Source organism: Paenibacillus sp. FSL H7-0716 (assembly GCF_038002705.1).
Classification (GTDB): Bacteria; Bacillota; Bacilli; order Paenibacillales; family Paenibacillaceae; genus Paenibacillus_AQ; species Paenibacillus_AQ odorifer.
In genome coordinates, this window is the sequence record NZ_JBBODA010000010.1 from 115,343 (window position 1) to 173,013 (window position 57,671).

The window sequence follows — 57,671 nt, forward strand, 5'->3', positions numbered from 1 at the left end:
TTCGAATATGCGCTAGGAATAACATGTCGATCAAACAAACCACACAAAATATCTTGATAAAGCAAGTATTTAGCCGGATTGATAGAACATCCCCCCGGTGCCGAATTACCCGGAACCAGGTTGGCCGCATCAAGTGCCATAAAGTCATCATAATTGCCTTGCACACAGCTCCAGAATCTTTCTTTGACATGGTTCTCCACGAAACATCCCGTGTAGCAGAGCTCCGCCCAAAGTTGAAGGGTAGGAAGAACCGAGAAAACGGAAGCTTCAGCGCCATTATCTCCCCATGCGGTAATCAACACTTCTTGAATTCCATGCTTAACACAGCTATCATGAGCCAGCAGACTGACATGGCGACTGAATTCATTGTTTGGAGTGAAGCCCATCCATTTCCAAGCACCACCTGCAAATCCAATATGATCATTCAGCTGCTTATGTTTACTTAACATCCCGTCGTATTTCTCCTGCGTTTCCGAATAATAATCCCAGTAGATCAAGGTAACATCTTCAGGAATCAGCTTTACAATATCAGGGCTAATTGGACTTTCAGCATCGTAGTATTCTCCGGAACTGGCCAGACGGAAAAACATGTCGCTCCACATCATCGTCTGGAAACCATATTTTCTGGCGATCTCCATAACAGCGCTAAAGTGTTTTAACATTAATGAGGATCGATCCTGATACCCATGCTTATCCAGGTATTTACCAAGTCCCATCATATGAGCTTCGTCCATCCCGATATTTATGCGGCGACTGCTTACATGAGCCGACATAAAAGCAAACATTCGATCAATTAACTCATAAGTTCTGGGATCATCAATAAGGAGAATATCCTGGAAATCCACAAGCGGTGCATGTGCCTGCCATTTCAATGCTTGGCCGAGATGGGCCAGGGTCTGAATACAAGGAACCAGTTCTATGCCATATAACGCGGCATACTGATCCAGCTCCCGAATTTGATCTCCAGTATATCGGCCTCGCAAATAGCCGAAATAAGGGTATCCCTCCAGTTCATAGGTGTCTTCCGTATACAACTGAACCGTTGAATATCCCATAAGCGCTAAACGCCGGATCAATTCCTTATATCCTTGATAGTTAAGAACAGCATTTCGCGAACAGTCTACCATGAAGCCTAACTGTTCATAAACCGGCCGTTCATTAATTTCAACTCGTTCTCCACGGCGTACGTTCTCAAGAAATCGGCTGAGTGCCCGGATCAACTGATGTTCCTGTCCATACGCAATGGTGACCTGAGCCTCATCGTAAGATATTCGAAAGCCCTTCCCTTGCTTAATACAATTCACTGGTATCCCTGAGCGTTCCATTCGTATACTCAATATTCCCGCTACTTCTGAAACTGCTGCTAACTGTTTCTCGGTTAATCCCGTCAAGTGAATGCTAAGTTTCATAAACTTTACCCTCCCAATCTTATAAGTATGCGGTCAGTAGCGCCGCACAGTCTAAACCATACTTCAAATAATTAAACGGAAGATCCGGGCTACTTCCGCCCGGATCTTCTCTATCCATCCATTATTCAATACCTTGTTCCTTGGCCTTCTCATTTACTTCCTCTATCATTTTATCAAGGCCTTTAGCCTTATAATCGTTCACAATGCTATTCCAGTAACTCTCAACGGGTTCTTTGGAAAGCATGATCTTAAGCAAATCATCATGGTCAAGCACAGTAAATTTATCCTTTGTTGGGGTGGACATATAAGTTAACCGAATGTCGTATTCTGGCACCTTTGTATTGTTCTGAATCCAGTCGATGTAATCGACAGCTTCTTTGCGGATTCCTTCGTTAGCAATCGTCGGGTTATCCATGTTATAGCTATCTGAAGTTTCATAAGCTACCAAATTCTTCAGAAATCTGCTAGCTGGATACTTCTCATTTAATGAACCCTTTTCAATGACAACCTTCTGCCCATTTTCGAGCTTATAATCTACACCTTCGATGCCATAAGTCAACAGATCCTTGCCTTCAGGAGACAACACATAATCATAGAGTGCCATGATGCGATCCATCTTTTTATCGTCAATCTTATTGCTGAAATAGCTTTCTGACCAGTACGTTTTAAAGATAGCATGTGAACGTTCACCATCAGGACCGATAAGCGGCTTGAGCGCCTTCACGCTCTCCGTCATATCCTTATCCGGATAAGCTGTTTTCCAGCGTTTTTCATACATATCGCTATTTAAATTTATGAAACCTCCACCGCTCAGGAGAGCAGCTGCTTTGCCTGCTACGAAATTGTCATAGGACTCTGCTGGTTTAACAAGCGCGATGTCTGGATCGATCAATCCTTTTTCGTACATATTCTTCATGTTTTGCAGCGCTGGCAGCGCATTTTTAGAGAATACAGCAGGGATAAATTTCCCATCCTCTTTGATCCATTTAAAATCACTGCCGCTTCCATCACTAGTAGCAACCGGGTTGCCATACAGCCAGAAGAATCCGCCCAGCATCTTGGTAGTTGTCGTCGTAAGACCAGTAACATGCTTGCCTTCCGGATCCGACTTTACGATTGCATCAAGCATGGCTTCAAACTCTTGCCATGTCTCTGGTTCTTTGGTGATCCCAGCCTTTTGAGCAAGATCCCAACGATAGAAAACCATACGGTCCAGTGCGCTCCAATCGACACTCGGGAACATCCGGCGAGGTACAGTATAATACTTTCCATCTACTCCTAGTCCTTTAATATCTGGCGATTCGAAGTATTTTGCAAGATTTGGATACTTTGAAAGATCCGGGAGCGCTTTAACAACGCCTTGATTCACCCATTTGCGCTGATATTGCGTACCGACGGCGTCGATCGCGAAAATGTCTGGCAATTGGCCGGAGGCGGCCCACATTTGAATCTTCTGGGTATAGTCATCCCAGGACAAATTGACAGGTTTTAGTGTGATATTGAATTTCTCCAATACTTGTTTAGCGATCGGGTCCTTTTCGATGTTAGCAATCTCGGCATCCGCATCCCAAAACCCAAGAGAAATAGTCATTGGATCCTTGTAAGGATTATCCGTGGAGTTAGTAGAATTCGGAGTTGTTTCACCGTTTGAACCAGCCTGCCCTTTGCCGTTATTGCCTCCACCGCAAGCCGTGAGTACTGAAGCCAACAAAGTTATACATAATGCCAATGTCATTATTTTCTTTCTATGCATGCTTGAAACCTCCCTTTATACTATTTTAGGATAGAATCAATCTATTTAAAATCTTTCTTATCCTTTTATTGAACCCACCATAATGCCTTTATTAAAATGCTTCTGCAGGAACGGATAAACAACAATAATCGGAATACTCGAAACTACAATCGCTGCCATTTGAAGTGCAGGTGTGTAGACCTTTCCCGTCTGCTCCTGCTCGGCCATCGTTTGTGCCATTTGGCTTATCAAGGAATTCGAAGTAATAAGTGTCTCCCGTAGATAAATCTGAAGGGGTGCTTTTGCAGCGTCACTGATAAAAATCAGCGCATACCACCATTCATTCCATCTTTCCACAGCATAGAACAAAGCAAAAGTCGCCATGAATGGAGCAGAGATTGGAATAATGATTTTGAAAAGAATGTACAGATCATTCGCCCCGTCCAGCTTAGCCGATTCTTCCAAGCTTTCTGGAATGGTGTTGAAATAGTTTTTCATAATGATTAGATAAAACGTATTGAGACCCGCGGGGATGATCATGACGAGTATATTGTTTACGAATCCTAGATCCTTAACGACTAAGTAAAAAGGAATTAAACCGCCATTGAAAAACATAGTGAACAAGATCAAGCTAAGCATTATGTTTCTGCCGGGCATACCCCGCTTGGATAATGCGTAAGCTCCCGCCACAGAGATTGTCATGCTGAACAACACGCCAACCACAGTTACGATGACAGAATTAAAGATGGAAGTCCAAAACTTCATATCCTGAAGCAAAAGCTTGTAAGCGGACAGGTCAAACGAAAGCGGAAAAATATAAAAGTCGCTTTTACTAATCGCTTCGAACTTTGCCACAGAGATAATAAGAACATTATAGAAGGGAAAAAATGTTACTATTGCTAGGAGCCCCAGCACCACGAATGCGACGATATCGAAAACACTCCACTTTTTTCTCTTTTTAACCGTTGTGTCGGTCACTTGCTTCTCCCCTTTTCCTGCAGATTAATACAGTCCTTCCTCGCCCATCTTCTTAGCGAACGTATTGGCCGCCCATAAAAGGATTAGGCTGATAATGGACTTGACGACACCCACGGCGGTCATATATCCAAAGTCTCCTCCAATCGTGAAGGAAGTCCGATAAATGTAAGTATCGATCGTGTCGGCAACCGAATATACCGGCGAACTATACAGGTTGAAAATTTGCTCGAAGCTCGAACCTTGGGTTAGTAGTTGTCCAACTTGAAGGATTAGCAGGACTGCGACTGTACTCTTCAAACCTGGCCATGCGATGTTTAGCAAACGGCGAAACCGGTTCGCTCCGTCCACTTCAGCCGCTTCAAACAGCTCAGGATTGATCCCTGCCAGAGCCGCCAGGTAAATGATTGAATCCCAACCGATCTCTCGCCACACATGCGTGATATACAGAACGGGTCTGAATGCACTTTCATCGACAAGAGGAGAATTCGGATCTCCACCAAACAGCATGATGATCTGGTTATAAATCCCGTCCTTGCTTAAAATATTGATAATAATCCCCGACAGTACAACCCACGATATAAAATGCGGGAACGTCAGGATCGTCTGAAAAAAACGCTTCATTTTTGTTCTGGAAAACTCATATAAAACAATCGCCAGGATAATGGGCATCGGGAAATGAGTGACCAGCTTCATCAAGCTGATAATGACCGTATTCCAAAACGCCTTGCGAAAATCGGGGTCGGTCAGCAGCGTTTGAAAATTCTCCAAGCCAACCCAAGGACTGCCCAGAATCCCCTCACTGTAATTAAATGTTTTGAACGCTAGCGTTACACCGTACATGGGAGCATAGCTGAAGAGGGCGTACCAGATTAACACCGGTAGAACCATAAGGTAAAAATACTTGTACTGTAAAATCGTTTTCCCTAAACTTTGCTTTGGAGCACGAGTTTTTAAGCTTCGTTTAGGCGTACGAGCGGTTACAGAATCAGCCAATCTTCTCCCCACCTTTCTGTATGAGATTATTTATACTTGTAAGCGATTTATATGGTAAATTATATCGGGAGTGTAAATTCTCTTGTATAGAGAATACAACTCCGATCATGTGGATTTTTCACACCTTGGCGGGTGACCTTCCCGTGGCACGTAATATCGGACATAGTGAGCGTAAAATCGTCCATACCCCCCTTGGTCCACAATCGCTAGGATAAATCTAAGAGCTCTATAAAGAGAGGGGGATTCACTTATGCGTTCAGTGATTATTGCAGATGATGAGAAGTGGATTGTAGAAGGAATTAAAGCAGGAGTGAATTGGAAGAAATACGGCTTTGAAGTGATCGACGATGCCGAAAACGGGCAAGAAGCCCTTCAATTAATTCAATCGCTTCGCCCCACCCTTGTTCTAACAGATATCAAGATGCCTGTTATGAATGGACTAGAGCTCATTCAACGTGGCAAGGCCATCGCGCCTGATACGATCTTTATCGTACTCAGCGGACATGCCGAGTTCGCTTATGCACAAAAAGCAATGAATTATGGTACTTTCGGATATTGTCTCAAACCCTTTGAAATCGAAGAAATTGAAGGAATGCTCAACCGAATAGCCCAGCAACACGATTCCAAGACAGTTAAAGAACAACCTATCCACGACTTCGAACTTTATGAAGCGGTTTGTTCCGGAGATCTTGAACGAATTAGCTTATGGTTGGATGAGAAGAAAATACCCTTGTCGAAAGATACCCCTCATATCCCCATTGTTATCCAAGGGTTAAGTTCACCTGTAAATGCCGGGCAGTTCTCTTCCCTGGTCTTCCCAATGAGCCGCCGTCGGTATGGTTACTTATTAGAAGAGTGCCAATACGAAGTCTTCCTCCAGGGCATTGAACAAACAGAAGTTGTACAAGAGTGCGGGGTCGGGATCGGGCCTCCTATTTCGGATATACACCAATTGGATGCGTCTTTAGAGTCCGCCTCTCAAGCTGCTTTCAATATGTTCACAACGGGGATGCCCGGATGTTACCGGGTAAATTCACAACAGGAGATACCGGTCGACGAGAAGCTCAAAGAGATTTCCCGGATTCTTCATAATAAAGACCGGCTCGGTTTCATAGCAGCCATGGAATCGATAAAGAAATTATTCAAAGAGGGAACGTTCACCATTAAAGAAGCTTATTTGCTCTATACATCGATCCTCTACTTATTTCCTCGGGAAGGGACTCGGGTTAGCGGCCGTTTTTTTGAAGGCTATGAACAGCTCTATTATCGGTACGGTACGGCTGAAGCTATGATCGATGATCTGATTCTTATGACACTTGATATTTTTATGAACAGAAACGAATCTGATATTTCACGAATCTCAAACCACAAAGTCAAAGAAATTATGTTATACATCCGCAACCATTTCAATCAAGAAATTTCGATCCAGCATTTAGCCAATCAGTTTTTTTTAAGCCCAAATTATTTATGCCAATTATTCAAAAAAGAGGTCGGCGAGACCATCATCGAACATATCAGTCGTTTACGAATTGAATACGCTTGTAAAATGCTGATCGAAACCAACCTTTCCATTTACCAAATCGGTGAGAAATGCGGTTTTCAGGATTATTTCTATTTCACACGAATTTTTAAGCGGCATCTCAAAATGACACCTACACAATATAGGGAACAAAACAATGAAAACATTTAAGAGACTATCCATCCGTACTCAGGTTTTGCTATTCGGGTTATTTATTGTTGCCATTATCCCAATCATCGTTTCACGAGTCTACCAACTATCAAGCGAGACTATCATTAATCAAAATACGCAATACAATACGGAGCTGGTCTCCCTCCTCAAGCAACGGATTTCTGACAACTATGCCAACGTTTCTTCTATGATGATGAATGTGGGTTACGATTCGACCGTTCAAAAGTTCCTAGTCGAGAAGGATAAGCTTCGAGTCTACGATCTATCCCAAAAAGTTGAAGGATTGTTGAGCATCGCCCGAAATATGAACACAGACATCTTAGATATTATTGTTATCGGTAGCTCAAACACACGTATTTCCTTAGCAGGAAGAACAAAATATGCTATCGATCTTATGAAAACAGCTGAGGAGGATGGAATCGTTCATTATCGCGGATACAGTCCTCCAGACAAAGTCATCGACAAGAGAAAACTGCTTTTCGGAATGAACATCTTCGCTTCAGGTGACACGTCCCTATATGGTGAAAAAATTGGCTATCTCGCAGTTATTGTAGATATGAAGGCCATTCAAACTGAAATTTCTGAGTATCCCCGATTGGTCGGAACCAGTTTTTTTATGATGGATGATAAAGGCATGATCTACTCTAATAGCAATGAGCCGGAGGATATGCTCCAGCAGTTTCAAACTCGGGCAATTGGAAGGGATGGAGAGTCCATCGTCAAGACAGTTCATGGACAGAAATATGCCATTCAGTCCTTTAGCTTACCGGAGATCTCTGGAAAAATCATAACCGCTGTTCCTGTCCATAATTTAATGAAAGAACTGGAGAAATTGAAGAAGGTCAGCTATGCTCTTCTAGCCTTAATCTTGCTGGTCGTCTCTATTCCTTATTCTGTGCTTATGATGAATCTCTTAAGGCCGTTGTCTAGACTTATGCGCTATATGAATCAATTAAAGGGCGGAAGTCTGGGGATATTGAACAACAAGGTCGATTTAAAGGGCTATGCTGAGATTGAAATCATCTCCCGACAGTTCAACGATATGACCACACGGATCCACGATTTGACAGACCAATTAATCGATGCTTCAACTCAACTTTATCTGACCGATCTGGAAAAGCAGCGGGCGGAATATTCGTATTTACAAAGTCAAATTAATCCGCATTTCTTAAGCAATACTTTAGATACAATCAAGGGCGTTGCTATCGTAAAAGGAAATCGGGATATCTTCGAGATGACTACCGCCTTAAGCACAATGCTCAAGTACAGCATCAAAGGCAAAGAGGAGGTAACTCTTGGGGAAGAGCTGAAAATCGCGGAATCTTGTGTGAGGATTTACCAAGGCCGTTTCCCCGACAAATTTACTTACAAGTTGTTGTGTCCACAGGAATGGTTACACATTCCCGTGCCTAAAATGATCCTTCAACCTATTGTTGAAAATGCGCTTGGTCATGGGCTTGAGGCACAAGGACAAGGAATTTTGCTGATCTCCGTAGAGAAAAACGAAGCAGGGCTGCTTGAAATCGTGGTAGAAGATAATGGTGTAGGCATCGATCCAACAAGACTGGAACAACTAACGGAGTTGCTGGCTGGTAAGAATATAGAATCAGGCGATCATATCGGTCTCCTAAACGTCAATAATCGTCTAAATCTTAAATATGGGGATCCTTGCGGTGTTCTGCTGTACAGTAAGGAGGGTAGAGGGACGAAGACCGTTTTGAGGCTTCCCGGATCTTTAATAGATCCACAAAAAGCGAGAACATAAATAGGGAGGTTGCCCATTCAGGGCAACCTCCCTTTCATATGTCTTTCATTCGCCGCATTTTCTAGGATATTATTAAGCATTCTATAAGGATGAGCTCAGATACTCTTTCGCATGGTAGGGTCCACCTTCCATAAGTACCGTCCATAATGGATCGATATCACAATCCATGGAGCTCATCATATTATCATGCCATTCATTCAACAAATAGACAGCCTTCATACAAACGTCTTTACGCACTTCGGCGAGATTATGTTGTTCATAAGGATCGTGCTTCAAATCAAACAGCATTTCTAGCGGGAATCCATGGTGTCCGTCATGATAGGTTCGTATATATAACCAATCCGCAAACCGGACGCTGCGTTGACACACATGCGCGCATTGTGAGATTACGAGATACTCACGCCCTCCCAAATCCCCCTCCAGAATGGCTCCTGCATAACTTTCACCATCCCAAGAAGCAGCCCCTTTCAAATTCAAAAGGCTTGCTAAGGTTGGTCCTAGATCAAGGTGATAATGTAGCGCCTCCTCCACGATTCCCTTCTTGCCCCCTGGCCAGCGAACAATCATCGGAATACGGCAAGTCGCCTCGTCTGCTGTGCCATGTTCGGAGTAAATTCCTAGTTCACCCAGACTCTCTCCATGATCCGCAGAGATCAAGATAGCCGTATCTTCCATCACGCCAAGTTCTCTTAGCTTAGAAAAAACTTTCCCGAGATGCTCGTCCAGATACTTAACTCCAGCATCATAGTTGTCAAAGATTACACGCAGGTCATCACGGTTCTCTATCTCCTGCTGATGCCTGAAATGCTGCTGATAGTGCGATTTCGCGAGCATATTCATATCTTCAATACTATGCTGCCCCTTCTTATTTCGGTGAAGCTCAAACACGTCTTCCGTGATCCAATCGGGTAAAGGCTCCTTCTTGAACGGATTACCGTAGCTCTCAGGTGTACGATAAGGCGTATGCGGATCCCAGAAATTCAGGTGCAGAAACCAATTTTCGGACTCCCCATTATCCTCAAGCCATTTAAGTGCCACTGGAAGCACCTGCTCTGCCGTCTCATGCCCTCTGCCACCAACATTAAACACTTCTTGGAACCCGGCGTTAAAGGTCCAAGCCGAGTGTCGTTCGGAGAAGGTGCTGATCGATGCGGTTTTCATCGCCGCTTGCCTTAATATAGCCGGAAGGCTCTCCATCCCCAGACGGTCATTGAATTCACGTTTAGCTCCTTCTCTACGCATATCAGCAGCGGTTCCGCCATGCCCTACAATCCCATTATGAATGCCAAATCGCCCCGACATTAAAGCAGAACGAGATGGCAGGCAAGGAGCATCTGAACAATAGTAGTTGGTAAAGGTGACACCTTCTTTAGCGATTGAATCGATATTCGGGGAGGTATTCCTATGATAGCCATAACATCCCAGATGGTCCGGGCGAAGCGAATCCAAATCCAAATACAAGATTCTCATGAGTTATTCCCTGCCTTTCCTATTCATCGAAATGGTTACGCTCGATTCGGGCAGCTTAGAATGATCTGCTCATGCTTATAAGAGTAAATGAATATGGAAAGCTCCGCTATGGAGTAGCGATGTTTGTTTTTGTAAATTCGATACTTTTCCGGTACTCTGCCGGCCCCTTGCCGTATTCGCCACGAAATACCCTGCTGAAGTGTGAAGCATCATAATAACCACATCTCTGGGAGATATGCTCAATTGTATAATCCGTATATTCCAGCATTTGTTTTGCTTGCTGCAGCCGCAATTTCCGCAGCATTTGCATGGGTGTCAGTTTATATATTTTCTGAAATGCCCGGCTAAAATAAACAGGATTCATATGATAGAGCTTGGAAAGCTCCTCTCTACTAATCTCCTGATCAAGCCTCTCCTCCATATATTGCAACGCTTCGTTAAAGCGGTCCGTGATAAAGGGATCTCGTGAAGAGCGGCGCCCGCCAAGCTTGGTACTCTCCATAATTTCATAAAGAAGAAAAAATGCCAATGAACCGACCTGAACATTCCTGAAATCATCTTCCTCCTGCAACCACAAGCTTCGCAACTCGTCAAACCTTCGCTCATATTCGCTTCGATCCCGGACCCGAATCACCTTGCCTAAAGGGAATAACTTAAAGAAGTCATCCCCGTCTTTAACTTTAGCGTTAATATTAAACAGATAATGTATACCATCCGTTTTGGAGATCACATTAAAAGGCTCGTTAGGACGGTGAATCATCACATCTCCGGCAGAAGCAACATATTCTCCTTCCGAAGATGTCGTCAATACCTCACCTTTTTGGATATAAGAGACGGTATAACAAGACTGGACATAATCGAACAGGATCCGCTTCTGATATTGAATCTTTAGGACGTCCAGCACGCTGATGTCAAACTGACTATGGATGATAGAGGACAAGGAAGTTCCTCCTTCTTATGTAGTAGTCGTAAAAGTGCTCTAACCTGTATAATCAGCCGCACATCGAAAGCCAATATTTCCGGCAGAGCTGTCTGGAGTATTTTTGCTTCTAGCCGCCACCCGATAACGGTTGCAGTAAGATTTATGGCATAAATACGATCCTCCGCGCATCGATCTTGCGACACCACTTACTGGACCTTTCGGATTCACGGATTCGGAAGATAAATGATAGTCCTTAGTAAACCAATCCGCGCACCATTCCCACACGTTCCCTGACATATTATAAAGACCATAGCCGTTAGGCTGATAGGACCTTACAGGTGCGGTACCTGCAAAACCATCGCTGGCATGATTTTTATCGGGAAACTTTCCCTGCCAAATATTGCAGCGATGCTCTCCGCCTGGTTTTAATTCGTCCCCCCAAGGATACCGTTTCTGAACCAGTCCTCCTCGTGCGGCATACTCCCACTCCGCTTCCGTAGGCAGACGTTTACCAGCCCAGCGACAATATGCATCCGCATCATGCCATGATAGGTGAATAGCCGGATGTTCAAGTCGTTCATCTACTTTGGAATCCGGACCTTCAGGATGACACCAATCCGCTCCCTCCACCACCCACCACCAGGGGGTTTGAGTGGCTACTTGGGTCACCTTTTTCCCTGTCTCCATGGAAACAAAAGAATGAAACACGTATGACCATCCAAAACGTTCCGCATCTGTAACATAGTTTGTTTCCTTGATAAAAGCAGCAAACTGCTTGTTCGTAACCGCCGTTGCATCCATCAAAAAGGAAGATAAGGTAACCTTCCTAGTCGGCCCTTCTCCATCTGCGGGGAACCCTTCCTTATCATCCGTCCCCATAAGAAAAGTGCCTCCAGGGATAAGGATCATATCCGAGAAACCTTTCCCCCCTGTTACTCCTTGAACCGTTGTGTTCTCCTTACAAACATCAATAGATTCTTGTTTCGCGACTTGATTTCGACTAGCTGAACAACATGCCCGTATATTCTCTGACATGATTTACCTCCAATCTGGGATCGTCCCGGCTCTGTCTAAAAAAAAGCTACCCCAAGAATGCCAGAGGCAACGATGATGGTGAGCGGATGCAGCTTATATTTCATTAAACCATAAAGTGCAGCGAATACAATGATCAACATGCCAAGGGTCTGCCAAGTAATATAAGTATGTTCCACGCTATTTAAGCCAAAACGAATCGCAGCATAGGCAATCAAGCCTGTAATCACTGGCCGCAAACCATAAAATAACGTTTTAATCCATTGACTATCCCTCACCCGATAAAAGAAGACAGAAATAACAATGATGATTAAAAACGAGGGCAGAACCATGCCTAATGTTGACACAATCGCTCCTTCCATTCCGGCTATACGATATCCGATTAAGGTTGCACTGTTCGTCGCAACAGGACCAGGTGACATCCCTGCGATGGAAACTACCTCTTGAAATTCCCCTTCGGATAACCAACCCCCAGCCATGGCTTCATGCTGAATCATCGGAATGATGGCGTACCCTCCTCCAAAAGACAGAAGACCTATTTTTATAAAAGTGAAAAATAAACTCCAAATCACATCGCTTCCCCCTAGATGTAATACTCCGGATAATTCGACTCTTCATCAGAAGCTTTCAAGGACTCCTTCTCCGTTCGAACTTGGAGCCCTAAGAGCTGTTTAATTTGCAGATATACAAACCCAATACATAAACCAACTGCAATCACGTAAATGGGATTAATTCCAAAAACCAGTAAAACAACCGGTATAACTAACGCCGTAACAGCGGTAGTCTTGTCAATTATAGCGTTCTTGGCCATTCGATATGCAGCTACTAGGATCAAGGCAATAACAGCACCATTTATCCCTTTCATAGCGGCAATGACTTTTGGCTGGTCGGCCAGTTGGGAGTATACGGCGCTAAGCAAACAAACAATGATAAAGGTTGGAATCGTTATCCCTGCGATTGCAGCAATCGCCCCCTTCACACCAGCAAGACGATAACCAATGAATGCCGCTGCATTTACACCTACACCCCCAGGTGCAGCACCAGCTAAAGATAGAATTTCATCCATCTCCTCTTCACCCAGCCATTTTCGTTTAGCGGAAATTTCCCGTTCGATCATAGGGATCATCGCATAACCTCCCCCGAAGGTTACAGGACCAATTCGAACAAATACCCAAAACAACTGAAAAAGTAGACTTATCCTCAGATCTGTATTCGGTATCATATCTGTTTTCATAGTTGTTCTCATGGAATCCACCCTTTTATAATCTGTCGTAATTTCATTATATCACTTTTTCCCAAAATGGAATTAAGTTTTTTGAACGGTAAAATACAACCAAGGGTTTATGAGTTATACTATATTCATGTTAATAAATACAAACTATATAAAAAACGATCTTACAAGTTCATCCTATATATAGCTTGGAGGTATATCGTGGAAAAGCGCTCGACACACATTCCATCACCAAAAAAACTTCTATACGACCGAATCGCCGAACAAGGTACTGTTTCCAAGTTGGATCTTCTACAGACATTTTCACTTACCAAAAGCACAATGACCCGGATATTGGATGAGATGACGGAAGAAGGCTTGCTGATAGAAAGCGGATTTGGGGAATCTAGCGGAGGCAGAAGACCTATTTTATACCAGATCAATCCTTCCTACGGTTATATAATCGGGTTAGAGATTTCCAGGGTGTATTCTTCTCTTGGTTTATTTGATATGCAAATGAACCCAAAATCAATTGTTCACTGGCGAATGGATCAGGCATTCACACCTGAAAGATTTATAGATCATATCAGTAATCAAATACGCGCTTTCCTTCGGGACCATCAGTTAGTGGACAGCCAAATCATCGGGATAGGAATAGGGGCTGTGGGGCCACTTGATCGGGAACATGGTTTGATCCTAAAACCGCTGCACTTCCCTTCTTCAGGCTGGAACAATCTGCCGATTTGCAAACTGGTGGAGGAACGGACGGGGTTCAAAGCTTGGTTGGACAACGGTGCCAATTCCGCATTGCTTGGGGAACGATGGTCTATCCGTCACGCAAACATTCAGCATATGCTTTATGTACATGCTGGAGCAGGACTCCGGTATGCGATGATGTCGCATGGAAGTATTGTTCATGGCACAATGGATATGGAAGATGCAATCGGTCAAATGATCATCCAGACAGATGGACCCCGATTAAATCATGACGGGAACTACGGGGCTCTGGAAGCATTTGTATCTGTGCAGGCCATAGAACAAAGTGCACGCTCGGAGGCGAAAATGGACAACGATCTGATCCTCCAAAGATATAAAGTGGCGCCTGAGAAGCTGACTTATGATGTATTGGTACAAGCCTTTAGAGACGGTAATCCACATGCGCGTGAATTATTTACCCAAGCTGCCAGCCATTTCGGGATCGGGCTCGCTAACGTTATCAACCTGTTTCATCCAGAGACCATCATTCTAGGCGGTGCGCTCATTCACTCTCACGAGTTGTTTTTCCAAACAGCGGTGGAGGTGGCACAGAGAAACACTTACCGTTATCCTGAATACCAACCTCACTTCTCCCTAGGTATATTAAAAGAAGAAGCTGTGGTGACTGGTGCGGCAATAATGGCGAGAAATCATATGGTTCTATAGCATAACAAAAAGGTTGTTCCCAATCCTTTGCATGACTGTTGGGACAACCTTATCTAGTCAAAGCTATAATGCCTGACAGCAATTTTTGAATTTCTTCCCGCTTCCGCAGAGACATGGATCATTTCGACCCGGAAGTGGTTTTGCACTTTTCCTGTACTCCAGCATCCGCTCCGATCTAAGTCGGTTCGCCAGTAATAACATGCGTTCATAGGCGTGTGAGTAGAACATTTTGTAACTATGGCAGAAATAATCAACCTCAGTCCGATCATTAACATCAAGCCAATTCCGGTTGCGCGGACATCCCCCATTGCAAAAGCTAAGGTACTCACACTTATAGCATGATTCATTCATATTGGGCTTCATTAACAAAAAATCATCATATACTGGGCTGGTTAGCAGCGCTTTCAGGTCAGTTTGGCCGATATTTCCCAGCCTATGCTCTTCATCAATAAAGAAATCGCAAGGGTAGGCATCCCCGTTCGTTTCAAGCACCATCATCTTCGGGCAACATGAGTTGTGAACGCATAACTCTGCCTCACGATGCATGAATACAAGAAGCATATTCTCAAAAATACGAATAGGAAGCTCTGGATACCCACCGTTGTACCAAAGGTCAAATGTACGGCATAAAAAGACTCCGTATTGTTCAGGTGTAATTCGGAAACGTCCCGCTACATCACTTTTCTGAGAAACAAAATCCATGCAGGGGATAAACTGAATATTCGGAAAGGTATGTTCTAGATAAAATGCCATCAACTCCTCTGGTTTCGTCACGTTATCTTCATGAATCACCGTTAGAATACTATACTCCACACCCTCATTCTGTAAATGACGAATCCCACGCATAACTAGACTATAACTGCCTTTCCCCGAACCCGTTACACGATGAGCATCATGAATAGGCTCTGGGCCATCCAGACTAATCCCAACCAAAAAGTTATACCGTTTAAAAAATTTCGCCCATTTCTCATGGATAAGCGTTCCATTGGTCTGCAGTGCATTACTGATCATCGTATGAGGCGGAGCGTACTTAGCTTGAAATGAAATCACTTGTTCAAAATACGAAAGTCCGGCCAATAATGGCTCCCCACCCTGCCAAGAGAAAGTCGCTATCCCTGATGATCTTTTCATGTACTGAGCGATAAACCGCTCCAGAAGCTCCGTATCCATCACCCGGATCGGTTGCTGAGGATGTCCCCCGGCTGTACTGTAATAGCAATAATCACAGGCTAGATTACAATCCTCTGAGACGGTTTTCCACATGACATGAAGGGTCTCCTGCTTAGAGGTTTGTATACATGCAGTCATACGATTCTGCCCCTCCTATGTAATACTATCTTTGTAGAACCTAATTCCTATTTGTTCAATTAAATCATAGATCTGCAAGTCAACGATGAGTAAAACATCATAGCTGGTCGAATAACTGGGCATAAAAAAGCTGCACTCCCCATTGTCCGTTGGAACAAAGCAATAAGGGTGTGCAGTTTCTTTGTGGATGAGTCTAACTAACGGTAGTTAGAGACTAAGTCTTATTAATTACGGACGTATTCTCTATTTGCTGTTTCCAACATGGATTTCCAATCCGCAAACTTCGTCTCCCTAACAACATGACGATCAAAGAGTTCATCAGGTATGTCAGCAACATCTTCTTCTGTCTTTACTTGAAAGTTCCCTTTGGTTACAAACTCATCGAAACTTTTGTAATTGGAATACTTACTCATAAACGCTTCATTAAACAATTTTTCGAAAGAGATGTGATTGGGATCTTCTTGATACGTTTTCTGTCCTTGTAACTCATTCATTAATTCTTCCATGGTCATTGGTTTTTGTCTTCTCAAATTACCACTCCTAATTTTCTGTTATAGTTGTAGAATATCATGTTAATCCATAAATCACACGAATCCTAAGCTTACCATAATTTTGACGATTTCACCTTTCAAATTTCACTTAATATGCAAATAGTCGGCCTCTATACTTAAAATACAACAAAAAGCCTTCCTTATTCATAAGGAAGGCTTCTTATTATTAGGACAATTTCACCAGGCTGTAGTTTTTCTTCCCCTTACGGATAATGATAAAACGTCCGCCGATGGCTTCGCTGGCTGTAACTTCAAATGCTACATCGCTAACTTTTTCACCGTTCATGGAAATTGCGCCTTTGGTGATGTCTTCACGTGCTTGACGTTTGGATGGCTCAATTCCTAGATCTACCAGCCACTCCACGATATTTTTGGACTCCAATGTCGTTTCGAAGGTCGGCATTTCCTTGAAGCCTTGCTCGATCTCGTCAGCGGTCAGAGATTTAATATCTCCACTGAACAGAGCGGCAGTAATACGTTTAGCCTGCTCCAGCAATTCCTCACCATGTACGAATCTGGTCATTTCTTCAGCCAGTGTTATTTGCGCTTCACGTTTATGCGGTTCGGTTTGCACCTTTTCTGCAAGTGCATCAATTTGCTCTTTAGAGAGGAAGGTAAAGTACTTCAGGTATTTCACAACATCACGGTCATCTGTATTTGCCCAGAACTGGTAGAATTCAAAAGCTGTCGTTTTGTTCGGATCCAGCCAAATGGCTCCGCCAGCTGTTTTACCGAATTTTGTACCATCGGCTTTCAGCATAAGCGGGATGGTAAGTCCGAATGCTACCGCTTCAGAACCTTCTTTTTTACGAATCAGATCTAAGCCACTTGTGATGTTCCCCCATTGGTCAGAACCACCGATTTGCAGCTGCACATCTTCATGCTGGAACAGATGCAGGTAGTCCAGGGATTGCAGGATTTGGTAGGAGAATTCCGTAAAGGAAATTCCGCTGTCCAATCTGCTCGCTACAACATCCTTGGCAAGCATCGAATTGATGCTGAAGTTTTTACCATAGTCACGTAAAAATTCGATAACATTGATTTTATGCGTCCAATCGTAGTTGTTCACCATGCGGATTTGATTGTCGCCATCAGTCACGAACAATTTTTTCATTTGTGCTGTAAGTGCATCAACGTTGGCTTGGACTTGCTCCAGCGTTTGCAAAGAGCGTTCGGATTGACGTCCACTTGGATCACCGATCGTTCCCGTAGCCCCACCAATTAGAATAACCGGACGATGTCCTGCCAGCTGGAATCTTTTGAGCACCATGAATGGAATCAAGTGGCCAATATGCATACTGTCACCCGTTGGATCTACACCGCAGTACAGAGATACCGATTTTTGATTGGTCAGTTCTCTAAGCCCTTCGGCATCTGTTTGTTGATTGATGGCATCGCGCCATTCTAGTTCGTCGATAATATTCATTTCCTTACACCCCTCAAAATTAGTAGTTATCCTATAATGAAACATCAGTCCGCCAAGCGGAAACGGCTCTGTCCTCCTGTTTAGGACGGTACCGTTTCAGCGAGAAATATAAGGATCATTGATGAAGTGAACCCTATAAATCCTTATATTTAAAAACAAAAAAATCGTCCCTTTGTCTATTGTAGACATAGGGACGATTGAATAACCGTGTTACCACCCAGATTGCACCCATGAAACGCTTATACTCAAGCATACCATTGATACCACTCTTGACGAGATATCGTTCGCCATTCCGCTCGGTGTTACCCAAGATACTCCAAAGTGTAATTCGTAAGCTTAGTGTGTACCGGGTTTCATCAACCCCCGGCTTTCTGGAACAGGGACTAAGTTACTACTGGGCTCCTTCAACGTATATCGTATATAAGATTACAGCCAGTATAGTGAAATAATTCTTTTATGTCAACTACCTTCAGCAGAGAATGCCGCCACACACTTCTACTGTAAAGCGCTAATAGGCATTACCACTTTTTTTCTGATACAATTACGAAAAAAGAGGTGAACGAATCCGCATGCTAGATCCTATCGATAACCATATTTTGATGCGGCTGGCCCAAAACAGCAGAATTTCCTATACTGATCTAGCTAAAGAAGTCAGTTTATCAAGTGTCGCGGTGAAAGACCGTATTGATCGGCTAGTCAATCAAGGGATTATTGAACAGTTCTCGATTGTCATCAGTGCCGAAAAGTTAGGAAAGAAAATCTCGGCCTACCTGGAACTTGAAGTAGAACCTGCTCATTTGAATCATATTGTCGACGTATTAAAAGAAAACGAACGTGTAGCTGTATTATACGAAATGACAGGACCTTGTATTCTGCATATTCACATCTTAGTTGAGAATCTTGAAGAGATGGAACGGTTTATGCATGAATCAATCTATTGTCTGGATGGACTGGTACGTGTAGAAAACCAAATTTTATTGAAACGCCACAAAAATCAAGACGGCTTAAATATATAAGAAAAAGAACCGCCTATAAAGACGGTTCTTTTCTCATCTAAATTTTTATTAGAATTATCAAATAATTGCTATTTCGTCCTACTCTGTCTTAGCCAGCTTAGCTTTATAAAAGTTCACGAAATATTCGCTGACCACAACCTGCCCGTTCACAACACTTAATGGGGCTACAAGCTTCACTGTCTCTCCGTTGTAAATTCCCGTTGTCGCTCCAACCTTCATCTCCAGTACATTGCCATTGTAGCTCAGCGTAACTGTCTTAGTGGCTGGCTGCCAGCCAACCTTTGCTCCAAAGTTCTCAAAGCTGCTCCGTAAAACCACGGGCTTGCGCTCAGAATCGCCGAATTGACCTTTATCAATTAAGGCGTGTACGCCCCAGTTTCCATCCACCACTTGTGTAATTCCAAAATCAGCTGACACAGACATCAGAGAATACGCTTCATCTTCGCTCAATTCCATTCCAGCCATTAAAAAATCTTTTGTTTTATGAGCGGCATCCTTCATGGCTTTGTCGATGGATGAGTTTTTGAAGATATCCGTCTGAGCACTAGCCCCCAGCTCCTCCAAATAATTAGCGTAGCTGAATCCATGCACGACCCACTCGTTCTCATTTTCAAGTAATGGGAAGTTTAAACCTTTCAGCTTGTTGTTAAGCGATGTTTTTTTATGAAGAATAACTTGTATATCCCCTGTGACCGATGTCTCAATCGCAGTTCCGTTAATCTCCGAATCGCCTTGACCGGCATGCGGGTCACCGATCGACAGTAGTGCACCAGCTACGGATACAGGATAATACATCGTTGCACCTTCGGTAATCCGCCAATCATCTACGTTACCGCCGTTGTAAGAAGGTGGAACGGAGTCAACAACATCCGCTTCTTTTGGCGCCACACCCATTGTACCAAAGTGGAGACGTACCGGAATTTTCACACCTTTTAGCACATCGAAGTTCTTATCAATCGTATTATGGTCAACGATAACACCCGGGTAGTCAATTGTCGGGTGCACTTGACCATCCGGATCGGTTTGCACAGACCATTTGTAGTTATATACAGCTGTTGCATAATCTGTTCCACCCTCCGTATCCATCTCGTAGATGGTTACTACCTCACGCTTTTTCGGCTCCTCTACCATATCTCCGTATAGATAACCCCAGTTCGCTGCGGCATTCACGCCATATGTTTTGCCAGCGTATTGGTCATTCCCATTTGGTCTCAGCTTCATGTCCAGAATCTTCACTTCCAACACATCTCCCGGTTCAGCACCTTCAACAGCGATGGGACCTGTCATAATGTGTACGCCTGGCCCGCGGAGCGCTTCGTTCTTCTCCCCTTTAATCCAGTGGAAAATATCCTCCACTCCCGCATCTCCTTTAATCATCCGCTCGTAATCATCGCCTGAATGATGTGTAATGGCCTCAACCGTTACGATGTCTCCCGATTGTACAGTTAGAGCTGGATCTCCCTTACCTATATTCCCCCATCGAACAGTTTCCGAATTCGCCTTCAAAACATGGGTTTTTGGTTTATACGCATTGTTTAATGTGTTAGCATACATAACACCAGATAACGAACTCACCCCTAAAAACAGGGATAAAGTGACACCCACATTACGAATTATTTGTTTTTTCATAAGAAAATCCTCCATTCCTTTAATTTGTGTTAGTTTTTATAACATTTGGTGTTTTTGAGTATAACAGATGACCTGAGGATTAACAATATAAATATTTTCATGAATTTTGGTTTAAATAATAAACACGAAGGAGTATTTTTCTTGAATTATCCAAGTTAACTGTACAATAAAAAAACGCCAACACTTATTAGCCCATAGTGTTTGACGTTTGATTATCCAGTCTAAAGTAATGCACTAATTTAATTTTTGATCAGTAATACTTCTTGTAGCCCGGGTTACAATCCGCTTTGTTTCCTTGGTACCTGATAGGTTCAACCATTCATCACAAATTTGCTGTACCCATGCCGGATGGCTTTTGCTAGCATCATTTAACCAGTTGCTTACAGAATCCTGAACGTATTTTGCCGGATCAGAGTTAAGCGGTTCTAATAGCGGAAGGGCAATCGCTGGATTTTCTTTGAGTGTTGTAATATGCTTTGCCCATACCCCATGTGGGCGCGTCAATTCGATCGCAAATCTCCTAATATTCGCGTCCTGATCATGAACCCAATCCTTTAACAATTCAATGGACGCTTCCAGCTCGGCAATGACTGATTCCCTTAAAGCCATCCAAGAAATCTCACGCACCCCAAAATGACCATCCGCTGCAAAAGGACGGATTGCTGTTAGTTTTTGAACTAGACTCCATTGATGATTCTGGCCCACGATATAAGCAGCCCAGCAGCGAACACTATCGGATTTATGATGAGCTAACACAGCAAATAGCCGGGAACGTTCCAGCTCTGATTTACAGTCAAATAGAAGCTGCCACTCACGTGAAATCACCGGGATTAGCTTCATGATTTTCTTTTCCGATAACGCATTCAACCTTAGTAAAATTGGTTTAACTTCCTCTTCAAAACCTAGCTCATTCAGTACATTTTCCAGCAATATAAGATGATCCACCGCAAGCCATTCCGTTAAATTCACGCTCTGTAAATATCCTTTATTCAGCAGTTCTACAATCTCAACGGGAATTTCAGTAACCTTTCGAGCGCCCTTCCTGTGTTCCATGGAAATCGTCCCTTCACTATGATTTGAAAGCTTAAATCACCTTCATGTCATAGCTAGGATACGATTGTTTTTAAAAATCAAGCTGTAATCTCGTTTACAACTCGATAGCTATGTTATATTTCTTTCCAAAATCTTGTCTCGCTGGACATAGATAGTTCTGAACCCTGTCTGAATAACCTCCGCTTTCACCAATTCTTGTAATGCCACAGTTACAGCCTCTCTGCTGGCTCCAATTAAATTAGCGATTTCTTGATGCGATAGAGGAACATTAATTTTGTAACAATTATCCTTATGCTCAACCCCATGCTGATCTGCCAGCTTTAACAGAACGCACAATATTTTATCATGCAGATTTCCGATGGCTAGATTTTGAGTTAACTGACTCATACTTTTTATGCGGTCGCTCAATACTTGCAATAATGACATCATAAACCTAGGCCGGTGAGAGATAAATTCTTCAAATCTTGCAGGATCAATTGTACAGATATGGCTTTCCTCAATCGTTTCAATATAATGTTCCTTCGTTCCAAAAGAAATCACACCCATTTCACCAAAAACATTGCCTTCACTAAGGATATCCGATGTAAATTGCTTACCGTTTGCGTTTAATTGGTATAAGCGAACCTTCCCTTTTTTCACAAAAAACAGTCCTTCAGAAAAGGTTGATGGTGTTTGGATATATGTATTTTTGGGGACTACTGTTATTCGCGTTAATTCTTCCATTTCAATTAGATCTTCCAGTCCTAACGATTGAAGCAAATTGAATTGAGATAAATAATGATTTTTTTCCATTGCCCCTCCTGTATAAAACGCTATTCATTTCTTCAGTATACCTTACAAAAAAAAGCCACGTCCTAAGGACGCAGCTTACTAAATTACCGATTACTTGCTTCCCAGCGCGCTACTTCTTCCCGCACACGTGGGGCCACTTCGGTGCCCAGCAGTCTAATCGCCTGCATAACCTCCTCATGAGGCATCGTGCCGTGCGGCACATGTAAAAAGAATCGCGTAATTCCCACATGTTTGCGCAGATGAATGATTTTATTAGCGACAGTTTCTGGATCACCTACGTAAAGGGCGCCATCTAAGCTGCACGCTGCATCATAATCTGCACGATGGTACGGAGGTGTTCCTTTTTCCTTCGCCCGCACATTGGTCCGGGCATGCGTTGAAGGGAAAAATTTCTCCAGCGCTAACTGATTAGTCTCCGCTATAAACCCGTGTGAATGCGAAGCGATTGGAAATTTTGAAATATCATGCCCGGCTTCTGCTGCTGCTTTTTTGTAAAGCTGTACATGTGACGCATAATCCAGTGGTAGAACATTCCCTATAATCGCTAAAACAAAAGGCAAACCTAGTGATCCTGTGCGGATCGCAGATTCTGGACTTCCTGCACTCCCGATCCAAATCGGTAAAGGATCTTGAACCGGACGCGGGTAAATCCCCAAATTTTCTATAGCTGCTCGGTGTTTGCCTTTCCAGGTCACTTTTTCTGACTTTTGGATGGCTAATAACAATTCCAGCTTCTCATTAAACAGTTCTTCATAATCCTTCAGATCATATCCGAATAGAGGAAAAGACTCTGTAAACGAACCCCGGCCGATCATAATCTCCGCACGTCCGTTCGAAATTCCGTCCAGCGTTGCAAAGTCCTGAAACACACGCACCGGATCGGCTGAAGACAGGATCATTACAGCACTGCTCAACCGGATCTTAGTAGTCAACGAAGCAGCCGCAGCCAGTACAACCGCAGGTGAAGATGCCGCATAATCATGGCGATGATGCTCACCTACTCCGTATACATCTAATCCCACCTCTTCGGCAAGTACAATTTCCTCCACTACTTCACGTAGTCGTTCTGCATGACTTATTGTCTCACCTGTTTGGACATCAGGTGTGGTCTCGACAAATGTGCTTACTCCAAGTTCCACTATTCATTTCCTCCTAATATTCTGCACGATGCATTATTCTCTGGATGTAAAAAAAACCTAAAGGGACTACCTAATTATTCTAACTAATTTAGTTCCCTTCGACTATAATCGAAGTTCATCTAATTAGATCCCCCTCACTATAGATCGGACTGAGGAGCCGTTATTTTAATAATTTCATTCATTTTGCTAAATTATCGGACTTAGATGCAGCTATTCGTGCAAAGTAGCTTCCATAATGTGTGTTTTTATGGAAATAAGCACAATACAGTCCGAAACTATCGCAAAATCAACTAAAAAGTGAAAATAGCTGCAATACAGTCCGAACAAACAAGACCTCGTATGAACTGACCACAATTCAACAATTATACTGGGACTTTACCTTCAATGTGCAAGAGTGCAGCTAATGCGTGGTAACGACGAAGTTTGTTTAATTGCATTTACCGCCAATGCACAGTGTAGCTAAGACGTGGTAACGACGAAGTTTGTTTAATTGCATTTACCGCCAACGCACTGTGCAGCTAATGTGAGGTAACGACGAAGTTTGTTTAATTGCATTTTGTGCAACTATATACGCTTTGAAGGTAGCCTTTGTGGATTTAGTTGCACTCTGTACACTTAAATATGAGCAATTGCCTCAATATGGCGGGATTCTAGAATAATAGTTGTAAAATATGCAATTAAACTGCCCTAAAGCTGCGAGCATAAGAGCTTAATTGTACTTTTTACAACTATTTTGCTTTTTTAATGAGAATTGAGCGGATGCTGCTAGTGAGATGTAATCGCAATGTAATTAGCGAAGTAATCGCAATTAATACAAAAACAAAAAAGACCACTAATCACCTAAACACAGACGATTAGCGGCCAGTCAAGTTCAAGCTAGTTTGCATTCCCAATACTCGGAGTTATCGGCTTATCCAGCGATTTCGGTGGTTTGCTCGGGTTTATCCCAATGCCGATCCGACCGAATACATACGCTCCGCCAGGAATACGATTCGCTAAATTCATTATAATTGCCGAGCCTACCACACAACCGACAAATTGCAGCAGAACACTGAATAGTCCAAGGTTTTGCAACCCAAACGAAGCTGGAAGCTTGACGAATATAGCTAATAGCAAAGGATGAAGCAAGTATATGCCAAAAGAATATCTGCTGCTCCATTCCAGCACACGTGGCACTTTCTTCATTTTTGATGCCACGGAGAAGAGCAGCAAAATCATACTTAAGGCAAATAGAAGCATATCAATTCTTTTGGAGCTATGCGCCGTTATCCAGCCTTGACTATTCACGAATAGCACAAGCGCACCTGTCAGAACCGGGAGCGTGTATACGGCTATGCGGAACTTTTTTAATTTTTCCCGGAACCACAGCTCATTTCGTCCCAAGTAATAGGCTACTGTAAAGTAAAAAATCCAACCTGGTGCGAAAATCCAGTACATTTTATCCCAGAAATAATGGGCGGCTGCCGTATCTGCGGGCGTAGTGAAGTTGAAGAAACCCAAATAGATAACGTTAATAAGGAACGATATGATTAGAACATTGCGGGGGTTAAGCCGCTTCGCATACTTTTGAAACCAGAGGAATAAAGCATAAAACTGAAAGATAATCAGTATAAAATAGCCATGGAAATCTCCAATCAGCAAATGACGCCAGAGGTAATACCAAAAAGCCTGCAGCAAAGGAATGCCGTCACTACTCGACAGCTCCAATCCTTTTAGTCCTGCATACAAGGTCCCGAAAAAAAAGTAAGGCAATAAAATATACTTGATTCTTTTCTCCCAAAATCTCGCTGGAATTTCATTGGGATAGGCAAATGACAACACGAATTGAGAGATAAATACGAATACAGGTGTGCCAAACGTTAGCAGTAAACCCACCGACTCTACCCAGGGTGTATTTCCATCGTCATAAACCCGATAAAGAGCATGCAGCAGGGCTATACTTAAGCAGGCTACACTACGAAGAACGAACATTTCCGAGTTCATTTTGCGTTCCATGCGGAGTGCCCCTTTCAATGGGTGCTTTTAATGATCTACTGCACTTCCTACACTTAAGCGGACAGTAATTGTTTTTTCCAGCCCGGTATGAAAGTTATGGTTAGGGAACCAAGACAATAATTCCTGGGCTTTTTGATTATTTAAATAGCTATGGAGAATATCCCCCGGACGAGGCTCCGCATAGGTTGTCAGGAAATCCCGACCTGTGATGTCCCCTAACATCCGAACCATCGTATTTATCGAGGTTGGTATTCCACAGCTAATATTCATCGTCTCATTATTCACTCTGCCGTCGGTCTGAACCGCATCAACGAACGCCTGCGCCACATCCTCCACATAGACGAAATCTCTTGTCTGCTCACCGTCCCCATAGATAACGAGATCCTTCCCTTGCTTTATACGATCCAGAAAAACGGAAACAACGCCAGCTTCTCCATGCGAACTTTGCCTTGGCCCATATACATTAGCGAGACGCAAAATCGTATATTTAAGCCCATGTAAGCTGGCAAACATCCGAATATATGACTCTGGTACACTTTTGGATACACCATAGCAGGACTCGGGATTAATGGGATGCTGCTCATCAATGCTCAAATATTCCGGGTTCCCATAAACCGCTGCCGACGAGGCATAAACTAGCTTTTGAACCTGATGGATCTCGCACATGCGCAGTACATTCAGCGTGCCAACAATATTCACATTCGCATCAAATAACGGGTTCCGCTGTGATTCTCTGACGTCGATCTGTGCAGCCAGATGAATGACTGCATTTGGCTTTTCAAGGCTAAAAACCTCATGCAAAGTCTCATCCCGAATATCGTACTTATACAAAACCGCAGCAGGATTCATATAAGTCAGACCGGAGGCTCCGGATACATTATCTACAATCACAGTTTCTATGCCCTTTTTTATTAGCCGATCAACCACATGGGACCCAATAAAGCCTAACCCCCCAGTTACCAATACCTTCAAAATAAAAAACTCCTTTCGCCCTCTAAGAGTGATCTTTGTACCGTGCATTCCCCGAAAAATTCACATAAAATACAAAATCAAAGTATAAAGGAGTGAAGTATATGGCTTCTGCCCCTATTCCAGACAGCTCGGTGACTACGTCCATCCTTTCTGATGGTGCGGTCACATCTATTAAATTAGACCCTGAGACAAACGGTTATGTGAACGTCCGATCGTACGGCGCTGTAGGAAACGGTATCAAGGACGATACAGTAGCGATTCAAAATGCTATCAATGCGGGAAACGCCAAAAACAAAGTAGTAATCTTTCCTCCTGGTGTATATAAGGTATCTTCGGGGCGCATGCGTAACCCCTCCGTCCTCGACTGGTGGTGTCTTCGAATTCCAGCCAAAACTAATTTAAGTTTTGAAGCCGGCTCCAAACTTGTGCTTGCCCCGAATCCACCCTCAGACACTAGGGTTCTAGTCATCTTAAATGCCTCAAATATCACAATCGCGGGCACCCTTGAAATTGATGGAAGTGCATCGACTGTTAAAACAGCCGTCAACGATCAGCTTCACGGCCTGTTCATTTCTTCTTCGCAAAATATAACGATAGAGTCAGTGTACTCTCACGATTGCTATGGGGATAATATCTTCATTGGAGGGACAGAAGAAACCCCCTCCGTTAATGTGCACATCGGATATGCCCGCTGTGAGACTGCTGGACGAAAGAACTTTGTGGTCCATTTTGTAGACCAGCTTCATGTCAACAGAGCGGTTCTGAATAATAGCCGCGGTGGCGCGCCTGGTTTTACTGGCGCTAACTCTCTCGATCTTGAACCGGATGTCTTTAAAGGAACGCGCAGCTTTTATCAGCGATTCGACTCCTTGACAACCATTGGTTTCGGTAACGATCTATCAGCAGGGCTTACAGATGCTATCGCTAGACTCTGGACACTCGACATCGGTTCACTAGATATGCGTGTAAGCGGATCGGTAAGTCCAGCCTTACTGTCCTATGGATTAACGCTGAAAATCAATCATTTGGCTATCCGCTCCACCGATCACAAAGCTAGCTTCGGTCTACAGACGATCTATTCACAATTTATTGATATCGCTAGCGCCAAGTTCGATGGCATCGGAGGCCCTGCGATCTATGCAGCGTTTAATGCTGCCGGAGGTAAACCAAGATTGCATATCGGTTCGTTAGGAATGTACGGCTCGGGTTCCACCTTAGCAAGTGGTGTCCGAATCGACGGAGGAGATCTTTATGTGGGGACGATAGATGCACAGGATTTAACGGGCAATACCTTGCATTTATTCACAACGGAGTCTGACGCAATGGCTACTGTCGACAATATGATCGTCCGCAATAGCGGAACCAATCAGGTAGTGCTAGTCTCTTCTTACGGTGCAGCTAAACCGTCTCTGCGCCTCAATAATGTAGCGGTGTTTGATACCAGAGCAGTGAAGGTAAAGCGAATTCTAGAATTCGAAACACTAATCGGCATGCAAGGCACATCACTAGGCACCTTGTATAATCCTTATTCGCTTCTTGAATGGTTCTCGACCTACGGTAACTTCAAACGGGCCATTCGCCTCACTGGCGGGGCAGTGTTGCCCGCAGTGTTCATAGTGGAAGGTTCGCCCGAGGGAGTCGTAACCGCCCCAGTTGGCAGTCTGGCTATGCGAACGGATGGCACCGCACAAGCCACTTTGTATGTGAAGGAAAGCGGATCAGCTGCCAGTGGATGGAAGGCTAAATAAGATGAATCAACGGTATTGGTTACATGTCTCTATCGCATAAATGACACGTTCCAAATCCTCATCCGATAAAGAGCTTCCAGAAGGCAGGCAGACACCTGTTGAAAATAATTTATCCGATACACTGTATTCCTCACTGTAAGGATAGTAGTAATTGCTCTCGAACAACGGTTGTAAATGCAGCGGTTTCCATACAGGTCTAGCTTCTATATTGTGATGTTCCAGACATGACAGAAGTTGTTGTGAAGAGAACCCTGCCACTTCTTCATCAATGGTCAGCGCACTCAACCAGTGCGTGCTGCGACAATTGCGCGCTTCCGGCATAAAATGAAGACCCGGTATGGAACCTAAACGTTCCCTATATCGCCGGCCAATAGATCTGCGACGCTCTACTCGCTCTTCAAGCAGTTCTAATTGACCGCGTCCTATGGCTGCCAACAGGTTGCTTAACCGATAGTTGTATCCCATTTCGGAATGTTGATAATGAGGGGCAGTGTCTCGGGCTTGCGTAGACCAGAAGCGCGCTTGCTCTAGGGCTTCGGTATCGTCAGATACGAGCATGCCCCCACCTGAGGTCGTAATAATCTTATTTCCGTTGAAAGAATAGATTCCGAATTGGCCCCAGGTTCCGCTGGCCTTGCCTTGGTAGAAAGCACCCAGTGATTCGGCAGCATCCTCAATCAAGGTAATTCCATATCGGTTAGCTATTTCTACAATGGGCTCCATGTCTGCGCTTTGTCCGTATAAATTGACGACAACAGCCGCTTTTGGCAGCAGCCCTTTGTCATTCAAATCTTGGCAGGCCCGCTGAAAAACTAGCGGACACATGTTCCAGGTCTCAGGCTCTGAATCGACAAATACGGGGGTGGCCCCCAAATATAAAATAGGATTGGCGCTAGCTACGAACGTGAGCGTTGAACAGATCACGTAATCTCCTTGTGTGACACCGGCTAGACGAAGTGCGAGATGAATCGCCGCCGTGCCAGAGCTTAACGCTAGTGCACCCTTTGATCCTGTGTAGGCGGCCATCTCCCGCTCGAACGCATCGACTTGCGGACCAATAGGAGCAATCCAACCAGAGTGTATAGCGTCCTCCATGTAGACCTGCTCACGTCCACTAATATGCGGGGGGGATAACAAGATTCGTGGCAAAATGCTCGTTTGACGAATGCTCATGCGAAGCTCCTTTCTCCATTTGGACCGATTTCTCCAGATGGAATACATATCATATCGAGATCTGGATGCCGATAGAGCGGAAAGTAACTTCCTGATACTCTGGTGTCACAAAAGGATATGATCCGCTCATACAACTCTGGGAAAAAAATTCGTTTACCTAAGTAATAGTCAAGGGGTTCCAGTTGTGTCGCGAATCTATGCTTGAATTGAAATAAGTCGTCATTCCCCTTATATCCCCCGCCAAGATGAAAACGTTCAAAGCCATTTTCCATCCCCCACTTGGCTGCTGCGTGTATTAGCAATTTGGTAGGTGACCACTGCAGATAGGCGCGATCCCAACCACATAGGTGATAATGCATCCACGGTCGTTCATGTAACACGATGCTGGTCGCTACCGTCTTCTCCCCATCCATAGCTTCGAATAGCTCTACTCTCCCCTCAAGTAGATGACTAGTATCTTCTATAAATTTTTTGGGGAAATAATAAAAAGAATCCGCCTGTAAATCATTTAGTGTTCCGTAATACAATTCACTGAAGGACTCAATACGATCCTTCAGATTCGAATTCCGAATCGTAAAGGGTGCAGACTTTAATTTATGAATATTCCGTTTATGATTGCTGCCATAATGCCGGATGAGCTCTGACTCCGAACCCACAGTCAAATCAATATAAATTGTATTCCTATTCCATTCGGTGGTCAGACCGCTTTGATATTCCTTAGCGTTGCCAATCAAGGGATGAAATCTTACAAACTCGGTCATGATTTTTTTATCTCTACAGTAATCCGTGAATGTTTCACTGAATTGCCGGTACAGCTCACTTCGTTCGGCTCCCGGAGGAAGATTCGATATCGGTCCCCCGTATCCATAAGGTGTACTAATGTCGTACCAATCACCTTCAAGCCCCAGTTGGATTACAGCAGGAAGATGGCTTATGGAGCGAAGCAAGTAAGGATAAATGATGAGCTGGTCTCCCCGCTTAAATACAAACAGCTCTGCCTGCTGGTGTTCTCCATCCTCAAACAGCCGAAAAAACGCTGAGGAGAAATAGATATCCTTCGTCTCTAGCTGGTTCAAATAGGCATCCCATTCCTCTGAACTAGAGCTGCCTAGCACGATGAAGTTACTCATACAACACCTCTTGATTCTCCAATAGTTTGATCATACGTATACTTTCAGTGCTTAAGATTAACCCGGGGTCTCGCTCACGCAAATAAGCATCTGAAGAAAGCAACAGCAGCCTTTTCCCCCGGTCTAAATCCATTAATACGTCTGTCAAAAGATTGCAGCCACTCCACCCTCCACTTTGCAGCTGGATACGATAATACTGTTCACCTAACCGGCCCACTACTGAAGTCTCTTCCTTCGTTCTAATCTTAAGAGAAGAGAATCCATACTTTTGATGATGTGCTTCTGCCATCGGATAATCATCTATGATGTACGCCAATGCTTCTCTATCCCTATCAACCGATGGAGTCAAATCTCTTACATACCAGTAAGTCCGGCCTTCCTCTGCAAAACCAAGCCGAAGATACCAAGCATGAGCTTGCTCATTCCACGAAAATACATCAAGTGCCAGCTTCGAAATGCCATCCTTTTGGGCTAACGTCTCCCCGTACGCCATAAGCTTGCCGCCGATGCCATCTTTTCGATAAGCTGCGTCCACATTCAGGTTATTCAGAACCAGCATCTGTTCCATTCTTCGCCATTCAGCGAATCCAATAAGAAGATTTTCAGAATAGGCACCAATCAGCAGTGTTGCTGAATGGCTTCCGCATTTACATGCTGCTTTCAAATATTCGGGATAACCGCCACAGGCGAATATGGTTTGATTGTAGACTGACTCTGGCAAGTTGCTCTGTAAGAGCCGGCATGCAAGGTGAATATCATCTTCCTGAAGCGGACTAAACCGCAAATTCATGCCGACCCCTCCTTTTGGTTCAATCTGTACTCATCGAGCGGCAGACTATGCTCACCCGGATTGGCCACAACGTCATCTTGGCGGATCACCTTCAGCACAGTTTTGCATAAGATCAACGCATCTAATCTAAAGCTCAGCTTCTCAACATAGGTAACGTCATAGGAGAGCCGCTGTTTCCACTCCGAAGTATTACGTCCAGATACCTGCGCCAATCCCGTTATTCCGGGTCTTACAGTAAATCGCAGCCGTTCCCGTTCAGAGTAATGCGGGCTGTAACGGATGAGCAAAGGTCTTGGTCCGATCAGGCTCATTTCTCCCTTCACAACATTTACTAATTGCGGGAGCTCATCCAGACTCAGCTTTCGAATCAATCCGCCGAATTTGATATAACGCCGAGCATCCGATAACGGCTGGCCCTGCGCATCATACATTTCAGCCATGGTTCGGAACTTGTAGATGTAGAAGGGTCTTTCTCCCATTCCCGGCCGCTGCTGCTTGAACAAAATAGGACTTCCCAGCTTTATCCGAAGCAGCAACGCCACCACAGCCATGACCGGACTAAACACACCTAACATAACGATCGCTCCCACCAAATCGAAGCCCCGCTTCATATGGCGATACATGGTAGTCTTCCCCCCGCCTTTCTCTTATTCCGTAAAAAGACGTTCTGTAAGTGACTTTACCTCTTCCGAATTTGCACTCCAATAATACACTTTGGTTCGGACGAGCGGATCTAGAGCAGAGCTGTTATGGCCAGGAATCTGTTCGTAAGCAAAATCCGAGGAATCCATTCCCTTGAATAGCCAAGCTAAGCTCATCAAATCACTGTCACTAAAACTCGTATCAATAATGTCTTTCTTTTCACGCAGTAGCAGTCCCGCTAGATCAGGAATATGCTCCGGACTTAATAGCTTTTTAGCTACAGCCCGAACGATATTGAATTGCTCCCGTTGGCGGCTAAAGTCACCCTCCGGAGTCGAGTAGCGCTCCCTTGCTAAATAAAGCGTGTGTGCACCATCCAGATGCTGCTCACCTTTCTTGATGGTGATCTCCGGAGTGATGGTCACATCCTGATCAATTTGCATATCGATCCCGCCGATCGAATCGATGAAATCACGAACACCGGAGAAGTTCGTCTTGATGTAGTAATGAATAGGAATATTCATAAAATCACTAACGGCTTGAATCAGTGTCAGCGTACCCTGCTGATTCCCACCCTTTGTCTCACCAACGATATGTGCATGATTGATCTTGGTATAACCGACATTTTGCACATAAACCCGCGTGTCCCGCGGCACAGATACGATATTCACCTTCCGTTGATCCGGCATCACATGGGCAACCATAATCGTATCTGCCCGCGAGCTTTCTCCGCCCCAAGTGTCTGTTCCAATCAGCACTACATTAAAGGATGAGCTTTTCTTGTCTTCTGGGGATGTCGATGCTGTAGCTGGGGTCTGTGTAGGCGTTGAAGGGATAAGCTCATCCGTTTGCGCTTGTGGGGCTGGTGTGCTGAGCGGCTGCACCATCTCTTCATTGTCCATAACCACATTAGAGCTAGGGATCGTCAAGGGGTTAAGAATCGCCTTATTAAAACGATGCTCTGGATTCAATATGCCTCCAATCCAAATCCCCCCAACTACAACCACAACAAGAATAACAATCAGGCTGTATCGTCCCACCCGCCGCATGCGTGAACGTTTACCTGTAATTGGCTTGTCGCGCTTTCCCCATAATCTTGTCATCCATGAATGCTTAGTCGACTTCATGGGTCAGATTCCCGCATGAACTTCGGATTTGATGCGTTCAAGATCATGTGTGCCCACCTGCGGTTCTTCCTGAAAGCCCGAATAGCTTGGAATTAGCTGCTTTAACAGTTTTTTGATCTGATGACTGCTTGGCATCAGTTCATACCGTTTGCACAAGTTCTCCAGAACCCCCAACACCAAATTCAGTTCAGATCTGGAGACACTTTGCGGGCGGCTAATCATAATACGGTAGTTGTTAGTGACCAATAACCCTTCTTCTTCAGTCAAAAGCTCCTCAAACAATTTTTCTCCAGGACGAATGCCAGTGACCACAATGGGAATATCTTTGTCAGGCTCGAGACCCGACAAGCGGATTAAATCCCTCGCTAGATCGTATATACGAACTGGCTTACCCATATCCAGCACAAACACTTCTCCCCCTTGTGCCAGCACACTTGCTTGAATAACCAACTGTACCGCTTCGGGTATCGTCATGAAGTAACGCACCATATCCATATGTGTAACTGTCACCGGGCCGCCGTTTTCGATTTGTCTTTTGAATAACGGAATGACACTGCCCCGGCTGCCCAGCACATTACCAAAACGCACAGCGGCAAAAACCGTCTTGCTTAAGGAATTCTGATCATTAATGATCATTTCCGCGGCTCGTTTCGTGGCCCCCATAACACTGGTAGGATTGACCGCCTTATCCGATGAGATGAGGATGAACCGTTTAACGCCATATTTAGCACTCGCTTCCGCTACATTCCTTGTGCCGATCACATTATTTTTAACTGCCTCTACTGGATTCATCTCCATAAGAGGAACATGCTTGTGAGCAGCGGCATGATACACAATGGAGGGGCGGAATTTTTGAAAAACGTTATCGATCCGCGATACATCCTGAATGTCCGCTATAATGGGATGAATGATCTGATCCGGATATGACTGCCGCAACTCTTGTTCAATGAGATAAATGCTATTTTCTCCATGCCCCAAAAGCAGCATTTCCTTTGGACGATACGCAGCCAATTGCCGGCATAACTCCGAACCAATTGAACCTCCTGCACCCGTGATGAGAATACTCTCGCTTCCCAAATTCTCACGGATCTCTTCCGTATTAATTTCTACGGGGCTTCTCCCCAGCAAATCATTTACGGATACTTCACGGATCATGTTAATGGCCATTTTCCCGTCCAAAATATCGGTCATACTAGGCATTAACTTGATCTGAGCTTTGGTAGATTTGCAGATTTCGATGATCTCCAGTAATTCCTTTTGAGGAGCCGTAGGCAAAGCGATGATAATGAACGAAATGTCCAGCTGCTCGACTGCCTGGGGAATGAAGTTACGGTTACCGACAATCGGCAACCCCATAAGCTCCAGCTTTTGCTTAGAGATATCATCATCTATGAAAGCTACTGGGTTCATAAATTTAAATCTTGAATGCTTGATATCTTTGGTAACGAGGATGCCTGCTTTCCCTGCCCCTACGATTAGCAGATTGCCTTCGGATGAACCCTTTGTTCCCGGTGCTTCGAATCTATCGTTAATGAGGCGGTTAACTAAACGTAAGCCGGAAATGCCGAGAAATACGTATCCCGCTGCAAAATAAATCGAAATCGGCAATCGATAGGAAGGGACGAATACATGCGCAGATACATTGACAGCGACCACTCCGCAAAGTGTTAAAGCACTCACTTTTAGCAGCTGTAATAACTCACCTATACCGGTGTATCGCCAGATATTGTTATACACCTTGAATCCAAATGAGAACGCTGCGTACACCGTAATGTGAATGAGTATCGCCCACGGAAGCATCCACATGTACTGCTCAGGGATTTGAAAATCAAACCGAAGTAAAAACACAAGCCATACTGAAGCCGCTATAATTCCCGCATCCAACATGACTAAACGTACGATCCGCATTTTCATCACTTCTTTCTCCCTAATTAACTAATTATTCGTTTATTCGTTTGTTGTCGTATATGCGAGAATGAATTATCTATCTGCTGTCAGACCCGGTTGCAATTCAGTCGGAAATGCCTTTATCCCTGATTCTTTAAACGCTTCTATATAAATCGAGTCCATTTCACGAAGCACCGCTGGCAATCCATAGCGAATAATCCTGTCCTTGTTCGCCTTACCCATTGCTGCGGTCAAAGCTGCGTCCGCTCGCAGTTGAACCAGTGCTTTTGCCGTAGCGGCAATATCTTCTACTGGTACCAACATGCCCGTTGACTCATGCTCAATCAAATCGCGAATGCCCCGAATATGTGTGCCGATCACGGGTTTGCCTGCTGCCATCGCCTCCATAATCGCCCGGGGTAACCCCTCACGATAGGACACGAGTGCCGCAACATCACACGCTTGTAGCAAATCCGGTATATCTCTTCGGAATCCGAGAAAATGCACCTGTTCCCTAACCCCTAACCGAGTAGCAAGTTCTAAAAGGGTTTGCTCAAAAGGACCTGTACCTGCGAATGCTAGATGAATATCGCTTGCTTGATCACCCAAATGATGTAGTGCTTCGATCAACTGTTTTTGGTTTTTGTTAGCATTTAACTCAGCGACGCAGAGAACAACGAATGAAGGATTATCACTGTCACTGTTAGGTAAATCAAATAGCTGGTGACGACTTTCCCCCTTCATTTTTGCAGCTTCTTTATCCCCTTCACCGCTACCGTATACCTGAAGATCAAGCCCGACTCCACTCACATAAGTTACTTTTTTTCGCACAGGGAATTTCTGAGCGCGCTCATAATCTTCACTATTAATAGTGATCAGTACATCCGTCCAACGAGCCATCAAATACTCCAATGGATAATAAAGCATCCAGTTCAGAAAAGGAGCACCTTTAAAAAAATGAAAACCATGAGCTGTATACAGTACGCTAGGGACACCTGCTCTATGGGCTGCAATCCGTCCGAGAATTGAAGACACGGGTGTATGTACATGGACGAACTGAAATTTTTCCGCTTGAAAGCTTTTAGTTAAGATCCGCAGAGCCGTCCAATTCTTCAACTGTAAAGGACTTCGTTGTATAGGTACGTCGTGACATACAATTCCCCGCTGTTCCAAGCGCTGTCTGGCTTCGCCCGGCTGAGCGTAAGCATGGACTTCACACCCTTTTTGCTGTAATAACGCCATGTAAGGTAAATGAAAACTCTCGAAATGCCCATATATGGAGGCAACAAAAGCAACCTTTGCTTGTAAGCCGCCCTCAGCTGGAGCACTCCCGATGTCCTTACTTGAGCTTTTATTGAGGTTGCTCTGCTCGTTGTCGAAGCTTGCGCCCAGTTGACCGTTCAACGTGTTGGGTTCGATAGGGCATCTCTCCTTTCAGTTTTTTGTCTGTTAACCGGATGCAAGCTCCGTTCATCGCCATCATGAACCACCAATACCGCTGGAATAACGCCTCAATGCCCATCGATAACCCAATCATCGCCGCATGGGACAGCAGCAATGCCATAATAATTGGTCTATGAATCGGATCTGCCGCACGATAAGAACGGATCCCCACAATGAAGAACCAAACCATAAATCCGCCATATACAATCAAGCCCAATAAGCCGAATTCAGTCAAAAACCATATAGGGGTGTTGTGGATAATAATGCGCAGTTCGTAATTATAGGAACCAAGCCCAATGCCTAATAACGGACTTTGTGCGATCCAATCCACCGCTTTGTCAATGATGTCAAGACGCGACTGAATCTGGGAAGGTCTGCTGGACATAGACTCCAGCACATTTAGATAAGCGGTGCCTTTATACAGCAGCAGAGCTATAAATGCCACACCAAACCCCATTCCGATCTTGATCAGTCTGGAAGGTTTGGTAATCAAAAGTGTAAGTAATACAAGGAAGAGACCAATCCATGACGAGCGCGAGAAGGTCATCATAATGCCCCCGGCTAAGCTTATCGTCGCTAGTATGCTGACCCATCCCCGCAGCAGTCTTATCTTCTCCCCACTCGTCATGATATGAATGGCAAAAGCCGTCACCAGCAATCCCCCGTATGCATTGGGATCAATTAACATGCCGGACAACCGCCCGTCTTGCACCATGAACGGAACCTTTACTGCACTGAAAAAAGCAAATAGGGCAACACCATTTAAGAGCAGCACACTAATCAGGAAAAATCGGAGCATCTTATATAACCGTTCCCAGCTATCTACTGCTTGCACAAGCATGATGTAGGTCAACAAAAGGAGAATGAATCCAATATCTTTTTGCAGTAAGGCGTATTGGGTTATGAAGCCGTTGCGCCAAATGGATACAAAGGAAGCTAGAACAAAAATGAACAGCATGCCCCAATGCCATGAACTGAATATCCTCCGGTCCAATTTGAGATGGAATCCAGCGGCAAACAAACCTAACATTAAGAAGAGATCCGAGGGGGCGATCCGGAAGGCTCCACCAAAATCAATCTGTGCCGGAAGGCATATGATATACCCCATGACCGCAAACAGAAATAAATTGTGCATGGTGTAGGGCTTCCCTACAACAGATACAGATGTCATACAAGTCCCTACTTTCCTACTTTCCTACTTTCCTAACAAAGAACTTATGCTGCCGCTTCCGACTGTTCCCGATTTTTTCCCTTTCCGAGGACACGATACAGCACAACTACACTGCCAATCATCTGTACAAATAACGACGAACTAGCTCCCATCGCAGCACCTACTACCCCGTAATGAGGTACGAAGATTAGACAACACAAGCCATTAGTGAATGCTGTACACAGAAACAATGGAATCTGGGCTTTGTACCTTCCAGTAGCCGTTATGGCATACCACAGGTAGGATGAAATAAAAACCAGCATGGTGGACGCCAGCAGCCAATGAAACAGCCCTAACTCTCCTGCCACGTCCGAACTGAATAATAAGGTTAACAGCTTGTGGCCAAACAACCACCCTATCAAACAAGCGACCGCACTAAACCCCAAACCCATCGCTATCATTCGGCTGAGTAAAGCGACAAACTCCTTGTGTCTCCCGCCTGCGTGCCACCTGGCAAGACGTGGTGTTATGGCTTCACCAAGTGCGGTGACGACAACATTGCAGGCAACAATCATATATGAGAGTGAAGCATAAATACCTAAGTCATGCTCCCCTTTAAAATAGGAAATCGCGTATAATGGGATATTCGTATTTAACGACATCAACGCCAATACCACGCCTAGCGGTGAACTGACGATCAGTAAACTCCATAGGCTTCTTTTGTTGAAGAGTGGCCTGAGAGAAGTGTATATTCTCGCTTTACGAGCATCATATCCAATCGTTATCGCTAACCATCCGATTATCATGACTAACAAGGCAAGAACAAGGCTCTGTGTAGGGATAAATACGAGGATGAAGATTAGAATGGAGAATAACCCTTTTGCCATTCTGGAGATTGAGATTTGATCTAATCTCTCCTCCTTTTGAACGATGCCTAATAAAATATCACTGATTGATTCAACGATTCTATACAGACCGATGAAGAAAATAACCAATACTGTATTCCAATCCAAACCACTTATTATGCAAAAACCTGCGGTAATCGTAAACGCAAGGGCAGTTGTTATCAGCCGTAAGCCCAGAAAGTCTCCAAAACTGTATTTCCCCGATGAATCAACGATTAATACGGAACGAAGATGTAGATGCGACAACATAAAGATCGGAGCAGTAACTGCAAGCCCTAGCGAATATTGCCCCACGATTGCCGAAGACCCGAATTTATTCAGCAGGATCACAATCACAAACTGAGCACCAGCGTAAGTGATATTCCCGAGCAAATAACGAAGAGAAGCAAATGACATAGACGTCAGACCATTCCTGAAGAAGAGGCCCACTCGGCAAAATCTTCACCACGAATCTTGGAACGCCTGCTCTTTTTCCGATAATTCAATACGGCTCCCAGTAAATGTGCTCCCTGCTGCTCTAACAAGTGCTTGGCAGAACTCGTGTGCTTTAAGAGCACTTTTCCGGATTTCACAACTAGCAATACCCCTTCAGTCAACGTTGCCAAAATAAGGGCATCCGAAAATGGCATTAATACAGAGGATGAGTCGATGACAATCGTATCAAAACGCACGCTCAGCTCTGCGAACAATCGCTTCATTCCTTCAGAGCCTAGTAATTCAGCGGGATTTGGTGAAATCGGACCAGAGGTCAATACTGACAAACCTTCTGCATCCTCAATCGAAATAATGCAATCCTCTAAGCGGGTATGATCCACTAAAATACTGCTAAGCCCGATCCAATTAGGCAGATCAAATGCCTTATGCACGGTTGGGGTACGTAGATCCCCATCAATGAGAAGAACTGTCCTACCTGCTTCCGCCATGGCAATCGCCAGGTTTATGGCTACCGTTGATTTTCCTTCATCCGGAAGCGAGCTTGTGACTAATAAAGAGCGGATCTCTCCACCAACGCGGGTATAACGAATATTGGAGCGTATGCTTCGGAATTGATCTCCGCTAGATGACTTCGGTTGTTCCAGGCAATATAATTTTGGCGTTTTCTTCTTCATAACTGGTGGCTCCTTCTGCTGATTTGGGTTTCGCTTTATTCCGCCGTTTTCGTGGCTTTAATTTGCCCACGGTTCCCAGAAGCGGAAGCTGCAAATCAAGCTGAATATCTTTGGCACTTCTCACGTGTTTCTCCATCAATTCCCGGAGGATAGAGATTGCGATCCCGGTAATCAGCGCCAATCCGAAGGCAACAGCCATATTGAAAACCGGCTTAGGGGAGATAGGATCAGAAGGAACCTTGGCACGGTCAAGAAATACAACATTCTCAACCCCCATAATCGATTGGATATTTGCATTAAAGGCTTCTCCGAAGCCATTCGCGATATTTGTTGCCCGTTGAGCTTTTGAATTGGTCACAATTACCGTTGTTACGAGTGATTCACTATTGGTTCTTGTCTTCACATTTTTGAGTAACTCTTCCGCTGTCATTTTTAGCTGCAGCTTTCTGACAACCTCTTCCGCTATCCTGCTGCTTCGAATGATCTCCCCGTAAGTGGTTACCAGCTTTTGTCCGGCCATAATGTCATTAATTGCTTTCTGCTGCCTGTCCCCTTGAATAAGTATAGAAGCTGACGCCTCGTATTTCGGCTGTAAAACGTAATAGCTAACACTACCAGCGAGCCCGACTGCAGCGATACATAATACAATAATGAACAGCAGCCTACGTTTTACTAGTTTCAAAATGCTGCCCAGTTCGAATTCCATCGATCATTTCTCCTAACTAGTTAATGTATTGTCGCCTCTTTAACAAGATTATTGTTGTATATTCATATTCTCTTTCTTTCAACATATGTCCAAGTCCGTACTTAAAATTTAAATGTCAAAATATTAAAGGGCTCATTTAGCTCACCTGTTAAAATTCAACAAAAAAAGGCATTCTTCCAGCAAAATCTACTGGTAGAATACCTTACATATAGTCTATCTAGTTCAGGAATGTACAAGTGCAGTCAACATCATCAGGAGATATCTTTACGTTTCAGGGCATGATGAACATTGCTTAGCATGCCGGATAGAACTCCAGCAATTGGGAATACTGCCCAATTGACGTCCCAGCGCCCATAGACAAAACCCGTGAACAGAAAAATCGCCGTCGCCAAAGGCCATAACACAGCCCCAACAACTCCAACAAATCGGTTCTCCTCCTGCTTCTCTGCAGTGATATTCGGCTCTTCCAGCAACTTCGTATAAGTGCCCTGGATATTCCCGTAATAGATGAACAGAAACACCGCCACAGCCGCAATAAACAAAAAGGCAGCGACTCCATAGGGAGCATAGTCATCGTTGACATAGCTAGTGGTGAAGATAAAAGCCGGCGACAGCACACATAGGCAGACTCCTGTAATCAGAGAAAGACGGTAAGTCGGAGCATAAAGACTTTGGCTGCGTTGAAGCGCCATCTTTAGAGCATAAGGCAGCTGAAAGCCTTGCTCCAGACTCTTAAAGCGATCCAGCTTCATTCCGCTGTGTATAAACATCCCGACGGCGATAGCGACCAGCACGAACATTCCGACCAGCCCCAGCATCGAACCTTTATCACTCATAACAGCCTTATTTTCAAATATTGTATCCAGGGTGATCAAAAATGCCACTCCGCATGCGCAGAGAAAAACGCCGATACCCGTCCATAATCCAGCGCTTCGTCTGGCCGCCGCATAAGCGTAAACCTCTTCTTCCGACAGCACCGGAAAAGCCTGTTCTGGCGCAACTGGATCGATGCCAAGCTCCGCTGTCAGCTCTTCAATATTGCCGAATTCCGATATGACGATACCAATCGCCTCATTCTCCGACTTGCCAGCAAGCTTCAACTCCAGGTACTTCTCCTCCATCCCGGATAGCAGTTCTTGCTTCAGATGTTCCAGTTCTGGAGTCTTTGGCAGACCCGCAAACATATTATCCAGATATACTATGATCGTCTCCATGCTCTATCACCACTCCTTGATAAATTGGTTTACAACTTGCTGTGTAACCTTCCATTCCTCACATTTTTCTCGGTAATAGGCGAGACCCAAAGGGGTAATCCGGTAATACGTACGCCGCTTGCCAAGACTCTCATCCAGATAAAAGGATTCTATATATCCGTTTTTCTCCAGTCGGGTGAAGGCAGAATATAACGTTGTCTCCTTCATGACATATTTCTCCTGCGTTAACTGCCTGATATTTTTGGAAATCTCGTACCCGTAAGATTCCCCGTCCAGCAGCATGTAGAGGATCATCGTATCATTGTAGCCGCGTATAACATCACTGCTGATCAAAAATATCCCCCCATGATTACTTCATCTGTCGTAGTAGTTGCAGTATATCACAATTACTACGACAGATGAAGTAGTTAATGAAAAAATAGGCCAAAACAATTTGAAGACCGAACCTTCCTTGATTACATCACAATTGCTGTCTGCGCATGATGTAGCTTCCAATACAGAGTTAGGTATACGAAGGTGAAGCCAATAACGTGTTTGCAGGACGATGGTGTTTACGAGTTGGTTGTTTGCGAGGACGTGGTGTTTACTAGTAGGCTGTATGCTAAGTCAATGGTGTTCACCAATTGGCTGTTTGCTAAGTCGATGGTGTTCAACAATAGCTTGTCTGAAAGTTCGATGGCTTTACTAGTAGGCTGTTTGCGAAGTCGATGGTGTTCACCAATTGGCTGTTTGCAGGACGATGGTGTTTACTAGTAGGCTGTTTGCATAGACGGTGGCGTTTACCTCCCCTTACTTTGGCGGACGAGGTACTATCGGACTCAGTTGACCTTATTCGCAGAAATTCCCCACTTTGCTGATCCTATCGGACTCCAATGCACCTATTGGCGCACAAATCACCATATTCGAGCCCCTTTCTAGGGAATAGCTGCACTGGAGTCCGAAACTACACTAGAACTGCGAAAAACATACTAATAACGTCATTGGGGTCCGTTTGCCTTACTTGCCCCATTTTTTTGTTGCCCAACCTACACTGGTTTGTTGTCCTTTTTTGAACCTTAATACAATAAGGTTGACTCCAAGAACATAGGTGTTTACTTCCCCTTACTTTGACGGACGAGGTACTATCGGACTCAGTTGACCTTATTCGCAGTAATTCCTCACTTTTCTGATCCTATCGGACTCCAATGCACCTATTGGCGCACAAATCACCAGATTCGAGCCCCTTTCTAGGGAATAGCTGCACTGGAGTCCGAAACTACACTAGAACTGCGAAAAACATACTAATAACGTCATCTGAGTCCGTACTACAGTGGATGACTATGAGTCGGCGATGTGATTTAGATGTCGATTGGTTATTTTATTGATGCTGTTTATGTTGTTGCTGTTGCTGTTGCTGTTGCTGTTGTTGATATTGGTGATGTAGATGTAAATTCAAGCGAACGGAGTCAAAGTCAGCAAGTCAAAACACAAAACAGCGGTTCTCCAATATTGTGGAGAACCGCTGCTTTGTTGTTTTTTTATAATTAAAATAGTTAATCATTGCTAAGGAATATACCAACTTGAATACGTTGACCTATTAGTGTCGCGTACGGAGCATACGTCCAACAAAATAAAGCATTTGTTTACGTGTGAAAAAACGTGACATTTGAGCTGAAATATAGTTTGTAAACCCTGGAACAGCAAATACTTTTTTAGCCTGAAGTGACCGAAGAGCCACTTGAACGACATTTTCTGGCGTGTCTCGTTTCCCTACCGAAGCCTCATCGGCTCCCACGACATTAAAAAATTCTGTTTCCGTAGACCCCGGACATAACGCAAGAAATTGTACGCCCCGTTTCCGATTTTCCTCCCATAGCGCTTGTGTAAATGATAATACAAAAGCTTTTGTCGCTCCATATACAGCCATATTAGGGAGAGGTTGAAATGCAGCTGTTGATGCAACGTTTATAATCACTCCGCTTTTTCTTTTTAACATCTCCGGCAAAAATAAATGGGTCAGATCTACAACCGCCAAAACATTTAGCATCACCTCTTCATGTTGTCTTGAACCAGATAGTTGTTCAAAAAGCCCATACGTAGCAAAACCTGCATTATTAATAAGAATATCAACGTTCAAGTCACGTTCTACACATTGTTGATAGAGCCTGTCAGGGGAACCTTCTTGAGATAAATCACCAACGATAACCTTCGCTTGTATTCGATATTCACTTTTTAATTTTTCCGCTAAAGCAATCAATTTATCTTCGGAACGGGCGACTAAAATTAAGTGACTACCTTTGGCGGCAAATTCACGAGCAAACGCTTCACCTATACCCGAAGAAGCTCCTGTAATCAACGTCCATTTATTTTGAATTGTAATCATTGTTATCATCTCTCCCTTTAACGATCATTTAGAAACAGTGTTTCAATATGAATCATTGTATCCAAGTGAGGTTGCGTTGTCAAATAAAGTTCTACACATTTAATTATTGGCTATTTCTCTTCTACATCAGTAAAATAAGGTTTAGAAATAACGGCTATCTAAAAAAAGCTAAAAGTAAAGTTCTAAGGAAGTGAAACTACATGCAAAAATCGTCCAAAATATCCTCTATAGATGCTCAATCTGTTACAACCTACCCAAAAGCAAAACAACAGCATGCGGAAACATTAAGACAGAACATTATCGAAGCCGCTGCGGCCATTATGCATGAATCCGGACCCGAAGGTGTAACCATCCGTAAGGTTGCTGAAAAAATGGAATGTCCCACAAAAATCATTTATAACTTGTTTGGAAACAAGGAAGGTTTAGCGAAGGAGCTTTTTCTGCAAGGGTGTAAATTGTTGGCTGCTGCCTTTCAAGCGGTTCCAAAACAAGACAATCTAAATTTATATCTTCGCGAGCTTGGACAAGCTTATTGGGATTTCTCACGGAATCATACTAGCTATTATATGGTTATGTTCGGAGGAGCCTTTAGCGAATTCAAACCGGAGGAGGAAAGCTTACATGCTATCTTTACGGCACTACAACAAGTGATAGCCCTTATTACAAAAGCCATCGAACAAGGATTTATTAACGAAAAAGATCCTCTCCTTGTTGTGAACTTGGTGTGGGCGTCATTGCATGGCGTCATTCATCTGCATTTAGGGGGACATATTCAAAATGAGGAAACGGCTAAAATATTGTATGATAGATCGGTCTCAAATTTAATTCATACCTTCTTTAAAAAAGATAATTAATTCTAAAAAGGCCTCTTTGCAAGTCCCTACTCAACAAATTTAAGCCGTAATCTCGGGATATCCTTAGATCACGGCTTTTTTAACATGCTAAAAAAACACAAAAAAAACGGCATTTCTGCCGCTTCTTCATCTCTCTAATTATGTCCGGCGCATATATGCACGCACAGTAATAGGTGCAAAAACCGCAACAATCACAGCGGCTCCGATAAGTGAGATAGCGAAATCCCAGCCTACAGTTCCAGAGTTAGCAAGCTGACGGACAGCTGACACAAGATGCGAGATTGGATTAACTTTGACAAACCATTGCAGCCAGTTAGGCATCGTATCTACAGGCACGAAGGCGTTGGATAGAAACGTGAGTGGGAACAGCACAATCATTGATATCCCTTGTACGCTGGACGCGGTTCGGGCAATCACACCAAAGAAAGCGAATATCCAGCTAATCGACCAGGAGCAGACAATAACCAAAAGCGCAGCAATTGCGACATGCTCCAGACCGCCATCAGGTCGGTAACCCATAATATAGCCCATGACAAAAGTAAGCACAGTAGCGATCGTATATCGAATCGTGTCTGCCAACAAAGCTCCGGCTAATGGGGCTATTCGGGCAATCGGCAATGACTTAAAGCGGTCAAACACCCCTTTATCCATGTCTTCCCGCAGTTGGACACCAGTGACGATGGAGGTCGTGATTACAGTCTGCACTAGAATACCAGGAATAATAACGGGCAAATAGCTCACTACATCTCCTGATATGGCTCCACCAAAAATATAAGTAAACATTAATGTGAAAATAATTGGCTGCAGCGTTACATCAAACAGTTGCTCGGGTGTACGACGGATTTTCAATATCCCGCGATAAGCCATCGTTAACGAGTTACGAACAGATTGTTTGAAACTCGTATGGTTTTTCAATTGTCGGGTCGCACCTGAACTAATAGTAGAAGTTCTCATACTCATGCTCTTGCTGCCTCCTTATTAATTGATTCTTGTGACGCTTGGGACGCCTCATCTGTAACTCCATGGCCAGTGATCGTCAAAAACACTTCATCAAGCGTCGGTTTCTGCACACTCATCTCCGCAAGTGGAATCCCCGCTTCGCGGAGAGCAATAAGCAAATCAGTGACTAAATCAGCGTTCGCCATCGGTGCAGTAATTTTTCCAGCCTCATTCGGCACAATAGACTGGATATGCAGCACATGTTCCACAATCCGGCGCGCTTGAGCGATATCTTTAAGATTTTGGACTTTTAAGTGCAGCGAGGTGGTGCCCACTGAAGCTTTTAGCTCATCCACGGTGCCTTCTGCAACGACATGACCATGATCAATAACTGCAATACGGTCTGCCAGCTGATCGGCTTCTTCAAGATACTGCGTAGTTAACAGCACTGTTGATCCTGTGTTCACCAACCGACGAATGGTATCCCACATTTGCGAACGTGTCCGTGGGTCCAGACCTGTTGTTGGTTCATCCAAAAAGATAAGCGGAGGCTGGGCAATCAGGCTCGCTGCAAGATCCAGACGTCGGCGCATACCGCCAGAGAAATTTCGAAGCGGCCGTTTCGCCGCCTCCGTCAGACCAAACTCTTCTAACAACTCCGCTGCCTTTTGCCGCGCCTCTGCCCGCCCTAACCCTAAAAGACGTGAAAAGATAATCAGATTCTCTGTAGCACTAAGTGACTCATCTACAGAAGCATATTGTCCAGTAACCCCTATCAATTGCCGAACAATCTGCGACTCCTTTACCACATCATGCCCGAAGATTCGCGCCGACCCCGCATCCGGACGAAGTAACGTAGCCAGCATCCGAATTACCGTCGTCTTTCCTGCCCCATTGGGACCAAGAACGCCGTAAATCGTGCCTGCCTTAACGTTTAGATTTACTCCATCAACTGCGCGATTGTCACCAAAGGTTTTGACGAGCCCACGCGCTTCGACGGCCCAATCTCCAGGGTTGGACTCAATTATTTTTTTGCGTTCATTTACCATTACAATTCCTCCAACGTTTTAGTTTGTATTGTGATGGTAACTCCCTTTTATAAACTGAATTTAAACAACACAAAAAACCGGGGAGCGCGATCTCACGCCTCCCGGTTTATCACTTCTCCTCTGAGTCAGCCTCAACATATTCTTTAAGCGCAAATAATTTATTAGCCCAGTAACCTTCAAAAAAGGCGAGCCAATCTTGCAGCTCCAGCAAAGGTTCTGGCTGAAGCTTATACCGGGTCTCCCGTCCGACTTTCTGACTGCTAACAAGCTGCGCATCGGACAATACCTGTAAATGCTTATTAACAGCGGTTCGGCTGATCGGGTAGTAATCCGTAATAGATGCGATAGACATTTCCTTATTTGCGAGCAGCTTTAGCAGACTGCGGCGGGTAGGATCTGCTATCGCCTGAAATACATCATGTCCTGCTTCAGCAACCGGCATATTAAGCCTCGATATAAGCAGGAAGTTTTTCTTGGACGATTTTTTCCCAGCCGCTGTTCATAAAGCCGCGTACGATTGAATGTGGTTGTCCAAATTCAGTAACTTTTTCAGGGTCCCATCCAGAATGAATCAAGGTAAATTCAGTTTTCCCTTCGATTTCTTTCAGTTCAAAAGCAAGATGCCAATCCTTCCCCCAATTAAAACCAACACGATTCGGAGGATCAACTTCGGTTACTTTACAAGGAGAATCTCCGAATTGTCCAGCATGCAGGATGAATTCATGCCCAACAACAGGCTCGAATGTACTAGGCATCCACCAGGCTGCCATTCCTTCTGCCGTGGCAACAGCTTTCCAAACCTTTTCTATTGGCGCATTTAGTAAAACCGTTTGACGAATTTCTTGTAAGGGTTCTTGAGCTTGCATAATAAATAGCCTCCAGCATTCATTTAATGTAACACCTTTTGGGTTCATTTTTATTATAACACCTATAGGTGTTATGTCAATTTACAGATTTCCCTAATTCCCCGTTCGTTATTCAACGTCTCAATCCCTCAATAGTATCCTTTAAATGCTATGAAAAAGCCCCTCCCTCGGTCATCCCGAAGAAAGGGCCTGCCTATTCCATCAGCTCTATGGTCAGTTTCTTGGCTTGACAGTTACTGTGATTTTCTCGCTAGATGTCTCACCTGATGCATTGACTAATACCGCGTAATATTCATATACACCTGGTGCCTTATCTTTAAGTTTCGTAACTTTCATCTGAGCCGCAGGGGTAGCCGTGTTTAGTGTCTGGTTATCGATCACTTCTCCATTCTCGTACAAACGGTACTCAGTACCATTAGTTCCCCACCACATATTCATCACAACGTCGTAAGTTCCATCGCCGCTCCAGTTGTCGTGGGTTACTGTAGGCTTACCCGGCGCTGCATCGGTAACAGTAAGGATAAGCGGATCGCAGGTCGTCGAGCCGAAGCTGTTGACCAGCTCGCAAGTGTACGAGTAGGTTCCATTTGTTTTGCCCACAATATCCGTACTCAATGTCTGCGCATTCGGTGAGCTGTCCGTCAGCATCTGGGTACTAATCAGCACATCGTTTTCATAGAGCTTAAACTCGGTACCGTTGTTCCCCCACCAAAGATTCATCGTGACGGCATAGCTGCCATCGCGAAGCCCGGTGTCATGCCCATTATTGTCAGACAACACTGGCTTTCCAGGAGCTCCACCAGCAAGCGGAATTGTATTCTGGAGCCATTGTGACCAACGGACTAGAACCTCTGCCTGCCCAGAAGTGAACACCTGATTGCTCTGGAGGTTCACTTCACTATTAAAAGCTTCCAGCAAGCTGTGAACTTCTGCACCAGCATGCTGCTCAGCTTTTTCTTTTGCGTTAGCCAGCTGCTGCTTAAGTGATTTGATTACGTTTTCTAAATCTGGAGCGCCCGTCTCAGCTGCAAAAGTTTCGGTTAATGCCGACAAGCTGTCAAATGTCGCATATACACTATACGAATGCTCTGCCAACCCCACATTGCCCGCCGCATCCTCGGCTTTCGCAGTTACACTATGAGTTCCCGCTTCCAGCGTATACGCTCTAACATCTGCAAGCGTTGAATCACATGGCGAATAAGTGATGCCTGATACAGTATCAGCTGCACTACAGGTGATGTTTAATGTCTGCTCTATGGTATAGAAACTCTCTCCTTTAATTACCACCTGTGGTGCAGTCCGATCAATCTTCACCATAGCGGTCTTCTGCGGCTGTTCCACATTTCCCTCTCTATCAACGCTCCAATAAACTAACTGATGTGTTCCTTCATTGGACAAAACAACTGAATTCCCGGTTTGCTGCTCGCCATCGTTTACTGTGAAATAGGTTGCCGCAACACCAGAGCCCGCATCTGTAGCTGTGAAGGTTACCAACGTATCCTTGTTAGTCCAACCTTGTGGCGCATCATCCGTTGTCACCGGAGCTGTTGGGTCCACCCCTTTCACTAAGCCATAAAAGCGTACTTCCGCCATGTTTCCAAACCAATTACTACTATTATAGATCCGGATATAACGATAGACTTCTGCGTTACTAATACTTAAGGTCTGCCAATCCATCGTTTTTCCTGCAGGTGAGGAGATTGTCGTCCAGCTTGTATTATCATTCGAACCCTGAACCACAGTCCCATTGATTCGTGTAAAATAATTATCTTGCCTGGAAAGCACCTCTGCCTTGGACAGCTGGACCCTATTCCCTTCTTTAAAATCAAACGTTATAAATCCTCCATATCCACTGCCATTTACCCGAAAATCCGTAATTGAGCCTGCATTTCCATCGAATAATGATCCCGCAACATTCCTGAGATCGGTTGGTGTTCTTCCACTGGAATCACTTAAATTAGTAATCGCAAGCACATTCCTAATCAACTCGGTCTCATCGGGAATGTACAGAGATGAACCATCTGTAGTTGATGTTTTTTCCGGCCCCTCGATTCCCTCCTTTGACTTGTATTTAATACTAAAGTTCACAGGTCCAGGTTGTACGTTATTGCCCATCACAGCTTCAGCCGTCCAATTGATCTTATCGACAGTAGCAACGGTTGCGACTTGACCCTGAATATTGACATTCACTTGGTTAATTGCATCACTTGCTTTAAAAGACAATTTCACCGTGTTCCCAGGCACAATTCGTTTCTGGATACTCTGGTCGGAGCTAATAGACACCGCATCAAGCTTTGAATTAATTTTAACATCACCGTACAAACGTAGTTCAGCCATGTTTCCATACCAGTTGTTCCCATTGGTGATGCGGATATAACGATAGGGTTCTGTGCTGTTAATCGTCAGCGTCTGCCATTCCGGCGTATTCCAGGCTGCATTAGAAATCGTAGTCCACGTCACATTGTCGTTGGAGCCTTGCATCACTGTTCCATTAATTCTGCCCGCATAATTATCTTGCCTTCCGATTACTTCTACCCTAGACAGCAATGCCTGGCCGCCTTCTTTAAAGTCAAAGGTTAGATATGCACCATAACCACTGCCATTTAAACGAAAATCAGTGATGGAACCTAAATGATTATCAAATAAAACTTTTGCTGTTGCCAAAAGATCAGCCGGATTTCTTCCACTGGAATCGATTAGATTTGCTATCTCAAGCACATTAGCGACAAGTCCTGTCTGATCTGCAATGAATAAGGTAGAACCATCTGTTGTAAAAATAGTCTCTACTGCATCCTCTCCAGCTGCCGTTTTATAATTAATCTTAAATTTCAAAGTACCTGATGGAACATTTTCATTCACCACAAGCTTAGCTGTCCAGTTGATATTGTCCACAGAACTGACTGCAACAGGTTGACCCTGTATATTGGCCGTGACATTATGGATCATTTCTGTAGATTTAAAGGATAATTGAATCGTATCCCCTGGTATAATTCGATTTCTTAAGCTTTGGTCCGAATGAATAGACACGGACTCTAATTGATTTACTGTCTCATACCGCTGGCCAAAGATTCTTAATTCAGCAATTTCCAGCATAGTACTCGAAGGCTTTATCATTTCCATTTTCAAAAATCGGAATTTTTCATGCTCCAGGCCTGCTTGAACCTCTAGTCTCTGCATCTCTTCAGTAACTGTTGTCAAACCGGGGGTTAAGCGGGTCCAATTTTCTTTGTCATTCGATCCGAACATTACAACGCCGCCAATTCTCTCCGGAAAACTGGCTCTTACCTGAAGCTCAAAGCTTTCTGCTGATATTTGAAAATCCGGTCCTAAATCCATGTAATGCGCCCGATCCTGCGCTGTATAATACCCCACAAAACTATCATTTGTGTTGTCCAGCAGATTCGGGACTGCATTACCAAAGGTTGAGCTAACAAACATATTCGTAAAATTAACACTTCCATCTTTCATTAATGGCGTCAATTCTTTAAGACTTTGCACTGCAAGATTCAGGTCAAACAACTTCTGATAGAAGATCTCGTCAGTGGCATTAGTAATTACATCCATTACCTCAGCATGCACTTGCTTATAGTAAGCTAACGTTGCCGAAATGTAAGGCACATCAGCATGATAAGGAGAAATGACGGCGTTGACGGCAGATTGCCGATCATTCGCTACTACAACAGTAACATCCTTGGTTGTAACCGAAGTACCATCTGAGGCACTCACTACAAAGGAGTACGTTCCCGCATGTGCTCCAGACCAAGAGAACACACCTGAAGTTTCATTGAACAATGCGCCCTCAGGTAATTGATCCGCTTGATAGGCAACAACATCCGTTGCACCTGCGTCTGTCGCAGAGAAATCAAATTGAATTGCCGCTATAGATCCCTCATAGGTAAAAAAAGATACTGGTGCTCTTCCTGATGTAAATACTGGAGGGGTAAGCTGTGCCCCAGCTTTTAAATTAATATGGTCAATATCGACTGTTGTCCCATTTCCTTTTACATTAAAATAAACAAGATCGCTGAAGCCTTGGAACTCATTGAACGCATACTGGATATACCTCCATTGCCCCTTTGTATCAGGCAGTGTAACGGTATCGCCAAACACCTCCATGGTTGCTATGCCATTAGTCCGAATCTTAAAAGCAATGGTTCGTTCGCCGCTGCTTGCCCCCACAAAAGCAATTTTACTGCCCTCATCTGTTGCGGTAATTTCAACGTAAGTAGTGTCTCCTTCTTGTTTTGTGGTGGAGTGACCATCAAGCTTCGTATACCGGTCTTCTAGTTCTCTCAAATCTGGATTCGTTATCAGCTTCGGCAAATTAAGCGTACCCTCGCCCTCTGCTTCTTTAGGAATGTACAGCCAATAATCCCCGCCTCCATCCGGAGACTCCCAATAGAAAGGCAATCGCTTAGCAAACATCTCGCTAAAATAAGGAGCTTCAACCTCCATATTTATTCCAGCTGTATATTTATAATAATAATAAAGGTCATAGACATTACCGCCAATTCTCCCCCTGTAACCGCCAGCCAAGTGTTTATAGATAATCGTTGGATTTCCATTTACATCTGTATGTGCCGCCACTGGAATCCATGGTGTATCATGGCCAATCATATACTGTGCAAAGTAGTCGGCAGCTTTTAATATCCGTTGATCTAGAAATTCATACGGACCCACCGCATTTGGCGTACTAGAAACAGTCCCCTCTACCGGATCTACTTTTGTTTCCTGAGCCAATAATAAACGTGATAAAATCTCTACATTCGTTATATCCCCAGCGCCATGCGCCTGATCTCTGCCCATTTCAACATGCTGAACTACGGGAGGATTAACTTTTTCCCCTGTTACAATATTTGTATCAACCCATCTGAATAAAGCTTTTATCGCGCCATTTTGCCCCTGATCGACAGCGGTTTTATTGACGGTAAACCATTCAACTCCCTCATTGTACCTATCTTTATTTCCTGTAAAAATATAACCCGACATAGCTCCAAGCAGCGGATAAAGATGCTGGTTCATAAAACGATCATTGGTGTGTTGGAACGTTTCAATAACCGGATTAATAAGATTATTCGTAAAATCAGCGACATCTTTTTCCGTCCATTTCAGCTCTTCAGTTGGAGTACTTGTGTACCTTAAGATTTCCGCCGCAGTAACCATTCGATTAAGTGGAATTCCTGTATGAATATGTGCATCATTAAAATACACGTATTTCTCAGGGTCCATCTGTGACCAAATCCGGATAATATGCATGGCATTAGCTCTGTAAACCTCATCACCCGATATTACATACAATAGAGCTTGTGTATAAGCCTTCAACCCATCCGCTATAAATCTTGAATTAAAGCCTTGGCTATTAAAAGCATCGCTCGCTGGTTTCAACGGATCCGCACCACTTTGATTATTAGAAGTGACCGTCCTCGAAGCCGCCGGAGACAGGAGCATTTGATTATAATAAGTGATCCAGGGTTCTTTTTGCGCCCGTACCTGTGTCCTAATATTCTCAAGAATATCCTTAGTCAGGCCAACACCCGGATGTTTGAATCCGCTTTCATCTACAACCTCATTAATGGCAGGTTGGTAATCCGTAATTATCGACAGCTCTGTCGATTCTACTGCGGCTCCTTCTGCCGATAAAGGCACTAGCGTTACCAACAAACTTAAGGAAACTGTGATCCTAAAAATACGTTTAAGCGATTTTCCAAAGAGTAGCCCTCTAAGTGAATTCATTGTTCTCCTCCATTCATTTACATCCTCTGATTTAATGCAAATAAATACCGCTGGCAAATTCATTCACTACAAAATGTTTGTTATTCAGGTCGATAATAACCTCTCCATTAATCTGGAGATTATAAAAATAAATGTCCTTCACACCTCTTTCCTCGTCATAGCCGAATATACGGGAAGGATTGGTATTCTTCCCATTGTAGGTGATATCGCTAAACTCTATATTTTCGATACAGCGTCCTGGCACCGGATTATAGGTTTTATTCCACACAACGCGGACATCAAACAGCTGCCCCAGTTCAAAATCCTCCACCCGGATATTTTTGAAAGTAACCTTACGAACGGTATTGTTGTCCCCTGCACAGATTGCCATAACCCCCCAATAATTTTCCTGCGGCTCGTGATGCTCAAGCACATCGATATTTTCAAACCAAATATTTTCTATAAAATCGCCATTATGTTGGTGATCACCATGAATACCGACATGCATGGCATGAGCAACGTCCGCCCAGAGTATGGAATCTTTAATCGTGATATGGCGTGAGTCTCCATAATACTCTCCACGGCTGCCGTAAATGGCAATGCAATCATCAGAAGTTCTCAAGAACACATCATTAATATCCACATTTGAGCTAGCCATCATATCAATTCCATCACACCAGCCGCGTGTACTGAAAGCTTTGAAGTTATGAATGCGAATATGCTTAGACGCTCCGATATATATACTGTAATGCGGAGGATCAAGCGTGATGATCCCTTCGATCTTAATCTGTTCAGAATGCTGGATTTGAACGCCTCTTAAATAAGTGGTTTTCTCCATCTCCGCCAAATACAGAACACCTCTGCCACGAACAACAACATTCTCAGCATGGTCAATCATTATGGATCCACAAAGGATCGCGCCTCCGGCAATATAAACGGTGGTCCCAGAAGGGATATGCAGCATTGGATTCTCGAATTGATGAAGCCCGGGCATAAAATATATCGTCTGACGCTCCCCGTTAGCCCTTTCTGACAAATGCTGAACTTGTTCTGCGATAGCCGCAAATTGATGTATTCCTGGTTGGACAAGCACTACATTATCAGCATCAAGTTTAGGTGGGGCTGTCTCCAAGGGGTTGGCAAAAAGATGCAAGTTACTAAAACGTTCTCCATTGATTTCAATGGAAAGCTTACACGGCTGCTCCAATGTAAACAAAAGGGTATTCTCTTCGATTTGAAAGGAGATTTGGGATGCCAAAGGGCGAATAACTGCTTGTTCAATCAGCCGGTTATTACAATGAACAGAGACCTCCACCGTGCCTTCCATATCAAAATAAACCATCGATGTCGACCGAACCTGATGCATATCCACCTTTGCTTCAAAAACAAACAGAGATTGCCATACCCCACCAGGCTCTCGTACACTCACTGTAAAATCGTCTTTCCCCAGGGCTTCATTCGGCTGCTCATAAATAATTAATTCGCTCATTTCTACCTCCGCTATCTTAAAATCAACTCACTTAAGGGTTTAATAAATAGGCTGGAGCAAGCTTTTGCTCCAGCCTATCATCCAGTACTAATCAGCGGACCCGCTGCTATTTACGATCTGCCAGCACTTTATTTACCTCATCCGTTACTTCCTGACCTCCGGCTTTTAGCCAGCTATCCTTGAAATTATCAAAATCTTTACCCGTGTTCGCTTCTCCTGTAATCGCCTTGATAACAAACGTATCTTGCAACGTCTTCAGATTGCCCCAATACTTGGGTTTGCTTGTCAATACCGCTGGGCCTAGTACATCAAGCAATGGTATGACACCTGGAGTGATCTTGTCTCTCAAATCCAGCAATTCTTGTTTTACCGTATGTTTTTCCATTGAAGTGTCTGTGGAGCTAAGTGGATTATAGAAATTGCCCGCTCCCATCTTCGGAGCACTAACCTCTTCATCCGCTTTTGGAATGGCAAGGTCCCCTTCCATATCATAGCTCACACCCAATTGACCGAAACCTGTCAGCAGAAAACCTTCGGAATCCGTAGACACATATTCGAGAATTTCCATAATCTTATGACGTTTCTTCTCATCCTTTTCGAGTTGAACACCGAACAATACTGGCGCCTGTCTTGCACCATACGCGAAAGAATAAGCAACGCCATCTGGAGCTGTAAACGGCTTGCCAGGCACGAATATTTGACCTTTCTCTAGACCAGGTTTTGCGACAAACCCAGATTCTTTATAAAAATTGCCCCACTTCCCGTTATCCACCATACCCACTTTTTGGTCAGCAAATTTAATATTGATTTCGTTATTATCACTAGTTATGAATTCAGGATCAATCAGACCTGCTTTGTACCATTTGCTCAATAACGCCAAAGCTGATCGCGTCTCTTCTGTAATGCCTCCATAAACTACGTTCCCGGAAGCATCCTTTTTGAACTGATAAGGGGAAACAGCAAATGCTGAGAAGACACTTGTGAACAATTGCTCTGGAAGCTTGCCGCGGCCGATTAAGCCGTAAGTATCCTTTTTCCCATTTTTGTCCGGATCTTCATTAACAAATTTGGTGAGTACATCCTCAAGCTCTTCCAGTGTCTTGGGTGGTTCTGAGTAGCCAATATTTTTCAGCCAGGCTTCATTATAGCCCGGAATAAATCCATCAAGACCACCTGGCCAAATTTTCGGGATCCCCCAGTTTTTTTCGTTGTATAAGCCTACGCCCCATGCCCCGGAATCAACCGAATCCAATGCTGCTGCATATTTCGGCATCAGGGATTCAATTTCAGCCTTATCAATCGTCGCAATAATCCCTTGATCTGCCCATTGCACCATATCCGTTTCATTTGCATCGACCGGGAAGATATCAGGAATATCTCCAGAAGCTAGAAGCACCGAAAATTGTTCTTTCCAAGTTCCACGTTCCAATTTAATATTTTTGATTTTTACATTAAATTTCTTCTCAAGCTCGGTTTGCACATAGTTACCGTCTTCTTCTGGCGTATTAAAGTTGTTCGCCCAAATAATTTCAATCGGAGCTTCAGCTGCTGATGTTCCCCCTTGACCTTGGTTCGTCGGCTTCGTTTCGTTAGTGTTATTATTCGCCGCATTCCCGCCGCAACCACTCATGACAAGTGAAGCCGATAGGGCTATCGCAGCAATTTCCAACCATTTCTTGGATGTATGCCTCATATTCTTTTATTTCCTCCCTTTTCTAGTTCATCTATATATTTAGACAGCTCGCGGATATAGCGGACTGTTTAAACCGTTCTGAGCCTTCTAACCCTTAAGTGATCCAACCATAATTCCTTTGACGAAGAAACGTTGCAGGAATGGATAGATCATTAATATAGGCAGCGCTGTAAACATAATAATCGCCGCTTTAACCATTTCAGGAGCCTGCTCATTAGTAGGAAGTGGTAACATCGGATCTCCTTCGGCTGAAATAACAAGCCGTCTTAAGAAGAGCTGCAGTACAATCTTTGATTGATCCTGCATATATAACATTGCATCAAACCAAGCGTTCCAGTGCCCTACTGCAGTCCATAGGGCTAATGTTGCTAGCACAGGCTTCGACAGCGGAATAACAATCGTAAATAAGATCCGCATATCATTAGCCCCATCTATTTTAGCTGAATCCTCCAGTTCCTCCGGTATACCCATAAAGAAATTTCGCAGGAGCAGAAGATTAAACGTGCTGAGCAGGCCGGGGACAATATAAACCCATAACGAATTTATAAGTCCCAGACTTTTGATTAGCAGATAGGTAGGGATAAGGCCGCCACCAAAAAACATCGTTACGACAATGAACATTGTATAAAATCCCCGGTGCGGCAAATATTTGCGCGACAACGGATATGCTCCCAGTGACAGAAACACCAGTGTGAGAGCCGTTCCTACAACTGTGCGAAAAACCGTATTCCCCATCGTTTGCCAGACTGTATCTGTTGTCAGTACACGCTTCCAAGCAAAAAAGGAAACTTCTTTAGGATAGAAATGAATTCCCGGCCGAAGGGCTTCCGCAGGTGTGCTAAATGATATAGAGAGCACATGCAAGAAGGGATAAATCATCGTAATACAAAGAATGATTACAAATAGGATTAGAAAGACTTGGAATACTTTTTCACCAGTGGATAGCTTCAATTGTAGTTACTCCTTCCTTACATACATTCATTAATAAAGGCCTTCCTGCCCCATTTTTTTCGTGATGAAGTTAGCAAATAACACCAGGATAAGACCCACCACATTTTTAAATAATCCAACAGCCGTCGTGAGACTGAACTGAAAGTTTTGCAGACCTATCCGGTACACATAAGTATCTAACGTATCCGCCACCCCATAAACAGCTGGTGAATAAAGTGTTAAGACTTG

Annotated in this window: 49 protein-coding genes and 1 other annotated feature (2 of these 50 running past the window's edge); of the genes, 8 read left to right on the forward strand and 41 right to left on the reverse strand. The window is 44.1% G+C overall.

Features of this window, described 5'->3' with window-relative positions; translation table 11 throughout:
- From MHH60_RS15370 to MHH60_RS15385, 4 genes are all read right to left on the reverse strand, one after another.
- Positions 1-1,409, reverse strand: the 5' portion of a protein-coding gene (locus tag MHH60_RS15370) for a family 20 glycosylhydrolase (protein WP_076133860.1). Its footprint begins 487 nt before the window's first position; the window shows 1,409 of its 1,896 coding nt (coding positions 1-1,409); the start codon lies at positions 1,407-1,409; its stop codon lies beyond the left edge, outside the window.
- Positions 1,410-1,530: 121 nt separating this feature from the next.
- Entirely contained in the window at positions 1,531-3,162 is a 1,632-nt protein-coding gene (locus tag MHH60_RS15375) for an extracellular solute-binding protein (protein ID WP_076133861.1), read from the reverse strand.
- 57 nt (positions 3,163-3,219) lie between these two features.
- A complete protein-coding gene (locus MHH60_RS15380; RefSeq protein ID WP_076133862.1) occupies positions 3,220-4,119 on the reverse strand; it encodes a carbohydrate ABC transporter permease in 900 nt (299 codons plus the stop codon).
- Between the two features lie 24 nt (positions 4,120-4,143).
- A complete protein-coding gene (locus MHH60_RS15385; RefSeq protein WP_076129727.1) occupies positions 4,144-5,112 on the reverse strand; it encodes an ABC transporter permease in 969 nt (322 codons plus the stop codon).
- Between the two features lie 20 nt (positions 5,113-5,132).
- Here MHH60_RS15385 and MHH60_RS15390 point away from each other — a divergent pair, with 20 nt between their 5' ends.
- Genes MHH60_RS15390 through MHH60_RS15400 form a run of 3 tightly spaced genes read left to right on the forward strand, consistent with a single transcriptional unit; the run spans position 5,133 to position 8,567 of the window.
- Complete coding sequence (locus MHH60_RS15390; protein WP_179088866.1) at positions 5,133-5,327, forward strand: hypothetical protein; 195 nt, start codon at positions 5,133-5,135, stop codon at positions 5,325-5,327.
- Positions 5,328-5,362: 35 nt separating this feature from the next.
- Positions 5,363-6,802, forward strand: coding sequence for a response regulator (locus MHH60_RS15395; protein ID WP_076133863.1), 1,440 nt, complete (start codon positions 5,363-5,365; stop codon positions 6,800-6,802).
- Entirely contained in the window at positions 6,789-8,567 is a 1,779-nt protein-coding gene (locus tag MHH60_RS15400; protein ID WP_076133864.1) for a cache domain-containing sensor histidine kinase, read from the forward strand. The genes MHH60_RS15395 and MHH60_RS15400 overlap by 14 nt, the downstream gene beginning before the upstream one ends.
- An 81-nt stretch (positions 8,568-8,648) precedes the next feature.
- On the opposite strand, the gene MHH60_RS15405 is transcribed toward MHH60_RS15400, so the two are convergent.
- From MHH60_RS15405 to MHH60_RS15425, 5 genes are all read right to left on the reverse strand, one after another.
- Entirely contained in the window at positions 8,649-10,037 is a 1,389-nt protein-coding gene (locus tag MHH60_RS15405; protein ID WP_076133865.1) for a sulfatase, read from the reverse strand.
- A gap of 106 nt (positions 10,038-10,143) precedes the next feature.
- On the reverse strand, positions 10,144-10,977 hold the full coding sequence (locus MHH60_RS15410; protein WP_076133866.1) for a helix-turn-helix domain-containing protein: 834 nt from the start codon (positions 10,975-10,977) through the stop codon (positions 10,144-10,146).
- 39 nt (positions 10,978-11,016) lie between these two features.
- Complete coding sequence (locus MHH60_RS15415; RefSeq protein WP_081388870.1) at positions 11,017-11,994, reverse strand: formylglycine-generating enzyme family protein; 978 nt, start codon at positions 11,992-11,994, stop codon at positions 11,017-11,019.
- 35 nt (positions 11,995-12,029) lie between these two features.
- Positions 12,030-12,563 carry a chromate transporter gene (locus MHH60_RS15420; RefSeq protein WP_076133867.1) on the reverse strand — a complete coding sequence of 178 codons (534 nt, stop codon included), beginning with the start codon at positions 12,561-12,563 and terminating at the stop codon, positions 12,030-12,032.
- Between the two features lie 11 nt (positions 12,564-12,574).
- Positions 12,575-13,237 carry a chromate transporter gene (locus MHH60_RS15425; protein WP_232061390.1) on the reverse strand — a complete coding sequence of 221 codons (663 nt, stop codon included), beginning with the start codon at positions 13,235-13,237 and terminating at the stop codon, positions 12,575-12,577.
- Between the two features lie 186 nt (positions 13,238-13,423).
- On the opposite strand from MHH60_RS15425, the gene MHH60_RS15430 reads away from it, so the two are divergent.
- Complete coding sequence (locus MHH60_RS15430) at positions 13,424-14,623, forward strand: ROK family protein (protein ID WP_076133868.1); 1,200 nt, start codon at positions 13,424-13,426, stop codon at positions 14,621-14,623.
- Positions 14,624-14,686: 63 nt separating this feature from the next.
- Here the strand turns inward: MHH60_RS15430 and MHH60_RS15435 are convergent, their stop codons facing one another.
- The 3 genes from MHH60_RS15435 to tyrS form a co-directional block, all read right to left on the reverse strand.
- Positions 14,687-15,931 carry an anaerobic sulfatase maturase gene (locus MHH60_RS15435; protein WP_038571746.1) on the reverse strand — a complete coding sequence of 415 codons (1,245 nt, stop codon included), beginning with the start codon at positions 15,929-15,931 and terminating at the stop codon, positions 14,687-14,689.
- 224 nt (positions 15,932-16,155) lie between these two features.
- Positions 16,156-16,443, reverse strand: coding sequence for a hypothetical protein (locus tag MHH60_RS15440; RefSeq protein WP_036688213.1), 288 nt, complete (start codon positions 16,441-16,443; stop codon positions 16,156-16,158).
- A 205-nt stretch (positions 16,444-16,648) separates the two neighbouring features.
- The gene (tyrS, locus tag MHH60_RS15445; RefSeq protein ID WP_076133869.1) at positions 16,649-17,908 is read right to left on the reverse strand and encodes a tyrosine--tRNA ligase; all 1,260 of its coding nucleotides are present in this window, start codon (positions 17,906-17,908) and stop codon (positions 16,649-16,651) included.
- Between the two features lie 186 nt (positions 17,909-18,094).
- Positions 18,095-18,325 (reverse strand) — a binding site (T-box leader).
- 152 nt (positions 18,326-18,477) lie between these two features.
- On the opposite strand from tyrS, the gene MHH60_RS15450 reads away from it, so the two are divergent.
- Positions 18,478-18,924 (forward strand): Lrp/AsnC family transcriptional regulator, encoded by a 447-nt coding sequence (locus MHH60_RS15450; RefSeq protein WP_038571749.1) that lies wholly within the window; start codon positions 18,478-18,480, stop codon positions 18,922-18,924.
- A 78-nt stretch (positions 18,925-19,002) separates the two neighbouring features.
- Here the strand turns inward: MHH60_RS15450 and MHH60_RS15455 are convergent, their stop codons facing one another.
- The 6 genes from MHH60_RS15455 to MHH60_RS15480 all read right to left on the reverse strand — a co-directional run bounded on the left by MHH60_RS15455 (position 19,003) and on the right by MHH60_RS15480 (position 26,504).
- Positions 19,003-20,553, reverse strand: a complete 1,551-nt coding sequence (locus MHH60_RS15455; protein WP_076133870.1) for an acetamidase/formamidase family protein — start codon at positions 20,551-20,553, stop codon at positions 19,003-19,005.
- Between the two features lie 234 nt (positions 20,554-20,787).
- Positions 20,788-21,606, reverse strand: a complete 819-nt coding sequence (locus tag MHH60_RS15460) for a DNA alkylation repair protein (protein WP_076133871.1) — start codon at positions 21,604-21,606, stop codon at positions 20,788-20,790.
- Positions 21,607-21,714: 108 nt separating this feature from the next.
- Positions 21,715-22,398: a Crp/Fnr family transcriptional regulator gene (locus MHH60_RS15465; RefSeq protein WP_076133872.1), complete on the reverse strand. Its 684-nt coding sequence runs from the start codon at positions 22,396-22,398 to the stop codon at positions 21,715-21,717.
- 83 nt (positions 22,399-22,481) lie between these two features.
- Complete coding sequence (locus MHH60_RS15470; protein ID WP_076133873.1) at positions 22,482-23,537, reverse strand: LLM class flavin-dependent oxidoreductase; 1,056 nt, start codon at positions 23,535-23,537, stop codon at positions 22,482-22,484.
- Positions 23,538-24,413: 876 nt separating this feature from the next.
- Positions 24,414-25,532 (reverse strand): acyltransferase family protein, encoded by a 1,119-nt coding sequence (locus MHH60_RS15475; protein ID WP_076133874.1) that lies wholly within the window; start codon positions 25,530-25,532, stop codon positions 24,414-24,416.
- A 27-nt stretch (positions 25,533-25,559) separates the two neighbouring features.
- Positions 25,560-26,504, reverse strand: a complete 945-nt coding sequence (locus MHH60_RS15480; protein ID WP_076133875.1) for an NAD-dependent epimerase/dehydratase family protein — start codon at positions 26,502-26,504, stop codon at positions 25,560-25,562.
- Between the two features lie 101 nt (positions 26,505-26,605).
- On the opposite strand from MHH60_RS15480, the gene MHH60_RS15485 reads away from it, so the two are divergent.
- Positions 26,606-28,252: a glycosyl hydrolase family 28-related protein gene (locus MHH60_RS15485; RefSeq protein ID WP_076133876.1), complete on the forward strand. Its 1,647-nt coding sequence runs from the start codon at positions 26,606-26,608 to the stop codon at positions 28,250-28,252.
- 6 nt (positions 28,253-28,258) lie between these two features.
- On the opposite strand, the gene MHH60_RS15490 is transcribed toward MHH60_RS15485, so the two are convergent.
- The 13 genes from MHH60_RS15490 to MHH60_RS15550 all read right to left on the reverse strand — a co-directional run bounded on the left by MHH60_RS15490 (position 28,259) and on the right by MHH60_RS15550 (position 41,861).
- Positions 28,259-29,425 (reverse strand): DegT/DnrJ/EryC1/StrS family aminotransferase, encoded by a 1,167-nt coding sequence (locus MHH60_RS15490; RefSeq protein WP_076133877.1) that lies wholly within the window; start codon positions 29,423-29,425, stop codon positions 28,259-28,261.
- Positions 29,422-30,555 (reverse strand): GNAT family N-acetyltransferase, encoded by a 1,134-nt coding sequence (locus MHH60_RS15495; RefSeq protein ID WP_076133878.1) that lies wholly within the window; start codon positions 30,553-30,555, stop codon positions 29,422-29,424. Before MHH60_RS15495 ends, MHH60_RS15490 begins: the two co-directional genes overlap by 4 nt.
- Positions 30,548-31,345, reverse strand: coding sequence for a GNAT family N-acetyltransferase (locus tag MHH60_RS15500; RefSeq protein WP_076133879.1), 798 nt, complete (start codon positions 31,343-31,345; stop codon positions 30,548-30,550). Before MHH60_RS15500 ends, MHH60_RS15495 begins: the two co-directional genes overlap by 8 nt.
- Positions 31,342-31,968, reverse strand: coding sequence for a sugar transferase (locus MHH60_RS15505; protein WP_143766639.1), 627 nt, complete (start codon positions 31,966-31,968; stop codon positions 31,342-31,344). The genes MHH60_RS15500 and MHH60_RS15505 overlap by 4 nt, the downstream gene beginning before the upstream one ends.
- A 24-nt stretch (positions 31,969-31,992) precedes the next feature.
- Positions 31,993-33,090, reverse strand: a complete 1,098-nt coding sequence (locus tag MHH60_RS15510) for an LCP family protein (RefSeq protein WP_341161142.1) — start codon at positions 33,088-33,090, stop codon at positions 31,993-31,995.
- A 27-nt stretch (positions 33,091-33,117) separates the two neighbouring features.
- Positions 33,118-35,028, reverse strand: coding sequence for a polysaccharide biosynthesis protein (locus tag MHH60_RS15515; protein WP_076133880.1), 1,911 nt, complete (start codon positions 35,026-35,028; stop codon positions 33,118-33,120).
- A gap of 66 nt (positions 35,029-35,094) precedes the next feature.
- The gene (locus MHH60_RS15520) at positions 35,095-36,405 is read right to left on the reverse strand and encodes a glycosyltransferase family 4 protein (protein ID WP_076133881.1); all 1,311 of its coding nucleotides are present in this window, start codon (positions 36,403-36,405) and stop codon (positions 35,095-35,097) included.
- A complete protein-coding gene (locus tag MHH60_RS15525) occupies positions 36,353-37,579 on the reverse strand; it encodes an O-antigen ligase family protein (protein WP_076133882.1) in 1,227 nt (408 codons plus the stop codon). Before MHH60_RS15525 ends, MHH60_RS15520 begins: the two co-directional genes overlap by 53 nt.
- A gap of 80 nt (positions 37,580-37,659) precedes the next feature.
- Positions 37,660-38,895: an oligosaccharide flippase family protein gene (locus tag MHH60_RS15530; RefSeq protein ID WP_076133883.1), complete on the reverse strand. Its 1,236-nt coding sequence runs from the start codon at positions 38,893-38,895 to the stop codon at positions 37,660-37,662.
- A 5-nt stretch (positions 38,896-38,900) separates the two neighbouring features.
- Positions 38,901-39,608: a CpsD/CapB family tyrosine-protein kinase gene (locus tag MHH60_RS15535; protein WP_076133884.1), complete on the reverse strand. Its 708-nt coding sequence runs from the start codon at positions 39,606-39,608 to the stop codon at positions 38,901-38,903.
- Positions 39,556-40,314: a YveK family protein gene (locus MHH60_RS15540; protein ID WP_076133885.1), complete on the reverse strand. Its 759-nt coding sequence runs from the start codon at positions 40,312-40,314 to the stop codon at positions 39,556-39,558. The genes MHH60_RS15535 and MHH60_RS15540 overlap by 53 nt, the downstream gene beginning before the upstream one ends.
- A gap of 251 nt (positions 40,315-40,565) precedes the next feature.
- Positions 40,566-41,528 (reverse strand): permease prefix domain 1-containing protein, encoded by a 963-nt coding sequence (locus MHH60_RS15545; RefSeq protein WP_076133886.1) that lies wholly within the window; start codon positions 41,526-41,528, stop codon positions 40,566-40,568.
- A 6-nt stretch (positions 41,529-41,534) separates the two neighbouring features.
- A complete protein-coding gene (locus tag MHH60_RS15550) occupies positions 41,535-41,861 on the reverse strand; it encodes a PadR family transcriptional regulator (protein WP_076129753.1) in 327 nt (108 codons plus the stop codon).
- Between the two features lie 1,008 nt (positions 41,862-42,869).
- On the opposite strand from MHH60_RS15550, the gene MHH60_RS15555 reads away from it, so the two are divergent.
- Positions 42,870-43,055 carry a hypothetical protein gene (locus MHH60_RS15555; RefSeq protein ID WP_076138505.1) on the forward strand — a complete coding sequence of 62 codons (186 nt, stop codon included), beginning with the start codon at positions 42,870-42,872 and terminating at the stop codon, positions 43,053-43,055.
- 49 nt (positions 43,056-43,104) lie between these two features.
- Here MHH60_RS15555 and MHH60_RS15560 read toward each other — a convergent pair whose 3' ends face one another.
- Complete coding sequence (locus MHH60_RS15560; RefSeq protein WP_076138506.1) at positions 43,105-43,890, reverse strand: SDR family NAD(P)-dependent oxidoreductase; 786 nt, start codon at positions 43,888-43,890, stop codon at positions 43,105-43,107.
- Positions 43,891-44,090: 200 nt separating this feature from the next.
- On the opposite strand from MHH60_RS15560, the gene MHH60_RS15565 reads away from it, so the two are divergent.
- Positions 44,091-44,744 (forward strand): TetR/AcrR family transcriptional regulator, encoded by a 654-nt coding sequence (locus MHH60_RS15565; RefSeq protein WP_076138507.1) that lies wholly within the window; start codon positions 44,091-44,093, stop codon positions 44,742-44,744.
- Between the two features lie 138 nt (positions 44,745-44,882).
- Here the strand turns inward: MHH60_RS15565 and MHH60_RS15570 are convergent, their stop codons facing one another.
- The 9 genes from MHH60_RS15570 to MHH60_RS15610 form a co-directional block, all read right to left on the reverse strand.
- Positions 44,883-45,698 carry an ABC transporter permease gene (locus tag MHH60_RS15570; protein ID WP_076138543.1) on the reverse strand — a complete coding sequence of 272 codons (816 nt, stop codon included), beginning with the start codon at positions 45,696-45,698 and terminating at the stop codon, positions 44,883-44,885.
- A gap of 2 nt (positions 45,699-45,700) precedes the next feature.
- A complete protein-coding gene (locus MHH60_RS15575) occupies positions 45,701-46,732 on the reverse strand; it encodes an ATP-binding cassette domain-containing protein (protein WP_076138508.1) in 1,032 nt (343 codons plus the stop codon).
- 109 nt (positions 46,733-46,841) lie between these two features.
- Positions 46,842-47,174: an ArsR/SmtB family transcription factor gene (locus tag MHH60_RS15580; RefSeq protein ID WP_076138509.1), complete on the reverse strand. Its 333-nt coding sequence runs from the start codon at positions 47,172-47,174 to the stop codon at positions 46,842-46,844.
- Position 47,175: 1 nt separating this feature from the next.
- Positions 47,176-47,598: an SRPBCC family protein gene (locus tag MHH60_RS15585; protein ID WP_076138510.1), complete on the reverse strand. Its 423-nt coding sequence runs from the start codon at positions 47,596-47,598 to the stop codon at positions 47,176-47,178.
- Positions 47,599-47,811: 213 nt separating this feature from the next.
- Positions 47,812-53,331, reverse strand: a complete 5,520-nt coding sequence (locus tag MHH60_RS15590; RefSeq protein WP_076138511.1) for a discoidin domain-containing protein — start codon at positions 53,329-53,331, stop codon at positions 47,812-47,814.
- 31 nt (positions 53,332-53,362) lie between these two features.
- Complete coding sequence (locus MHH60_RS15595; RefSeq protein WP_076138512.1) at positions 53,363-54,799, reverse strand: glycosyl hydrolase family 28 protein; 1,437 nt, start codon at positions 54,797-54,799, stop codon at positions 53,363-53,365.
- A gap of 106 nt (positions 54,800-54,905) precedes the next feature.
- Positions 54,906-56,492 carry an extracellular solute-binding protein gene (locus MHH60_RS15600; RefSeq protein WP_076138513.1) on the reverse strand — a complete coding sequence of 529 codons (1,587 nt, stop codon included), beginning with the start codon at positions 56,490-56,492 and terminating at the stop codon, positions 54,906-54,908.
- 87 nt (positions 56,493-56,579) lie between these two features.
- Complete coding sequence (locus MHH60_RS15605) at positions 56,580-57,443, reverse strand: carbohydrate ABC transporter permease (protein ID WP_036688266.1); 864 nt, start codon at positions 57,441-57,443, stop codon at positions 56,580-56,582.
- Between the two features lie 30 nt (positions 57,444-57,473).
- Positions 57,474-57,671, reverse strand: the 3' end of a protein-coding gene (locus tag MHH60_RS15610; RefSeq protein WP_036688267.1) for an ABC transporter permease. 777 nt of this gene lie beyond the right edge of the window; the window shows 198 of its 975 coding nt (coding positions 778-975); the start codon falls outside the window, past its right edge; the stop codon is at positions 57,474-57,476.

What these genes read in the sequence shown, in the direction of transcription:
- MHH60_RS15375 (WP_076133861.1), bottom strand. Translation starts at nt 3,162, where the DNA reads ATGCATAGAAAGAAAATAATGACATTGGCATTATGTATAACTTTGTTG.
- MHH60_RS15390 (WP_179088866.1), top strand. Translation starts at nt 5,133, where the DNA reads ATGAGATTATTTATACTTGTAAGCGATTTATATGGTAAATTATATCGG.
- MHH60_RS15395 (WP_076133863.1), top strand. Translation starts at nt 5,363, where the DNA reads ATGCGTTCAGTGATTATTGCAGATGATGAGAAGTGGATTGTAGAAGGA.
- MHH60_RS15400 (WP_076133864.1), top strand. Translation starts at nt 6,789, where the DNA reads ATGAAAACATTTAAGAGACTATCCATCCGTACTCAGGTTTTGCTATTC.
- MHH60_RS15405 (WP_076133865.1), bottom strand. Translation starts at nt 10,037, where the DNA reads ATGAGAATCTTGTATTTGGATTTGGATTCGCTTCGCCCGGACCATCTG.
- MHH60_RS15415 (WP_081388870.1), bottom strand. Translation starts at nt 11,994, where the DNA reads ATGTCAGAGAATATACGGGCATGTTGTTCAGCTAGTCGAAATCAAGTC.
- MHH60_RS15425 (WP_232061390.1), bottom strand. Translation starts at nt 13,237, where the DNA reads ATGAGAACAACTATGAAAACAGATATGATACCGAATACAGATCTGAGG.
- MHH60_RS15435 (WP_038571746.1), bottom strand. Translation starts at nt 15,931, where the DNA reads ATGACTGCATGTATACAAACCTCTAAGCAGGAGACCCTTCATGTCATG.
- MHH60_RS15440 (WP_036688213.1), bottom strand. Translation starts at nt 16,443, where the DNA reads ATGACCATGGAAGAATTAATGAATGAGTTACAAGGACAGAAAACGTAT.
- tyrS (WP_076133869.1), bottom strand. Translation starts at nt 17,908, where the DNA reads ATGAATATTATCGACGAACTAGAATGGCGCGATGCCATCAATCAACAA.
- MHH60_RS15450 (WP_038571749.1), top strand. Translation starts at nt 18,478, where the DNA reads ATGCTAGATCCTATCGATAACCATATTTTGATGCGGCTGGCCCAAAAC.
- MHH60_RS15455 (WP_076133870.1), bottom strand. Translation starts at nt 20,553, where the DNA reads ATGAAAAAACAAATAATTCGTAATGTGGGTGTCACTTTATCCCTGTTT.
- MHH60_RS15460 (WP_076133871.1), bottom strand. Translation starts at nt 21,606, where the DNA reads ATGGAACACAGGAAGGGCGCTCGAAAGGTTACTGAAATTCCCGTTGAG.
- MHH60_RS15465 (WP_076133872.1), bottom strand. Translation starts at nt 22,398, where the DNA reads ATGGAAAAAAATCATTATTTATCTCAATTCAATTTGCTTCAATCGTTA.
- MHH60_RS15475 (WP_076133874.1), bottom strand. Translation starts at nt 25,532, where the DNA reads ATGGAACGCAAAATGAACTCGGAAATGTTCGTTCTTCGTAGTGTAGCC.
- MHH60_RS15485 (WP_076133876.1), top strand. Translation starts at nt 26,606, where the DNA reads ATGGCTTCTGCCCCTATTCCAGACAGCTCGGTGACTACGTCCATCCTT.
- MHH60_RS15490 (WP_076133877.1), bottom strand. Translation starts at nt 29,425, where the DNA reads ATGAGCATTCGTCAAACGAGCATTTTGCCACGAATCTTGTTATCCCCC.
- MHH60_RS15495 (WP_076133878.1), bottom strand. Translation starts at nt 30,555, where the DNA reads ATGAGTAACTTCATCGTGCTAGGCAGCTCTAGTTCAGAGGAATGGGAT.
- MHH60_RS15500 (WP_076133879.1), bottom strand. Translation starts at nt 31,345, where the DNA reads ATGAATTTGCGGTTTAGTCCGCTTCAGGAAGATGATATTCACCTTGCA.
- MHH60_RS15505 (WP_143766639.1), bottom strand. Translation starts at nt 31,968, where the DNA reads ATGTATCGCCATATGAAGCGGGGCTTCGATTTGGTGGGAGCGATCGTT.
- MHH60_RS15510 (WP_341161142.1), bottom strand. Translation starts at nt 33,090, where the DNA reads ATGACAAGATTATGGGGAAAGCGCGACAAGCCAATTACAGGTAAACGT.
- MHH60_RS15515 (WP_076133880.1), bottom strand. Translation starts at nt 35,028, where the DNA reads ATGAAAATGCGGATCGTACGTTTAGTCATGTTGGATGCGGGAATTATA.
- MHH60_RS15525 (WP_076133882.1), bottom strand. Translation starts at nt 37,579, where the DNA reads ATGCACAATTTATTTCTGTTTGCGGTCATGGGGTATATCATATGCCTT.
- MHH60_RS15530 (WP_076133883.1), bottom strand. Translation starts at nt 38,895, where the DNA reads ATGTCATTTGCTTCTCTTCGTTATTTGCTCGGGAATATCACTTACGCT.
- MHH60_RS15535 (WP_076133884.1), bottom strand. Translation starts at nt 39,608, where the DNA reads ATGAAGAAGAAAACGCCAAAATTATATTGCCTGGAACAACCGAAGTCA.
- MHH60_RS15540 (WP_076133885.1), bottom strand. Translation starts at nt 40,314, where the DNA reads ATGGAATTCGAACTGGGCAGCATTTTGAAACTAGTAAAACGTAGGCTG.
- MHH60_RS15545 (WP_076133886.1), bottom strand. Translation starts at nt 41,528, where the DNA reads ATGGAGACGATCATAGTATATCTGGATAATATGTTTGCGGGTCTGCCA.
- MHH60_RS15555 (WP_076138505.1), top strand. Translation starts at nt 42,870, where the DNA reads ATGTCGATTGGTTATTTTATTGATGCTGTTTATGTTGTTGCTGTTGCT.
- MHH60_RS15560 (WP_076138506.1), bottom strand. Translation starts at nt 43,890, where the DNA reads ATGATTACAATTCAAAATAAATGGACGTTGATTACAGGAGCTTCTTCG.
- MHH60_RS15565 (WP_076138507.1), top strand. Translation starts at nt 44,091, where the DNA reads ATGCAAAAATCGTCCAAAATATCCTCTATAGATGCTCAATCTGTTACA.
- MHH60_RS15570 (WP_076138543.1), bottom strand. Translation starts at nt 45,698, where the DNA reads ATGAGAACTTCTACTATTAGTTCAGGTGCGACCCGACAATTGAAAAAC.
- MHH60_RS15575 (WP_076138508.1), bottom strand. Translation starts at nt 46,732, where the DNA reads ATGGTAAATGAACGCAAAAAAATAATTGAGTCCAACCCTGGAGATTGG.
- MHH60_RS15580 (WP_076138509.1), bottom strand. Translation starts at nt 47,174, where the DNA reads ATGCCGGTTGCTGAAGCAGGACATGATGTATTTCAGGCGATAGCAGAT.
- MHH60_RS15585 (WP_076138510.1), bottom strand. Translation starts at nt 47,598, where the DNA reads ATGCAAGCTCAAGAACCCTTACAAGAAATTCGTCAAACGGTTTTACTA.
- MHH60_RS15590 (WP_076138511.1), bottom strand. Translation starts at nt 53,331, where the DNA reads ATGAATTCACTTAGAGGGCTACTCTTTGGAAAATCGCTTAAACGTATT.
- MHH60_RS15595 (WP_076138512.1), bottom strand. Translation starts at nt 54,799, where the DNA reads ATGAGCGAATTAATTATTTATGAGCAGCCGAATGAAGCCCTGGGGAAA.
- MHH60_RS15600 (WP_076138513.1), bottom strand. Translation starts at nt 56,492, where the DNA reads ATGAGGCATACATCCAAGAAATGGTTGGAAATTGCTGCGATAGCCCTA.